The sequence below is a fragment of the Limosilactobacillus coleohominis 101-4-CHN genome, assembly GCF_000161935.1.
Lineage (GTDB): Bacteria > Bacillota > Bacilli > Lactobacillales > Lactobacillaceae > Limosilactobacillus > Limosilactobacillus coleohominis_A.
Genome location: NZ_GG698802.1, coordinates 547477 through 601721, shown reverse-complemented (window position 1 = coordinate 601721; position 54245 = coordinate 547477). Strand labels below are relative to the sequence as shown.

The window sequence follows — 54245 nt, the reverse complement described above, 5'->3', positions numbered from 1 at the left end:
AATGATGAACTTTGGCACCTGGCGATTTGTGCCAGGGTTCGGATTTTGGAGAGTTGTCCGAGTTGGCCGAAGGAGCAGCATTGGAAATGCTGTATACGGGTTAAAGCCTGTATCAAGGGTTCGAATCCCTTACTCTCCGTTCTTATGACCCGTTGGTCAAGTTGGTTAAGACACCAGCCTTTCACGCTGGTAACGTGGGTTCAAATCCCGCACGGGTCACTCTTGGAGGATTAGCTCAGTTGGGAGAGCATCTGCCTTACAAGCAGAGGGTCACAGGTTCGAGCCCTGTATCCTCCATTACAACTTTAATGTTGTATCCCAGACCAAGCACGGCTCGGTAGCTCAGTTGGTAGAGCAACGGATTGAAGCTCCGTGTGTCGGCGGTTCGATTCCGTCCCGCGCCACTTATTATGGAGGAGTAGCGAAGTCTGGTTAAACGCGACGGTCTGTAAAACCGTTCCTTCGGGTTCGGCGGTTCGAATCCACCCTCCTCCACTTTATAGGGATATAGTTAAACGGTATAACTACGGTCTCCAAAACCGTCATTGTGGGTTCGATTCCTACTATCCCTGCTCAATTGAATATTTTGGCGGTATTGGTGAAGTTTGGTTAACACATCGGTTTGTGGGTCCGACACGCGTGGGTTCGAATCCCACATACCGCCCTTCTGGTTAGACGGTGCCCGATCGCAGCGTCTAATTGTTTGAATAACATTCAAACTCTATTTGGTGGTATAGCCAAGTGGTAAGGCAGAGGTCTGCAAAACCTTTATCATCGGTTCAAATCCGATTACCACCTTTTAGTTAAGATTTATGCCTCTGTGGCGGAATTGGCAGACGCGCTGGACTCAAAATCCAGTTCCCGTTGAGGGAGTGTGGGTTCGACCCCCACCGGAGGCATTTTAATAAGTTTTCGAAAGTATTGAATCTTAACTGAGAAGCACCGTAGCCCTTGATATGATAGGGTTGCGGTGCTTTTTTGTTTAAGTTTAAATCTGTGGATAACTTAGCTAAATCATGTTAAATAATAAAGTTGGTACACATTTGGTACACAAAGAGGGACCGAAATTACACTAATCATCATCTTTCATCATTGACTGTAATTCGGTTAGTTTTTTCATTATTTGGGTATTTTCTTCATGTAAAGATCTAATCTCTTTTTTTAGGTTAATTTGATCCTGATTGGTAAAGAAATTTGTGATGCTACTGGTGAGCATACCAACGAAACCAATTCCAACCAACATTAAAACAATTGCTGCAATTCGTCCTAAGCCAGTTTTGGGAGTCATATCGCCATAGCCCACGGTAGTGGCTGTTGTGATTGACCACCAAAGTGCATTTTCTAAATTAGTATGTTCAGCAAAACTGTAAAGGCAAGCACTAATGATTAATAGGGCACAACTGACATACAGATAATAAATCAGCCCATTTACTTTGAGAAAGTGCTTCAGACGACCCGCCATTCCAACTAGCCGAATGATTCTTAAAAGGCGAAGCAAACGTGTAATCCGGCTGATCCGGAAGACGGTAAATAATCCACTTACTGGAATTATTGATAATAGATCAAAGATATTCGCTTTTAGGAAAGCTCTTTTATTATCAGCAAAAAGAAGACGAATGCAATAATCACTAACAAAGATTACCCAGACGACATTATCAATTAATGAATATGGTTGGTCAGTAAGGGTAATCATTTTGGCGTAATCTAGAATAATTAAGCAGATCGAAATTAGGGCTAAAATAACCATTACCCAGGCATAACAAAGTGAGAAGGCCATTTTTTTATTAAATCTTTTCATTATTTATTCTCCAGTTATTGATTAACATTTTCATTATACGCAGATTATTTAGTTATATTTATACAATTTGAACTTATATATTCACGTGAGAAGCTTATTTCAAGATTTATCCGAATTTTTTTACATTTTTCATTGCATTACGTGAATAATTCATGTATTATACTGGTTGTATTCAAAAGTTATGCAATTATTATTCATTGAGTTACTAAGTATGGAGGATTAATTATGAAGTTTAAGTTAGGAAAAAAGATCCTTGCTTTAAGCGCAGTAGCCTTAATGGTTGCTGGTGGTTTAGCAGGATGTGGAACCAAAGAAAACACTGCTTACAATAAGATTAAGAGCGAAAAAACATTAACCATGGGGACTTCCGCGGATTTCGCACCATTTGAATTTCCAGTTGTTAAGAATGGTAAAAAGACTTACAACGGATTTGACATTATGGTTGCCAACCAAATTGCTAAAGACATGGGAGTTAAACTTAAGGTACAAAACATGCAGTTTTCTTCCTTGATTGGTGAATTGCAAAATAATAAGGTGCAGATGGTTATGGCTGGAATGACCGCTACTAAAGAACGACGGAAAGCAGTTGACTTCTCTAAACCATACTACACTGAATCTGAATCACTGCTGGTAAGAAAGAGTGATGCTAATAAGTACACCACGCAAGCAAGTACCAAGGGAGCTTCATTTGGTGCTCAGCAAGGTTCCATTCAGGAAAACGTTGGGAAGAGCCAAACTAAGGCCCACATCGTCAGTGAAGGGTTAGTTACCAGTCTGACGACTGAATTAAAGGGTGGCAAATTAGACGGTGTTGTCCTGGCCCAAAAGGTCGCGGAAGAATATGTTAAGAAGTACCCAAACGACTACGCCATTGCGCCAGTCAAGTTACCAGTGCCAAAGTCACAACGGGAAATCTGCATTGCCTTACCAAAAAATGAACCAAAGTTGAAGAAGAAGGTTAATGCAGAAATTACTAAGATGCAAAAGAATGGTCAATTAGATCAAATGTTCCAAAAGGCCCAAGACCTGCAGGAACAAACAGGGAAGTAATTAATAAAAGAGAGTAGAGGATGATGTTAAATGATGGAATTTAGTTTTCTCGGTAAATACTGGCCAATGTTTTTACAAGGGTCAGAATTAACGTTAGTTATTTCAGTAATTGGGGTTGTTATCGGGTTCTTAATTGGACTTTTGCTGGTCCTAATGCGGATGTCAAAAATTAAAGTTTTGAACTGGATTGCTGGCATTTATGTGTCAATCGTTCGGGGGACCCCATCAATGATTCAAGTTCTGCTGGTTTACTACATCTTGTCTAAAACCTTACCAATTCCTCAAGTTCAGGTTCTTGGTTCAGGATTAGACCGGATTATTCCTGGTGCGTTAGCTTTAGGATTAAATTCTGGGGCGTACACTTCAGAAATCTTCCGTTCTGGAATTATTTCAATTCCAGCCGGCCAAACTGAGGCAGGCCTTTCATTAGGGTTAAGTCGTCGTGATACCCTGTTTGAAATTGTGTTACCACAAGCATTACGGAACACGCTTCCGGCAATGGGAAATGAGTTCATTACCTTAATTAAGGAATCATCAGTTCTATTCTATATTGGGGTACAAGAAGTCACCGCGGAAGCCTTAGGAGTTGGTGGGACCCTCTACAACTTTATTCCACCGCTGATTGTTGCTGCTGTGATTTACTTTGTTATTACTCAAGCGCTTGCTCTACTACTTAATTGGTTGGAAAAGCGGATGAGTCAAAAGTATACGGTAAGTAATTAATTAATAATTCATCCTTTACTAAAAGTCGCGTCATTACTGAGATGATGCGACTTTTTATTATCTATAATAAGCATAATATGATATAAAAATCATGCAACACAATCTTTTAAATTGTATTTTATAGATATCAATTGATTAATAAAAGCGAAACTTACCGAATTGTTCTTAGATAATTAGCTTGAACGAGGTAAGGCTAATCGCTATCTAGCTTGCTTATTGACTAAGTTAAGCACGCGATCATGGAGAATTATCTAAATGAAAAAATACCAAGCCAAGATTCATTACTACTACATATTGTGTTTTGAATGTCAATAGTTTCAAGATGTTGTGTTCAATCTTTTTTCATTTAAGATAGATAATGTTAACTTCAAAGGGGATATTATCTATGAAAATCAAAACCACAACTCAGCATCCATTAGCAGTGTTACAGGATGTTAATGTTATTAAGCGTGATGGAACCATCACACCGTTTTATTCCTATAAATTAGATTTAATTATGCGTGAACTTCATGCAGACTGGGCAACTCAAACCAAGGTGTACGAAGAATTAGTAAAGGCCTTAGCGGGGAAGGATCGTGTCATGACGATTGAAATTGCCCAAGCCATGATCGATGGTTTTCGTGCTGCTGGTCATAATGAATTTGCCATGGCCTTTATTAACTATCGGAAGCAGGATGATCGGGCTTTTGCTGAAGCAACTAACCCAATGTATAAGTTGGATCAACTATCTGACCGAAATTCACGGGTGGTTCACGAAAATGCCAATAAAGATTCCAAGGTTTTTAATACACAACGGGATTTAGAGGCCGGCATGGTTAGTCGGGCACTTGGTTTACGGATGCTACCGCAAATTGTCGCCAAGGCTCACCTGCGTGGTGATATTCACTGGCATGACCTAGATTACTCTCCAGTTACGCCGGAAACCAATTGTTGTCTAATCGACCTTGATGAGATGTTCAAAAATGGCTTTAAGATTGGAAACGCTTGGGTATCTTCACCACGGTCGATTCAGACGGCAACGGCCCAAATGTCACAAATTATTGCTAACGTTGCTTCATTACAATATGGTGGTTGTTCTGCTAACCGGATCGATCAACTCCTCGAACCATATGCCAAGATTAATTATGAAAAGCATTTGCGAGACGCTGAACAATGGGTAGCACCAGAAAAACGTGAAGAATACGCTAAAACTAAGACCAAGAAGGATATTTATGATGCGATGCAAGCACTAGAGTATGAAATTAATACTTTGTACTCTTCGCAAGGCCAGACACCATTTACAACGATTAATTTTGGCCTGGGAACTTCCTGGATTGCTCGAGAAATCCAAAAATCTATTTTGAAGATCCGAATTAAAGGACTTGGTAAAGAACATCGGACTGCCATTTTTCCTAAATTAATTTTTACATTAAAGCGGGGACTTAACTTAAATCCTGGTGATCCAAATTATGATGTCAAGCAACTAGCTTTGGAATGTTCAACGAAGCGGATGTATCCAGACCTTTTGATGTATGACAAGATTAAAGAGATCACCGGTTCATTTAAGACCCCGATGGGCTGTCGCTCTTTCCTTCAAGGCTGGCATGATCCAGAAACCGGTAAAGAAGTTAATTCTGGACGGATGAATTTAGGGGTTGTCACCGTTAATTTGCCACGGATTGCGTTGGAAGCCCACGGTGATAAAAAGCTCTTTTGGCAAATTTTCCAAGAAAAGATGCGGATCTGTAAGATCGCCTTAGATTATCGAATTAAACGAACTAAGCAAGCTAAGCCGGAAAACGCACCGTTATTGTATATGTATGGGGCCTTTGGCAAGCGGCTGAAGAAAACAGACAGTGTTGATGAAGTGTTTAAAAACAGCCGGGCAACTGTGTCATTAGGTTACATTGGGTTATATGAAGTTTGCACGACATTCTATGGGCCAAAGTGGGAACACAATAAAGAAGCCCATGACTTTGCCGTTTCAATTGTTAAACAGATGCACGACCTTTGTGCAAAGTGGGAAGATGAAGAAGGTTATCACTTTAGCCTGTATTCAACACCAGCTGAATCTTTGACTGATACATTCTGTCAGGATGATTTAAAGAAATTTGGTCGTGTGGAGGACGTCACAGATAAGGAATACTACACTAATAGTTTCCACTATGATGTTCGGAAGCATCCAACCCCATTTGAAAAGCTGGAGTTTGAGGAGGACTTTCCTCAATACGCGGCTGGTGGTTTTATTCACTACTGTGAATATCCAAACTTACGACAAAATCCGAAGGCCCTCGAAGCAGTTTGGGATTGGGCTTACGATCACGTTGGTTATTTAGGTACGAATACGTCGATCGATCAATGTTTCAAGTGTGGTTTCAAGGGTGAATTTGAGGCCACTGCTCGCGGCTTTAAGTGCCCCCAGTGTGGTAATCACGATCCGGCAACCTGTGATGTCGTTAAGCGGACCTGTGGTTATTTAGGAAACCCTCAACAACGTCCAATGGTGCATGGTCGGCATGAGGAAATTATTCATCGGGTTAAGCATATGGATCCACGAATGATCAAATCTGCGGCGCAATTTGAAACCCAACGGCAAATGGATACCAAAGAACACCGGGCTAAATTTAATGGTGACCAAATCTAAGGAGGAATCAATATGGGGGAACGGCATCAACATCGACTACCCAAAAATCCGCGTCCTAAGGAATGGTTAGCTGCGGATCATTCTCTGCAATATGTTGCTGATTATAAGCCATTCAACTTTGTTGATGGTGAAGGTGTCCGGTGCAGTATTTACGTTAGTGGTTGTTTATTTAACTGTCCGGGCTGTTATAACAAAGCTGCTCAGAACTTCCACTATGGTCAACCGTATACTCAAGAACTTGAAGATCAAATCATGACGGATTTAGGTCATGACTATGTGCAAGGGTTAACCTTGTTAGGTGGTGAGCCATTCTTAAATACGCAGGTTTGTTTAAAATTAATTAAACGCTTGCGCAAAGAATACGGGCATACCAAAGATATTTGGTCCTGGTCAGGGTATACTTGGGAAGAACTTCAGCAAGAATCCTATGATAAACTGGAAATGCTGAGCAATATTGATATTTTAGTTGACGGGCGTTTTTTGGAAGATCAAAAAGACTTAACGTTACAATTCCGGGGCAGCGCTAATCAACGCATTATCGACGTGCAAAAATCATTACGAGCCAACAAAGTCATCATTTGGGATAAGCTCGTTCATTAATTAAGGGTGAAAAAATGACGTTAGTAGTAAAAAACTTACATGCAATTGTGAAGGAAACCGGTGAAGAAATTTTAAAGGGTGTTGATTTGACTGTTCCCACTGGTGAAGTGCATGCCATTATGGGGCCAAATGGAAACGGTAAGTCAACGTTAGTTTCCACGATTATGGGCTATCCTGCCTATGAAGTTACTACGGGGACCGTTACTTTTGATGGTCAAGATGTTTTAAGTAGATCCATCACGGAACGGGCACAACTTGGTCTCTTTTTAGGAATGCAGTATCCAGCTGAAATTCCTGGAGTAAAGAATATTGACTTTATCCGTCAAGCAATGAATGCTACTCAACCAGAAGGGCAAACGGTACCTGTGTTAGAGTTTCTTCAACAACTGAATGAAGCCAAACAATTACTCAAGATGCCGGATGATATTACCGACCGTTATTTAAACGTTGGATTTTCTGGTGGCGAAAAAAAGCGGAATGAGGTCTTACAAATGATGATGCTCAAACCGAAATTAGCCATTTTGGATGAAATTGATTCTGGGCTTGATATTGACGCGTTACGGATTGTCGCAAATGGCATTAACCATATGCGAACGCCACAATTTAGTGCGCTCCTCATTACGCACTATGAGCGTTTACTCGAATATGTTAAACCTGACCGCATTCATGTGATGGTTGATGGACGGGTAGTGCAAAGCGGCGGCCCAGAATTAGCAGATGAACTTGAAAAGGGCGGCTATGCTAAATTTGAACAAATGAGTAAGGATGGCGTTCACGAATGAAACCAGATTTATTAGATCAAGTTCGAGTAGCCACCCAGGGCCAGCCAGATTGGTTACGGAAAAAACGTCAATTAGCGATGATGATGGCTCAGAAACTCCCGGTAACCGATCACCAACAAACGGTTTTAAAGAAGTGGCTCCAAAATCCACAGCTAGATATTGATGATGAGCAGGTAACGACCACGCCTGATGGGTACGTTAACTTGCCCATTTTTATTGCCGCTCAACAGTATCCAGAGCTAGTGCAGGAAAATTTAATGGAGAAGGCGATTAATTGGCAAGCCAATCAACTCAATGCGCTCCACTTAGCATTTTTAAATGGTGGCCGGTTTGTTTATGTGCCGAATAACACGGTTGTTGATCAGCCAATTGAATTGCATGCGACCGTTTCAGGATGCAATTACCACAACCTCATCATGGTGGGGGCTAATTCAAAAGTAACCATCATTGAAAATGAAGTTGCTAGTGATCAACAACCAAGCTATTTAGGAACTGAATTATTACTTGGTGACAGTGCGCAAGTCAATTATTATCAATCAAATACTTTTACTGCAGACCATAATTGGGAGAGTGTACGCGCCTATCAAGCCGGGGATAGCTTGCTCAACATTTATAGTGCCTTTTTTGATCGTCACCATCTCGAGGCTGATTATCATGCAAACTTGGATGGCGATGGTAGCCATGCTAATTTTAAAATGGTTGGTATTGCGACCCACGATCAGGTGCAGGACATTCATACCAGGATTGATAATCATGGCTTACATACTGATGGAGAAATTTTACAAAACGGGGTGGTTAAAGATCAGGCAATCCTGAACTTCCATGCTGTCGGTAAGATTTATCAAGGGGCACACCAGTCTGCTTCGAACCAAGAGAGTCGCCTATTAACGCTAACGGCAGCGAGTCATGGGGAAGCTGATCCGGTCCTATTGATTGAAGATAACGATGTGAACGCTGGTCATGCAGCCAGTATCGGTCAAGTTAATCCAGATCAGTTATATTATTTACAATCCCGCGGCTTGACTTTAATGGAAGCAGAAATTTTGCTGACGAAGGGCTTTTTATTACCAGTAATTGAAAAGTTTCCAGATCAACAACTGCGTGATCAAACCATTAATGAATTGCTGGAACGATTGGAGGTTCAGTAATGAGTCAAGAAGATGATAAAAAAGCAATTAAGCGATTTTCAAAAGAACATTATGAATACGGTTTTCATGATGATATTAAACCGATTTTTTCCACAGGAGTCGGTTTGACTGAAGATACGGTTCGTGAAATTTTCCGTCGCAAACATGAGCCTGAATGGATGCTAAATATTCGGTTAAATGCTTACCACCAGTATTTAAAGATGAAGCTGCCAGACTTTGGACCGGATTTAACAAAATTAGATTTATCACAGCTCCGCTATTTTCAACGACCAACTGATCATGTGGCTCGTTCCTGGTCAGACGTACCAGAGGAAATGAAAACCACCTTTGAAAAGATGGGGGTTCCGGAGGCCGAACGCCAATACCTAGCAGGAGCCACTGCTCAGTACGAGTCGGAAGTCGTTTACGCTAATTTAAAACGGGACTTAGCAAGTCATGGGATCCTCTTTATGGACACTGATACTGCAGTCCAAAAGTATCCGGAAATTGTTAAAAAGTATTTTGCCCAGTTAGTACATCCTGATGACAATATTTTTGCGGCGCTGAATACCGCAGTCTGGTCTGGCGGAACCTTTATTTACGTTCCAAAGGGTGTTCATGCTGATGAGCCGCTTCAGAGTTTCTTTAGAATCAATGCGGAAAATACGGGACAGTTTGAGCGAACGTTGATTGTCGTTGATGAAGACGCGAGTGTGAACTATGTTGAAGGATGTACGGCACCAGTTTATTCGGAAGATAGCCTCCATGCGGCTGTTGTCGAAGTATTTGTAAAACCACGGGGCTTTTGCCGTTATACAACCATTCAAAACTGGTCGCCTAATGTTTACTCGTTGGAAACTAAACGGGCAGTGGCGGATGAAAATGCAGTCATGGAATGGGTTGATGGTAATCTCGGTTCTAAGGTGACGATGAAGTACCCGAGCGTCTATCTTCGTGGTCGTAGAGCAAAGGGGACAATGTTATCAATAGCTTTTGCTAATGGCAAAGTAGTGGATCAAGATACTGGAGCCAGAATGATTCACCAAGCTCCAGAAACCAGCTCGACCATTATTTCAAAGTCACTGTGTCGGGCTGGGGGTGTCTGTGATTATCGTGGTGAAGTTAAAATGGATGAAAATGCTCATGGTTCCAGTTCACATGTTGAGTGTGACACCATCATCATGGATGATGATTCCTCAAGTGATACCATTCCGCTAAATAAGGTCGCAGTTGGTGATGTCGCAATGGAGCATGAAGCCAAAGTCTCCAAGGTTTCAGAAGAAGAACTTTACTATTTAATGAGTCGCGGATTATCTGAAGAAGAAGCTACTAAGATGATCGTTATGGGTTTCATTGAACCATTTACCAAACAATTACCGATGGAATATGCGGTGGAACTAAATCGACTGATTGATTTTCAGATGGAAGGTTCCGTTGGTTAAAAATCAAAAAAATAACGCCCGGTCTCGCAAGAGATTCGGGAGTTTTCCGAACAATGGGTAATTTACACTATATTCAGTTCGTGATAAGCTTATCCTTGAAATTTATTTAAGGGAGAAAGTTAATAATGGATGAACAAGTACAACGGAATCTCGTAATCGGCCCGGAAGACCACATTCCAACTGGTGAGGCAACGCTGCTTGGTCTACAACACGTTATGGCAATGGACGTCTATGTGCCGCCGATTATTCTAGCCGGGATGTTAGCAATGGGAGCAGCTGATACATCTGGACTGCTCCAATCGACATTTCTTGCGGCTGGTGTTGGAACCATTTTACAAACTTCGATTTTTATGAAGATGCCAATGTCGCAGGGACCATCATTTGTGCCGTTATCAGCAGCTGCTGGGATTGTTCTAGCCAGTGGTGGTTTGAAAGGAAACGGGATGGCGACCTTAATCGGTTCACTAGTCGTCGGTGCGATCATTTTGGTTCTTTTGGGACTAAGCGGCATTTTTCAAAAGATTATTAACCGGTTAGTGCCGGCAGTAGTAGGTGGCACGATTATTACGTGTGTGGGTCTGTCACTGATTCCAAGTGCCCTCAATAGCAATATTTTTGAAGCCAAGGGCAATGTTTATCAAAATATTGAACTTGCTAGTGTGACAGCCTTAGCGATGCTAGTATGTGTTGGCATAAGTATTCGGTTCCCGCGAGTTCAAAAACTCTTTCGGACAGGTTCAATTGTCATTGCATTACTATGTGGGACGTTAATGAGTGCTTCGATGGGGCGCTTTAACTGGCAATCTGTAGTTGATGCGCCATGGTTTAGTTTACCGCAACGGACGGTTTTTCACTGGGGAATTAGTTTCAACTGGACTTCCATTCTGACGTTCTTGATTTTATATGCCATCATTACGACCGAAACGACCGGGACGTGGTTTGCAATGGGGGCCGTTACTAATCACAAAATTACTGATCGGCAATGGAATCACGGAATTGTAGGTGAAGGTTTGAGCTGTTTGTTTGCTGGACTTTGTGGAACTACTCCTGTTACTGGCTACTCAACCAATGCTGGAGTTGTGTCCATCACTGGGGTTGCTTCGCGGAAAGTCTTTGTTGCTGCGGGTGGCTGGTTTATCCTGCTCGGTTTTTTCTCTAAACTATCGGCATTCTTAACCGCTATTCCTGATCCAGTAATCGGGGGTGTATTTGCCCTCATTACCGTCACAATCATGTTAAATGGGCTGAATGTCATTCGGGGAATCAAAACTTCAGATGCAGATCTCTATATTATTGGTTTGCCGATTGTTTTAACCCTGGCCATTATTTTACTGCCAACGCATATTACTAAGGCAGCACCACAAATGGTACAATACTTACTTGGTTCGCCGATTGCGGTGGCAGCATTAACAGCCATTATCCTTAATTTGTTGATGCCGCGTCGACACTAATTAATATTAATAACAATAAATGGGGCTGTGACACAAACCCGATTACTTTAATAAAAAGCGAACAGCGCAGTACACAAATGGCCTCCAGTGCTCGGCAAAGCCGAACTCTGGAGGCCTATTTGTGATTGCGGGTGGATGAAGCTGATAGACGAAAAAAGGCTTCGTTGACGCCCGCTTTTTGCTGTTACATTGTTACAAACGTTAGTAATAAAAAGGTGTTTTGGGAATAAATTTGCTGAGATCAAGGTTAATTCAGAAAAAATTCAAAAAGTTTTCGTAGTTTTGTTACAAGTTGCCAGTCTGCTTACTAGAAGAAAGTGAAATATTGATAAATGTTGATTTAACGGGGATCGGCGACGATTTAATGATGCTTAATTGATTAAAAAGCCCGGCTTTGTTACAAAATTTTACAGAAATGCGGAAGTTTGATAATTCGCGGTAATTGGTCCGTAACTGACAGCATGTATTATATAAACCGTTGATAAGTTATTGATTTGTAACTACAGAATTTAAAAGAAAAGGATGTTTTAATTTATATGAAGTTCAATAAGAAAGCTATCAAAGTTGCTGCTACTGTTACTGGTGCCCTTGCTTTGGGTACTGTTGCTACTGCTACTACTGCCAATGCTGACTCAGTTTACACTGTCCAAGCAGGGGACACGCTTTCTGGCATTTCCTACAAGTTAGGACACGACTTAACTTTTGTTGACACTTTAGCAAGTAACAATAACATCGCTAACAAGAATTTAATCTACGTTGGTCAAAAGTTGTTAATCAAGGATGATGGTGAGGTTACTACAGCAACTGCTCAACAAGCTGCTTCATTACCATCTGCTAATAACTCAGCTAACACTAATAATACTACTACCCAAAGCAGCCAAAGCACTAATACGGCCGCTACTGCTAACACTGGTGCATCTAACTACACTTCAAGTGTTGCCGGTAACGATGCCGCAGCTAAGGCTTGGATTGCCGCTCGTGAATCGGGTGGTAACTATGGTGCACGGAATGGTCAATACATTGGTAAGTACCAATTATCTGCATCTTACTTAAATGGTGACTACTCCGCCGCTAACCAAGAACGGGTTGCCGACCAATACGTATCCAGCCGTTACGGTTCCTGGAGTGCTGCTCAATCATTCTGGCAATCACATGGTTGGTACTAAAATTAAATTTTAATTACCGAGAACGGGGAAGGTTCCGTTCTTTTTTTGCTTGATATATGATAAATTATTCATATATAGAAATTTAAATTAAAATTACGAAGACACACTAAAGGCTCTAAATGCCTTTATATCAGCATTGGTCAAGTTTGGTTAAACTTTTTAGCACTCTTAACAATAGAGTGCTAAAAAGCGCTTGTATTCACCAAAATTTGGATTAGGATAATAAGTGTAAAGAGAAATAAGAAATAAAAAAACGAAGAAAGGAAGCTTTATTATGGCTAATGATTTACAACGTCGTGATGGTTTGTTTGACAACTTGATGAACATGCGGAATTTCTTTGATGATGGCTTTTTCCCATCTACTAACTCTGACTATATGAAGAGTGATATTGCGGAAACTAACGATGGTTATCAAGTAAAGATTGACATGCCAGGATTTGATAAGAAAGATATCCGTGTTAACTATGCAGACGGCATTTTAACGGTTAGTGGCCATCGGGATACTTTCGATGATCACACCAACAAGAATGGTGACATTGTCCAAAGTGAACGGCGGTATGGACAAATGAGTCGGTCATACCGGTTACCAGATGTTGATTTAGATAAGGTTAGTGCAAAGTACAATGATGGTGTTCTGGCACTTGATTTGCCAAAGCTAACGGTTGAAAACCAAAACGGGACGCACATTGATATTGAGTAATTTAGAGAAATAGAAAGGGATCGTGGAGAAGTCGTAATGATTTCTAACACGATCCCTTTTTTAATCAACTAGTGTCCTGGATGTTCAGCAATGCCATCTGGAAAATCTTTATCAAATTCCTTGAGGACGGGCAATAACACGTTAATATATTCATGATAAGCATAGACTGGACTATTAAATTCTTTCTTACTCAATAAAGCAATGGCAATTTCATGCGCACGCTGTTCATTACTAATCATTAATTAAGCTCCTCTTTATTTCCGTTGAGTCCTAACTTGTATTGACAGTCGGGACAGATTCCATGGACTTCGACATCACTACGGGTAACTAAATAATTTGTATTTTTTCTAGTTACTCGCGCTAATTCTTTTGCAATGTCATAGAATTCATCATCCATCACATCAGTAATCTTACCACAGTTATCACACACAACGTGATAGTGGGGGTGACCAAAGTAATCATAATGGGTGGAACCATCACCATTTTTTAATTCGATCACAAGATTATAATTTACCAGTAGTTTAACAGTATTGTACACTGTCGCTAAGCTGATGCTGTCATCATGTTTTTGCAAATCATCCAGAATCATCTCAACCGTTGGATGAGTGTGATGGGTGATTAGATAGTTTAGAATTATTTTGCGTTGAGGGGTTAAACGAACACGGTTTTCTTTTAAACGGTTTAGTGCACGATCAAATTCTGCTTCAGCCATCTTAATCACTCCTTCATCTTTAATTAACTAATGTCTAGTATACCATTTACAAATGAATCTGGACTAACTATAATACTAATTGTTTATTTAATAATCATTCTAAACAAGGGGAGAGAAGAATGCAAGAGAGTATTGATCAAAACGGTAAGACTTATAGTCGCTTTTGGTTTATTTTAACCTTACTGTTGGGGACTTTTACGATGTCTATCAGTCAGTCTTCACTATCAACGGCTTACCCAACTTTAATGCAGAATTTTGGTATTTCAGCGGATACGGTCCAATGGCTGACAACCGGATTTATGTTGGTAATGTGTGTCAGCATGCCAATTAGTCCCTGGATGCTTAATAATCTGAGCTTCCGTCAAATGTTTATTGGTGCGCTCGCCATATTTGATGTTGGTTCTTTGATGATCGTTTTTACCCCAGCTTCATGGGGAGTCAACGGTTTTTGGTTTATGATGATCGGCCGGGTGATGGAAGCCTTCGCGGTGGGGGTTCTTTTTCCATCCTATCAGACGGTGCTGCTTGAAATTACGCCGAAGGATGAGCGGGGAACCACAATGGGAATTGCCGGCTTAGTAATGGGTTCAGCTCTTGCCTGTGGCCCGATTATTTCGGGAATTGTTTTAAAATTCTTTGATTGGAAGAGCTTATTCATCCTGTTTATGATCATTATTACAGTTGTGATTGTTATGGCAGGTAGTGGCTTGATTAGAAATGTAATGGATCGTCACGAAACTTCCTTAGATTGGCTGTCAGTCTTTCTATCAATTGGTTTAATTGGAATTATGTACGTGGTTAATCAGATTGGCAAACACCGCGTTAACTGGGCATTCAATTGGGGATTACTCATAGTTAGTTTAATTGCGGTTGTTCTCTTCTGCGTTCGCCAATTCAAACTGAAAACACCACTTTTGGAATTACGGGTCTTGAAGACCTTTAATTACGATATGGCAATTTTACTGACGGGAATTTCGTATGTTGCACTAATCGTAGTTACGATTATTTTTCCTTTGTACTACCAAGGAGTTTTACATGTTAGTCCATTTATTTCGGGAATGTCTTTAGTTCCTGGCGCGGTCTTTTTGAGTATTTTGAATCCATTTACTGGTAAATTGGCGGATATGATTGGTTTTAAGCCAACCATGATTATTGGGATGCTAATGATTGTTGCGGGGTGGTTCTTAACTTTAGCAATGGCTGATGTGCAAAATCTCTTGGGAATGATTCTTTGTGCCATGGTTATCGAAGGTGGAAACGCCTTTGTTATGATGCCAGCGGTAACCCTAGGTGCAAACTCCTTGCCTAATGACTTAGTTTCACATGGGACTGCGGTAATCACTACGGTACGGCAAATTCTTGGTTCCGCTGGGGTGGCAATGGCAACCATGATTTTAACTACAGCAACTGCTAATCGGTTGAGTATGGGAGCTAATAAATTAGCCGCTTCACTTCACGGTTACCATGTTGTTTTCATTACAATGATTGTAATTGAAGTCATTGGTTTAGGATTGGCACTAATTCTTCGTGATACCAAGAAGAAAACGAATTAAAATACGTATCTTAATAGTGAGCAATCTATTAAGAGGAGTGGATAGTAATGACTAGTCAATACCCGAAATGGGCGAATTCTGCTGTAATGCGTGATTATTATGATCATCACTGGGGGATACCAGTGCATGATGAACGTGAACTGTTTAAAATGTTAACTTTAGAAACTTTTCAAGCAGGTTTGAGTTGGACAACAATTTGGCAACGACGAGCGGCCTTTTCAGCAGCGTTTGCTGAATTTGATGTGGATAAAATCGCCAGGTTTGATCGGCACCAGGTGGAGCAATTAATGGCCAACTCCCAAATTATCCGTAATCGTCGTAAAATTATGGCAACTATTAATAATGCTCAACGATTGCAGCAAATTCATCAGGATGGTAAAACACTTGATCATTTTCTCTGGTCGTTTGTTAATGGCCAACCACTACGAATGCATGCTGACGGTGATCAGTTATTGCCAAGTGCAACGTCATTATCAACGGAAATTTCGCGGCAGTTAAAACACGCCGGATTTCAATTTGTTGGACCAACAACCGTTTTTTCATTAATGTGCGCTGTTGGGATTGTTAACGCTCGTCTCTAAAACGATAAAATAACACCTCCACGTTTAAGCTAAACCAAACGTGGGGGTGTTATTTTTGCTATGACCAATAAACCAATACGATAACGACCATTTGCGCTAGGCAATAAAGAATCAATGATTGTTGTTGCCGTGCTTTGGCAATCATCACAAACCAAGTGGCAACAATGGTGGCAATCGCAAGGTAGATTGTCAAATGAAGGGGCCGGCTTAGGATAAAGATTAACAAGATTAGGGCGAGGATGGTTACTTTTAATTTATACTGACGAACATTTTGCAAAAAGAATGGTGCTAAATAAAACCAGGTGCTGGCCATTACCGGTAGCAGGTAACTAATAATTTCCCATGAAATAAAGTGCAGACTGGCATAAGCACAAGCAACGGAAACGGTAAACATTAACAATAAGCCGAAGGTAATTAAGCCAAACGTGTTTTGAAAGTCCATGGAGGGTAATTGAATAATCAGTAAAAAGAGTGGTAGTAACAATAATAAGGATAATAAAATTAAATTTTTACTGAAACCCATGATTGCAAAACACGCGCTTGCTGCGAGTGGAATCAGCGAAAGGGTGGAACCAAAGCGATGATAAATCAACATTGGCACCACTAGGCCGATACAAACTTCATACATCAGTAGCATTCCCATATTAGTTGTAAAGTGCGAACCCTGAACCCCAATGGCATAGGTAAACGGGGCGTCTGACCAACTGATTAGGAGAATAAAAGTTGTTGGTACCAAATCTTTCCAGTTAATTTCGTGAAATTGTCGCTTAATTAAACCCCACATGCTAAACCGTCCTTCTTTTTGTTCATAATGTTAATAAGTATAACAGAGTTTCCCATCTTTTGATTGAATGCGAAGCAGAAAATATGCTAAGATGGTTCTCGTTATGAAGCAAATTCCCGATGGGAGGAGACGGTCGTCTTCGCTGCCTTGTAACCGCAAAAGACACTTTTAAGTTTATGGGGGAATTAATACAATGGGAGAACGCCATTTATTTACATCTGAATCCGTTTCAGAAGGACATCCAGATAAAATTGCTGACCAAATTAGTGACGCAATTTTAGACGCAATGCTTGAACAAGACCCAGATGCACGGGTCGCTGTCGAAACCTCAGTTACGACTGGTTTGGTACTAGTATTTGGGGAAGTTTCGACATCAGCTTACGTCAATATTCAAAAAGTGGTCCGGCACACAATTAAGGAAATTGGCTATACTGATGGTCAATACGGCTTTGATGCTGACAACTGTGCCGTGATTACCGCAATTGACGAACAATCACCGGATATTGCTCAGGGGGTTGATGACTCGCTGGAAACTCGTGAAGGCGAAGGTGATCCGCTCGAACAAATTGGTGCGGGGGATCAAGGCTTAATGTTTGGTTATGCTACTGACGAGACGCCAGAATATATGCCATTGACGTTAATGCTTAGTCACAAGTTAATGCAACGGATCGCAAAGCTGCGTAAGGAAGGTACGATTGAATACTTACGGCCAGATGCTAAGGCCGAAGTAACGGTTGAATATGATGAAAACGATCAGCCATTGCGGGTAGATACGGTTGTGCTTAGTACTCAACATGATTCTGATGTTTCATTAGACCAAATTCGCCAAGACGTTAAGGAACAAGTTATTAAAGCCGTCATTCCAGCAAACTTGTTGGATGACCAGACTAAGTACTTTATTAACCCGACTGGGCGCTTTGTAATTGGTGGTCCTCAAGGGGATGCTGGTTTAACTGGCCGGAAGATTATTGTTGACACGTATGGTGGGGCAGCTCACCATGGTGGTGGGGCTTTCTCTGGTAAGGACGCTACGAAGGTTGACCGATCAGCTTCCTATGCAGCCCGTTACATTGCGAAAAACTTAGTTGCGGCTGGTTACGCGAAGAAAGCAGAAATTCAAGTAGCCTATGCAATTGGGGTTGCTAAACCAGTTTCCATTGCCATTGATACTTTTGGCACCGGTACTAAGTCTGCAGAAGAATTGATTGCTGCTGTCCGGAAGGTCTTTGATCTTCGGCCAGCTGGAATTATCAAGATGCTGGACTTAAAGCGGCCAATTTATAAGCAAACTGCGGCTTATGGTCACTTTGGCCGAACCGATGTTGATTTGCCATGGGAACACCTTGATAAGGTTGATGAATTAAAGCAGATTTTAGGTTAGGATAAAAGATCCAGCAGATGGTTTTTGCCCCTGCTGGATCTTTTACTTTTAAACCTTGAAATGATTAAACAATAACTGAAAACCGGTTACCACACTCGTTCCTAAACACCAGCCAGCGAGCACGTCACTGGGATAATGAGCCCCAACATAGACACGAGAAAAACCGATTGCAAGAACTAACATTACTAAGATGGTGGTAATTGTAACTTTTATCCAATTCCGTCGGACTACTCGCCAAGTCAGGAGAATTAAACAGCCTAGTACTAATGCGGCCGCACTAGAATGACCGCTGGGAAAACTGTAACTGCTGTAATGCATTAAAAGATTCGTTGTGGGACGCGGTCGTTGGATCAGCAGTTTGATAACTCGATTGAGCAGCACACCCGAACCAATGGTGAGGAGAACTTGCCAAACAAAACGCCGATTGACCATGATCCCACTAAGAATGGTGGTAATAACAATCCAGGTAATGGTCTCCTTGGAATTAAACAATTGGGTGAAGTTCACAAAAAAGATATTCCAGGCAACTGACCGATGCGCATTGACGACTTGACGAAGCGTATCATCAATACCTTGAACTGGTGCGGGATTAAAGAGCATCATGAGAAGTAAGCCAATAAAAATGATTCCACAGATACTAAACAAAATTTTTATTTTTTTCATAGGGCCCTCGCTTTCTAAACAATGAATATTCTAACAAAGTATTTGCCTAAGTGCCTTGCTAAATCGAATGGAATTTGCTACCATCAATATCAATATCTAATCGCAAGCGGATTAGTAGTTACTATTAATTATTCAGAGACCACATGGGGCTGTAAATGTGGAATTAATCGTAATGAACTCACCGCATGAATGCTCAATGCTGAAATTAAGTAGGCAGCGACGTTTTCCGCGTTAAGGAACTGAAGCGCTACATTAATTGTAGAATACGGGTGGTACCGCGGAAAAGTTCGTCCTGTAGATACTGAGAAGTATCTACGGGATTTTTTTGTGATTAGCAAACTGGCTAGATAAAGGAGTATGAGATTATGGGATATGATCATTCCGCCATTGAAAAGAAATGGCAACGTTATTGGAAACAACATGAAACGTTTAAATCCACACTGGATAACAGCAAAAAGAAATATTATGCACTGGATATGTTCCCGTACCCATCTGGGCAAGGTCTGCACGTTGGTCACCCTGAGGGGTACACAGCCACTGACGTGATGGCCCGGATGAAGCGGATGCAAGGCTTTAATGTTTTACACCCAATGGGGTTTGATGCTTTCGGTTTACCGGCAGAACAATACGCGCTAAAGACTGGTCATAATCCAAAGGGCTTTACCAACAAGAACATTGACCACTTCCGTGATCAGATTCAGTCACTTGGTTTTTCTTATGACTGGGATCGTGAAGTTAACACCACGGATCCAAAGTATTATAAGTGGACCCAATGGATTTTTGAACAGTTGTATAAAAAGGGGTTGGCTTACGAAGACGAAATCATGGTTAACTGGGCGCCTGATTTTATGGGCGGCACAGTGGTTGCCAATGAAGAAGTTGAAGACGGCAAGACTAAACGGGGCGGCTACCCAGTTTATCGGAAGCCAATGAAGCAATGGGTTTTGAAAATCACCGCTTACGCTGACCGTTTGATCGACGATCTAGACCTCGTTGATTGGCCAGAAAGTGTGAAGGAAATGCAGCGGAACTGGATTGGCCGTTCTGAAGGGGCTGCTGTTGACTTTGAAGTTGCTGATCATGCTGATCAAAAGATTGAAGTATTTACGACCCGTTGCGACACGTTATTTGGGGCTTCTTATGTGGTACTTGCCCCTGAGCATGAATTGGTCAACCAAATCACCACTGCTGATCCAAAGACGGCGGTTAAAGAATACCAAGAGGAAGCGTCCCGGCGTTCAGATCTTGAACGAACAGACCTAAGTAAAGAAAAAACAGGGGTCTTCACGGGTGCATATGCAATCAATCCGGTCAATGGTGACAAACTGCCAATTTGGATTTCCGATTATGTTTTGGCATCATATGGTACTGGTGCAGTGATGGCAGTTCCTGCTCATGATGATCGTGACTATGAGTTTGCACATAAATTTAATTTGCCAATTAAGCAGGTCATTGAAGGCGGCGATCTAGAGAAAGCTGCCTATACTGGTGACGGCAAGCATATTAATTCAGGCTTCTTGGACGGATTAAATATTGATGACGCCAAGCAAAAGATGGTTGATTGGCTGACTGAACATCATGCTGGACAAAAGAAGGTTAACTATAAACTGCGTGATTGGATCTTTAGTCGGCAACGTTACTGGGGTGAACCAATTCCAGTTATCCATTGGGACGATGGAACAACATCCTTGGTACCAGAAGATGAACTCCCATTAGAATTGCCAGATACCGACAACATTGAGCCTTCAGGGACCGGTGAATCACCATTAGCCAAAATTAAAGATTGGGTTAATGTTTATGATGAAAATGGGCGCCACGGTCTACGGGAAACTAATACAATGCCACAATGGGCTGGCTCATCCTGGTACTGGCTTCGTTATACTGACCCGCACAATGATCAAGCATTAGCTTCAAAAGAAGCCTTAGATTACTGGTCACCCGTTGACTTGTACGTTGGTGGTGCAGAACACGCAGTTCTCCACCTCCTATATGCACGTTTCTGGCATAAGTTCCTATATGATTTGGGAGTTGTCCCAACGCCGGAACCGTTCATGAAACTGGTTAACCAAGGAATGATTCTTGGTAGTAATCACGAAAAGATGTCTAAATCCAAAGGCAACGTTGTCAATCCTGATGAAATTGTTGATCAGTATGGGGCGGACACTTTACGGCTCTATGAAATGTTCATGGGACCGTTAACGGAATCCGTTCCTTGGGATCCAAAGGGCCTGCATGGGGCTAATAAATGGGTTCACCGGGTTTGGCGATTAATTATGGATGATAATAATCACTTACGTGACCGGATTTCAACAATTAACGATGGTAAACTGGATAAAGTTTACAACCAAACCGTTAAGAAAGTTACCGAAGATTATGAACGGATGCACTTTAATACGGCAATTTCACAATTAATGGTCTTCGTCAATGAAGCCTACAAAGTTGACGACCTGCCAGTTGAATATATTAAAGGGTTCATCAAGATGATTGCGCCAATCATGCCACACATGGCAGAAGAATTGTGGAGTCAATTCAACGAAAGTGATACAATCACTTACCAATCATGGCCAACTTATGATCCAAGCAAGATTGTTGAAGATGAAGTTGAAATGATTGTGCAAGTTAACGGTAAGGTGCGGGCTAAATTGAAATTAGCCAAGGATACCGATAAGGACAGTGCTGAAAAGGCAGCCTTAGCGGATGACAATGTACAAAAGTTCGTGGAAGGCAAGGACATTAAGAAAGTCATCGTCGTACCGAATAAGATTGTTAACATTGTTGCTAAGTAGTGAGTGACAAAAGGGCTTTTGAGACAGAGGTTTCAGGAGCCTTTTTCATTGCGCAGAATGGAGGATCGAATGGATTATCATATTGTTTCATACCCAGCAGTGATTAGTGAAGAAGCAGGAAAAACGAAAGTGCATTTTCCGGATTTACCGGCTGCGGATGTCTTGGACGATAATAAGTGGAATGCTTTAATGCGGGCGGAAATTGGTTTAGCGCTGACGGTGATTGATTTGGAAAGTCATCATGAGGAAGTACCAAAGCCAACGGATTTAGAAAAAGTCATTGAAAAATTTCAGACGGATAAAGTCAGTGTTCAAGCAATTACAACAGACCTAGATGAATATTAAGAATTGGCCAATTTGATTGCTTAACGTTTTAAATCAAGCTAGAATGATAAAGATTGTTTAAAAAATATAATGAAAAAGGTGAAAATATGAGATCAGGAGAAAGTGCAACTGATCATCAAGCTGCAACGAAGTCCCAGGACGCCCAAGCTAAAATGGTCACGGGTTCAGCGTGGATGACAGCTGGTAGTATTACTTCCCGCTTGTTAGGTGCCTTGTACGTGATTCCTTGGGTAACATGGATGGGTGCTTATAGTACTCAGGCTAACGCACTTTTTGCGAAAGGGTATAACATCTATAGTATGTTTTTAACCGTTGCCACGGCCGGAATTCCTTCCGCAATTTCAAAATTAGTCGCACATTATAATGGATTAGATCAGTATGGAGTGAGCCGCCGTCTTTATCATTCAGGAATGTACGTGTCAATTGCCATGGGGGTAATCTGCTCCATTGTGATGTTCTTGGCAGCGGGTATTTTAGCGGCTGGTGACCCGAACGTGGTCCCAGTCATTCAGTCGTTGGCCTGGGCCGTGCTCGTCATCCCACCAATGAGTATCACGCGGGGCTTTCTACAAGGTTATAATTGGATGGCTCCTTCGGCAATGTCGCAATTTATTGAGCAAGTCTTTCGGGTCGCTTATATCCTCGCAGCGACGTTTTTGGTAATGAAAATTCAACGGGGTAGTTGGGTGGTTGCGGTTACCCAGTCGACGTTTGCGGCCTTTATTGGGGCATTGGGCGCCATTGCAATTTTAGCATTAGCCTACTTTAAACACTTGCGGGAAATGAATGAGCTGGTTCGAAATGGTGAACGTAATCCTCATGTTTCAACCTTGGAATTGATTTTTAAAATTATTTACCAAGCAATTCCATTTATTGTGATTGAATCTGGGATCATCATCTTCCAATTGATTGACCAATATACTTTTCCGCCGTTAATGCGGATGCTTGGACACTACACTACTTATCAAATTAATGCAGTTTACGCATTATTCTCATTTAATGCGAATAAGTTATACATGATCATTATTTCGTTTGCTTCGGGCATGGCGGCTACAGCGATTCCACTATTATCGGAAGCACGGGCCCAAAATGATACGGAGAGTATTCGTAAACAGATTGAAAATGCTTTAACGTTATTTTATTTTGTCATGATCCCAGCTTCGATGGGCATGGCGGCAGTTGCTCAACAGATCTACACCGTCTTTTACCGTTATGATGCGGCTGGGGTGACAGTTCTTGAATTTGCGGCTTTTATGTCCATTCCATTAGGAATGTACTCAGTAGCTGCAGCCATGATGCAAGGAATTTCAGAAAACAAACGGATGATGAGTTACCTGGGAATCGGGGTCATTGTTAAATTTATCCTGCAGTTACCATGTATGATGTTAGTTCGTGGTTTAGGACCACTTTTGGCTACTGGACTTGCAATGATGGTGATTAATTACCTCATCTTACATTCGTTTAACATGGAATTCGGCTTACACTTTAACGACATGGCCAAGTCCACGAACCAAATTCTTGGGTTCTCCCTGATTATGTTTGTGGCAGTTAAGGCCGTGATGTCGTTAATTAACTTGGTGGTAAGTCCATATGGACGGTATACTGCGTTCTTCTCACTAATTCCTGGTGTTTTGGTTGGGATGGCTGTCTTTATTTACTTAGCCCTACGGTATCGGTTAGCGGATAATTTGCTTGGCGCCAGAATGGCCGCTTTACGAACCCGATTGCACATTAAATAGTGAACATAAATAAATAAGCTCCGGTTGCGATGAATGTCGCGACTGGAGCTTATTTTGTACGGATAGATTGTTCTAAAAACGGGTATTTTTCACAGGTCATCGTTAAATTAAACTGGTGACAACCTAATTCTTCACCATCAATTTGACCATGTTGAGCTGGACTAACGGAATATTGCAACTGGGATCCACGAAAGACGCGAGCGTGGCGAGATTTCGTTACTTTGCCAGCCGCAAACATGATTATCGAACCCAGCAAGGTTATGAAGTGTTTCTTTTCGAGAACTACTAATTCTAGTTCCGAGCGATCAATTGACTCATCTGGTGCAACCTGAATCCCTCCACCGATGAAAGGGTGATTACTAGTGACCACTAAATAAGCTTGCTGGAATGTTTCTGTTTGATCATGAGTAGTCACTTTGACGGTAAAGGATGGCTGATGGATGAGGACCCCAATTGCTTTAGCAACATAGGACAATGTTCCTAAATGGTGCTGATTGAGAAACTTTTTGACTCGCGATGTATTGGTCCGATGAACGATTGCCGCGTCAAATCCGGTGCCAAAGTTATTCAAGAAGATGCCAGATTGATGATGTGAGTTTACAAAGTGACCGACATTAATCCAATGAAGGTGGTGGGCATCTAATATTTGCTGCAGGGCAATTAACGGTTTGCGAGCAATCCCATAACCACGTGCAAAATCATTTCCCGTACCTGCGGGGATGTAGGCAACGGGAAGCGGCGATTTTTGCTGAGTATTTAGTAATCCATCAACGACTTCGTGGAGGGTACCATCGCCACCAATCACGATTAGGCAGGTATCCGTTAGTGACTGGCGAGCAAATTGTTGAGCTAGTTGCCGCGGCTGTCCGGCATGATGACTAACATTAATGCGAAAGGAGAGCCTTTTTTGGTGCAAAGCTTGTTGAACCTTGCGACTGACTTGTCGTCCCTTGCCACTTCCGGAAACTGGATTCGTAATTATTTCATAATGCACTAGACAGATTCCTCCTACCAAGCTGAACTAAAGTAATTGAGTTTGGATTGTTTTTAAAACACCGTCGTGGTTGTTATCGGCAACCGCTTCTTTAGTAGCAACAGCGTGGACGGTCTCACCACCATTTGGCATGGCATAGCTGAGTTCCGCAAGTTGAAGCATTGTGACATCATTGCCACCATCACCAAAGGCAACTAAGTCTTTTCGAGATTGTCCCCAACGGTTGAGAAGTTGCGTTAGCGCCCATCCCTTATTAATCCCCGGATTCGTTAAATCCATGGATCCATTTCCGCTTGGGGTCACCACTAGCTGATTTCCAAATTGTGCAGTGAGTTTTTGAACAGCATTTTCAATTTGATCGTCACGCACTAGAAAGGAAATTTGAAAGAATTGATCGTCAGGAAGTTGATCAAAATTATCCACTAGTTGGTGAGTCGGGTAGTAAAAAGCAAGATGATTGATGGTAGCTGGGGAAGCATCCTTCGGGAAGTATCCTTGGCGGTGTCCAGAAATCACAGGTTCAATGTGCATAGTATGAACAAGGTAATTAATAACCTTGTGCGCAAGGTGTGGATCGAGGGTTTTGGTAAGAATTTCTTGACCATTTTCCACAATTTGGGCCCCGTTTTCTGCGATGATGGTCAGTTGGTCCTGTTCATTTGGAAAATAACGTTGTAAACATTCTAGCGGATCGCCAGATGCAACGACAAGACGCCGTCCCTGTCTTTTGAATGTTTGTAGGACTTGTTCAAAGAGGGGACGGTTAAACTTTTTGTCATCTGTTAGAAATGTACCATCCATGTCAAAAGCGATAATTTGATGAGATGTAGTGTTCATTGATTACTCCTTAATTATGAAAGCCAATGGTATGATTTTGGCCCATTAAAGAAATTTTCTTCATAAAACCAGGCAAGGCATGACTAATCTGGTGTGGTAAGACAACGTATTGCTGTTCGGCAATTTCATCGGCAATGGCACTATGCGCATACGTTGCAGCTAAGGCAGCATTGGTAATATTTTTTCTGAATTGAGCTGTAAAGCCACCCACCATTCCGGCTAAGGTGTCACCCATCCCACCAACCGCTTGGGCTGCAGAACCAATGGGAAGCTGGTAGACTTTGGTGTCAGTATAAATTTCGGTATGGTGTTTTTTCAGAATCACGGTGGCATTTAACTCATCCCGGACTTTTCTATTGACGGTTTCAGTTTGATCAGCAATTTTAATCCCAGATAATCGTTGCCACTCCATTTGGTGAGGAGTATAGATAATGTGACCCTTCGGTTGAGCAATGTGATCTCGTGCCATTAAGGTAATGGCTGAACCGTCAATCACAACCACTTGATGTTCATTGGTATGCTGAAAAACATTCTCCAGAATTGCTTTACTTTCCACTTCTTCACCGAGCCCTGGGCCAATTACGATGGTATCCACTTTTTCTGTCAGCTGAGCAACTGCTTTGGTGTCATTAAAATCAATTACCATTGCCTCTGGTAACTGTGAATGAATGGCACTGGAATTAATGGGATCTGTTGCAACCGTGACCAGGCCGGTACCGCTGTAGACACTGGCGGTACTGGCCATGATAATGGCACCGCCGAATTGGTGATTGCCACCAACTAAGAGAATTTTACCAAAGGTCCCCTTAAAACTTTCCTGAGGACGGGGCGTAATAACAGTCTTTAAAATTGAACTATCTAATTTTTGCATATAAATTGACACTTCCTCGTGTTAATGAATGGAAACGATTTAATCAACTACAAACCTATGGTATCATAATCAATGTAGAAAGAATAATAGGAGGCAGAATCATGGCTGATTGGATGTCAAAAGCAAATGCGCAAAAAGATGACTACTTGCGTGATTTGACAACGTTAGTGAAGATTCCTAGTGTTCGTGATGATTCACAAGCAACCCCGGATGCACCGTTGGGACCAGGACCGACTCAAGCGTTGCATACTTTCTTAGCGATGGCCGCCAAGGATGGTTTTCGGACGAAAAACATTGATAATGTGGTTGGTTATGCTGAATGGGGTGAAGGTGATGAGACCATTGCTATTTTAGCCCATCTCGACGTGATGCCGGCAGGAAAGGGCTGGGATAGTGATCCATTTGACCCAGTGATTAAAGATGGTAATTTTATTGGTCGTGGAGCCTCTGATGATAAGGGCCCCGGTTTGGCAGCCTACTATGCATTAAAGACCTTAAAAGAGATGGGAGTTAAGTTTCATAAAAAGGTTCGGTTTGTGGCTGGTACCGATGAAGAGAACGATTGGACTGGCATGACTAAATATTTTGCAACCGAACCAATGCCTGACTTAGGCTTCTCCCCAGATGCAGAATTCCCCGTTTATAACGGAGAAAAGGGAATGTTTTCAATTAATCTCGATATTGCTGGTGGCAATGAAGGGCAAGACATTCTGAAATCATTTAAGTCCGGTTTACGGTTTAACATGGTGCCACGTGAAGCAGAAGTTGTTATGGAAACAGCTGATAAGCATACAGTGATGGAGCGGTATGGTGATTTTCTCAAGCAAAATCCAGTTACAGGTGATGCGAAGGAAATGGAAGATGGGCTTCATTTAGAAATGATTGGTAAAGCCGCTCACGGTATGGAACCGGAAAAGGGGATTAATGCCGGAACATACATGGCCAAATTCTTGCAATCCTTACACTTTGGTGGAAACGCTAAGAATTTTATTGATTATGTAGCTGATTATTTACACTTGGATGATCGGATGGCCGGCTTTAAGACAGCATTTACTGATCCTGTCATGGGTGACTTAACGATGAACGCTGGCATTATGAATTTCGATGGTCAAAAGGGTGGTCACATGGACATGAATTTCCGCTTCCCTAAAGGAATTACTCCTGATGAGATCCTTGCGAAGGTTAAGCCGGTTGCCGCTGAGTTCGCGATTGATGCTCATTATGACTCTTTCCATGCACCGCACTTTGTGGATCCGGAAGATCCCCTTGTTAAAACATTAATGAAGTCATACATTGATGTTACTGGTGACCAAGATGCCAAGCCGGAGTGTATTGGTGGACGAACGTATGGACAATTAATTGATAATGGAGTTGCATTTGGTGCATTGATGCCAGATACGCCAAACACAATGCACCAGGCAAATGAGTATCAGCCGGTTGATGATTTGATTAAGTCGATGGCGATTTATATGCAAGCAATTCATGATTTGGTAACGGAATAAAAGGAGTGATTAGAATGGCAAATTACAAAAACATTTTAGTAGGGATTGATGGTTCCAAACAATCAATGATGGCCTTTCATAAGGCGATTGATTTGGCAAAGCGGAATGAGGCGCACTTACACTTATTAAGTGTTGTTAATGGTGAACACTACCCAACTGCAGCGGGATATGGAATTATTGATCGTGATATGTATGATGCTGCAGTTGAACGGATGAAGAAAACTCTTGCAAAGTTAGTTGAAGACGCTAAACAAGCAGGGTTAACGGACGTGGATTCTTCAGTCATGGTTGGGAACGCCAAGATTGCCATTACTGATCAATATCCTAAGAAGCATGATGTCGACATGATTGTTGTGGGGGCCACCGGGTTGAATGTCATTGGACGGATTATTGTAGGCTCAACCGCGGCTTACGTAATTCGCCATGCACCATGTGACGTTACCGTAGTTAAGACGGATGAAAATAATCAACCAGTTAAGGTTGAAGATGTGATCTATCCAGAAATTTAATCTGCGTTTATCATTATGAAATATCCCCACTAGTGAGTAATACTGGTGGGGATCATTTTATAAAAATAAAAATTACTTTTTCGTTTCTCATTAAAAGTAATTAGTGTTATGATTATGAGTGTTTCTTGTTACAGAATTGTAATAAAAATAAGATATTGGGAGATTTTTAGATGAATACAAAAGGCAAGGTTGCTTCTGGAATTGTGGCTGCTCTAGTCATAATTATTGGAGGATCATATTGGCACCAAAGTACTCATTTTAATAAAAATACAAAGATTAATGGGATTAACGTTGGTGGATTAACAAAAGCGCAGGCCTATGATAAAGTTTCACAAACTAAATTGACCAACCGGGTTTATTTAGATGGTCAGCTAATTTATCAAGGCAGTCGGACTTCGGCTGGTTATCGCAAAGCTGATCAAGGTAAGTTTAAGACTGCACTGCAGAAGCAATTCACGCTATTTCCAAGCAGTGAGCAGCGTAACTTAAAGATCACTCCGAGCGAAAGCGATTCTTCACGAGTTAAGGGTATTAAGCAGAGTGTTGAACGGAAGCTGAAGACTTTAAATGAAAATCGTCAAGCTCCAGTAAATGCAAAAGTTGTTTGGCAAAACAATCAGGTTACCACAACGAAGCCCCAAAAGGGTAACCAATATGATGTCAAACGATTAATGCGCCGTTTGGACCAAAATGCTTATGATCCATCGATTCGATTACCAAAGCTATATACGCAGCCTTTGGGAGCAAGTAGTTCAGAGATTAAAAAGCAAAAGAATAAGCTGCAAAAGTTAAATCACCGTTCCGTTAATTATCAAGTGGAGCAAAAGCGCTACCGGCTTAGTAGTAAGGACGTTTTAACTAAGGTTACTTATGAGGACGGTAAATATACTTTTGATACAGCAGCTTTAAAACCAACCGTTAAAAAGATTAATCGAGAAAAGGCGACCTTAGGAAAGTCATTTAAGTTCAAGACGCATTCTGGAAAGGTGATTAATACTGCTAAGGGCGGTAGTTATGGCTGGAAGATTAGTGAAACCAAAGCCGGTAAAACTCTGGGCAAGGCATTAGTTGATGGTAAGAAGTCGGTTAATGCTAAAGCAGATATCTTTGGAGAAGGTTACTATACTGGTGGTCTTGGCTATGGAGTAACTAAGAATCACGGCCTTGGTAACACCTATGCAGAAGTTTCAATTGCTGATCAGCACGCTTGGTTCTACAAAGACGGTAAAGAGGTCTTTAGTGCGGATGTTGTTACTGGAAAGCAGAGCAGCGGTGACGCAACGCCAAAAGGTGTTTGGTACATTATGTATCAACAAAGTCCATCAGTTCTCCGTGGAACGGGCGATAGTGGTAAGTCATATACTCAACCAGTATCATACTGGTCAGCCTTTACTAATAGTGGGGTTGGCTTCCATGATGCTAGTTGGCGATCTAACTGGTCTAAATCGGCTTATCTTAATGATGGTTCAAATGGATGTGTAAATATGCACCCGAGTGATGCTGGAACAGCATATCATGCCATTGTGGTTCATGAACCAGTAATCGTTTATTAAAAAAAGATTGGAAAATTTTGATATTTTCCAATCTTTTTTTGTATTTTTGCCGTCTATATAATACAGGAGGTAAAAATATGAAAAACTATATTTTACGAATTATTGTCACGAGTACTTTGTTATCAACCAGTACCAATCCAGTGCTTGCCAGCGTTAACTATTCGCCAAATGAGTGTGAACAACTGGCTGGGGCAATTATTACAGGAGCACGACCACCATTATCAGATGATGAAATGAATCAATTAGATCCCGAGACAGTGAATCGATTGGCGGGATGCTTGAAGGCAAAACACAGTAATTTAACTGCAGTGATATCATCTTCAGATTCTGGTGAACAACCCCAAACGAGGGAGCCAAATCAAATAAAACAAGTGAAAGAACACCAGGAGGAGAATACGAATGGACCGGTTGCTCGACAGCCGTTATCGAAAAATGAGCAAGATTTTATTAACTTAATTGCCCCGGATGCGCAAAAGATTGCTCAAGAACATGACCTTTTTGCTTCAGTAATGATTGCCCAGGCAATTTTAGAGAGTGACTGGGGACGGAGTGATTTGGCACGAACGCATTATAATTTATTTGGCATTAAAGGATCGTACCATGGGCAGAGTACGACCATGCCAACTCAGGAGCATCGGATGGGATGTGACCTAACAGAGCAGCATGTATTTCGAAAGTATCCTTCAGTAATGGAATCGCTGCAGGATTACGCAATGGTATTAGATCAAGAAATATATGAACAGGTACATAAGCGACACTGCTTAGACTATCAAACAGCAACACGGGCACTTAATCAAAAATATGCAACTGATCCGCGGTATCATCAAAAATTAGATCATTTGATTCAAGCGTATGATTTGACTAAGTATGACCAAATTCCAGAGAAAAAGGAGCAGTTCAAGAATTCTCAGCCAATTGATGAGAAGCATAAGATGACCGCAAAACAACCAGTCCGGCGGCAGAAAACTACAAAACGTAAGGGAATTATAATTCCACTAATTGGTGGAATTAGCTCGGTTGGGGTGGTGGAGTTGTTCAAGCGTTGGGTAAAATAAAACCCAGAGGAGGTAAGAACCATCCTCTGAGTTGTAAGTAATGTTGCGTTGGTGACTTAACGAAGCGATGCTAGTTTATCATCAATCATTTGTAAAACGATATCCACGTTACGTGGATCTTCCAAATTATATTTTTCCAAATCAATTTTCATTTTAGGACTAGCATCGTAATCACGGTACCACTTTTTATAAGCATTCCACATTTTATAATAGTAGTCCTTTAATTATGGTTTATTATCAATTTGCTCATAATCACGGCCCCGTTTTTTAATCCGATAGAGGATGGTTTCGAAGTCCGTTTCTGAGTAGACCATTAGATCGGGGCCCGTTTTGGCAGTTGTTTGAGATCTGCCATCATATTGTCTAGTAACTTGAGATAGACATCTAATTCAGTATCAGAGATATTACCTTCAGCATTGTTCTCTCGCGTAAATAGGGCATCTTCATAGATGGAACGGTCTAAAACATTGTTATCATCATTCAAAGCCTTTTTGATCATCGAGAACCGCTTGTTTAAAAAGTAAATTTGCAACAAAAAACCATATTGCTTAGGGTTCTTGTAGTATAGTGGTAATACTGGATTTTCACCAACGGGTTCAAAAAACGCTTGTGTGTGTAAATGGTCAGCAATCTTACCTGTAAGGGTCGTTTTACCAACACCAATCATGCCTGCTGTAATAATCACCATAGTGGCTCCTCTTTTAAATAGTTTTACAATGTAAACTATCTTACTACAAAAAAGTGGTGTTGCCTATTATGATCCAGATATTATCAAGCGTTAAAACGACAGTGCCAATGAATAGGCGAGTACAGTGTTATCGAAATAATGATATAAATTAAATTATTTTATCTTTTTGTGGAGGAATGCAAATGTCACCAAACGAAATTAAAGAACAATTAGTAATGGCAAACCAGCAAGGGTATTTGGTCGAAGTTTATAACTTTGTCGATGATGATATTTTTAATGTTGGCTTTGTGATTGCAATCGATCCATTATTTGTTCTGTTATTAGGAATTGATTGGGATGGTAAAATTAACGGATTAACCGCCATCCGGCTCGAAAGTATTCATAAGGTTCAAGCGCATACTGACTATTTAACGACGGTCTCTTTAAAATGCAAAGTAGCCGAAGACCATCATTATTTCGATATTTGGAAATTGCAAGAATTTTTGCGGCATCATGATTATCAAAATACCAATATCTTAAGGACACTGCTGGAGGATTCTTATCAGCATCAGCTACCGGTAGTAATCGGGACAGATCGTTATAAGGGTGAAGATGATTTTACGGGCTTGATTCATAGTTTGTCAGCCATCAAACTGAATTTACATTATTTAAACGAACATGACCTTTCTTCTCTATGGGAATATGAAATTTTGTTGGCTAAGATTGATTATCTGAGGGTTCGGGGAACCCAATGTGCGCAAGCAAAGGAAATTATGCAGAATGTCTTTGGAGTCCATTTTGAAAATAATTGAAATCCCTTTCAATCCGTAGTAAACTGTTTTAGTAAATCGTTTAACGCAGAATGAGGGAAATTGATGACGAATAAAATAACAATCAAGGATGTAGCGGAGAAAGCCGGGGTTTCGGTAACGACAGTTTCACAAATCTTGAATGGTAAGGGAGCCCGTTTTAGTAAAAAAACACAAGAGCGAGTTTTAAAGCTGAAGGACGAAATGCATTATGTTCCGGATTTTAATGCCCGCAATTTGATTCTTCATTCATCCAAAACAATTGGGGTGTTGGTACCGAATATTGGTAATCCGTTTTTTAGTACTTTCTTTCGTGGTATCCAAACTGTTTGTCGCAACGCACACTATTTACCATTGGTTTTCAGTGCCAGTAATGATGAAACCACCGAAAAATATTACCTAGGAAATTTGGTTGAGCGGTCTGTTGATGGCTTGATTATTGCTAGTTCTAGTGTCACGGCAGATACGATTGATAATATTTTAAAGCCTAACCGGATTCCGTACTTACTTTTTGATCGGAATCAAATTAATGATGATGGTGACCGCCTGCAGGTTGATGATTATCAAGGTGGTTCAATTGCTGCTGAACATTTGGCAAAATTAGGTCACAAACGGATTGTGGTGATGATGCCAAAGCAGTTAACGAGAAATTTGCGTAAACGGTTAGACGGGTTTATTAATGGACTGCTGCAGCGGGGAATTCACTTTAATGAAGAGCAGGATTTGGTTGCTGCCCCTTTAACTAAATTAGGCGGTTATGAACAGACGGATGCAGTATTAAAACGTCGGCCCACGGCAGTTTTTTGTGGAAATGATGAATTGGCGATTGGTCTTTATCGTGGCCTTCATGAACGGGAAATTCAGATTCCAGAAGATCTTTCGGTGATGGGCTATGACAATATTGACTTAGCCGAGTATGTTACGCCAAAGTTAACAACCATTGAACAACCAATTTTAGAATTAGGAGAAACAAGTGCTCGCCTAATACTAAATCGGATTAACGATCTTCAGATGTCTAGACAATTAGTGGATGTCCCAGTAAAGTTAACTGAACGTTCCAGTACAGGGCGTCCTGTTGAATAAAAAAGAAAACCTCTGTCAGCGTGACAGAGGTTTTGTGATATTATGAATAAAACTTTTGAGGGAAGTGAATTTATGAATGCAACAAAACGACCGCTTTGGATATTGCGGGTTTTAATTGTCGGACTATTGGCATTATTGATTCAGGTACCACCAGTTATTTTACTTTTTATTCGTAAGTATTCAACGGTGCCAGCTATGTTAGCACTCTTGATTGTGATCTACGTAATTGTGTTTGGTGGAATAATCTTATGGGCACGCCACCTTTTCCTAAAGTATCGCCATTGGCAACCAAGCACTCAGGGGCTAGGACAGCATCTTAAATGGATTATTGGCGGATGTCTCGCGGTCATTCTTGGTGAACAAGTATTAAATTTACTGAATTACCTGATTTATCATCAAACGGAAACGGCGAATAATCAATTAATTGGTCGTTTATTAAGCAGTAATCAGGTGGTCTTTATAATTATGTCATTTGCGGCAGTTGTGCTGAATCCGATTGCTGAAGAACTAATTTTTCGTGGTGTATTAATGAATTTCTTCTTTAAGCGGGAAGCGTTCTGGTTACCGATTTTATTATCAGGGCTTTTGTTTACATTGGAACATTCTAGTACGACCATTATTAGCTATTTAATTTATTTTTATTTAGGGGCAGTCTTTGCTTTCATTTATCGTAAAACTGGTAATATCACGAATACAATTTGGTTGCACGCAATTAATAACTTAGTTGCTTTGCTTGCGTTGTTAGGAACGATTGGCTAATGTAAAAACAACTATTGAAATCGCTTACATTTAATGTTATATTAAAGACGTGGAAGGAAATAGGTAGATACAACAAGAAATCTACGCGTGCCTAGCGGCTGAAGATTTAGTAGGTCAGAAGCAGCATAAGAGTAACCTGTAATATTATTTGAAGTGTGTGGTTACCGGCGTGCACTAGGTAATAAATAGTTACTTTGCGGAAGATGAATTAAAATTGATGAGTTAAGTTTAGATAATAGCTTTCTCGCAAAGGGCTGAAAATGATTCCTTCCCAAAGATGGGTGTGACAAAAGTTTTTAACAACTTTGAACCACTTCCCAGTATAAAAGAACCCAGTGCTAACTTTGATTAAGCGCTGGGTCTTTTTGTGTAATTACTAATGGCACATGATGGGTACACAGTAAAAAATAAAAGCGTTGATATATCAACGCTTTTAACAAATATTCAATGCGCTCCCAGGGACTCGAACCCTGATAATGAGGACCGAAATCTCATGTGCTATCCAGTTACACTAAGAGCGCCGATTAACTTCTATTATAAACTGGTCTTTAAAAAATACAAACAAGACTGACTACAAAAGTTGTAGCTTCTAAAATAAAAGCAAGCCATGGAACTCCGAAAGTTAATAATTTTCGTCGAAAAATCATTTCAACCATTACGAATAAGACGATTAAAGCAACAATCTGAATGAGCAAACGCCAACTAATAATCGGTAAAGTCAATAAGAAGAAAACAATTTTCCCCACGAGCATTGCTAGAATAATGATTCTGGTTATTACAAGCCAGCTACTAGTACGTTTATCAATCGTAGAATGCATCCCACAAGTAACACTGATAAATAATAAAATTCCGCAACAAATAAACAGATAAATGTTTTTCATAGGTAATTTCCTTTATAATTGTTTAGCAACATTTTATCATTATTTTACTGAGAAAGCAGACGACTTGAAAAATGGCCTGAAAATGAGTAAAATAGTCATCATTACTGATTTTATAACTGATGGGGTGGATTGAATGACATACTTTAAGGTTGGCGATGTTGTTAAGGCTGAGAAGTTTGGCCAGTTGGAACATGACTTTACTGGAACCGTTGAGAAAGTTTATGATAATTCAATTATGATGTCCATCGAGGATTTTGACCCCGAGGATAAGACAAGCATTAATGAATTAAATAAGCGGGCCGTTGTTCGTAAGACGTCTGCTACAATTCTGAAAGCTGTTCCGCGGACTGATGAAGACCGTGAAGAAGCAGCTAAAGAAGAAAAAGAAGCTGCTGAAAAAGCAGCAAAGGCCAATAAGACAACCCGGAAACGGAAAACAACAAAAAAAGCCAAAAAAGATACTGACAAGTAGTAAAAATGTGTTATTATCAAATAGGTACTTTTTTACCGATTTGATTATGCGGGTATAGTTCAGTGGTAAAACACAACCTTCCCAAGGTTGAGTCGCGAGTTCGATTCTCGTTACCCGCTTACCACAGGGCACCGTCGTCAAGATGATGCTTTTTTAATTACCGTGGTAATGACTTTTGAGAAGTAAAAGGGCAGTCAATAGCAAGCGAGTTCAGGATGGTGAAAGCTGGGCAGCGATCCCTTTGAAGCGTGCAAAAGTCAGCATTATAATAATTTGAATGAGTGGAATTACATTTCAATTAGAGTGGTACCGCGGGTAATCTCGTCTCTAGTAAGCTTTGTAAGCTTATTAGAGACTTTTTTTATTGAAAGGAGAATACAGATGAACGAACGAGAGCAAGTAATTAAAGCATTACAACCAGCATTAACTGACTTATCAATGAACGAAATTGCCGATAAGATTGAACGGCCTAAGGATTCTAACAATGGTGATTACGCCTTTCCAACTTTCTTTTTAGCCAAAACACTTCATAAAGCACCACAGATAATTGCCCAAGAGCTCTTGGCTAAAATTGATCAGACTGGATTTGAAAAAGTTGTGGTTGCGGGACCGTACATTAATTTCTTTTTAGACAAGCAGGTGGTTGGTGAAAACATTCTCAAAACCATTTTGGCTGATCCAGAAAATTATGGTTCACAAGACCTTGGTCACTTGGCTAACGTTGCGATTGACCTGTCTTCTCCTAATATTGCTAAGCCAATGGGGATGGGGCACCTGCGCTCGACGGTAATTGGTAATGCGATTGCTAATATTTTAGCTAAAGTGGGCTATAATCCAATTCGGATTAACCACCTTGGAGATTGGGGAACCCAGTTTGGTAAATTAATGGCTGCTTATGAGATGTGGGGAAATGAAGAAGAGGTCCAACAAGATCCAATCAATACTCTGCAAAAATATTACGTTAAAATTAATACCGAAGCAGATACGCATCCTGAATATAATGATTTAGGTCGGGAGTGGTTTAAAAATCTTGAAAACGGTGATCCAGAAGCCTACCGTCTTTGGAAATGGTTCCGGGCGGAATCTTTAAAACGATTTATGAAGATTTACCGGTTACTAGACATTGATTTTGACTCCTATAATGGTGAGGCGTTCTACAATGATAAAATGGCAGAAATTGATCAACTATTGCAGGATAAGCATTTACTTCAAGAAAGTAAGGGGGCTCAGATTGTTGATCTAGAAAAATACAATCTAAATCCGGCCCTAATTAAGAAATCAGATGGTTCATCACTTTACATTACTCGTGACTTATCTGCCGCCTTATTTAGAAAACGAATGTATGGCTTTGCACAAGCTCTGTATGTTGTAGGTGCAGAGCAACGTAACCACTTTGATCAATTAAAAGCGGTATTTAGTGAAATGGGCTTTACCTGGTCCAAACAAATTCACTATATTCCATTTGGATTGATGAGCCTGAATGGTAAAAAAATGTCCACGCGGAAAGGGAATATTGTTCAACTAGAAGATGTTTTGAATGATTCCATTAAATTGGCTCGTCAGCAAATCGCGGAAAAGAATCCTGAACTACAAAATGCGGATGAAGTGGCCCGTCAAGTTGGGGTAGGCGCCGTTATTTTCCATGATTTAAAGAATGAACGGACAAACTCCATTGACTTCAAATTAGCAGATGTTGTTAAGTTCGAAGGGGAAACGGGTCCGTATGTTCAATATGCTCATGCACGGGCAGAAAGTATTTTACGCAAGGCGGGGACACCTGACTTTGCTCAAGCTGAATCTTTAGCGTTATCTGGTGATGAAGCTTGGGGAATTTTGACCCGGCTAGGTCAGTATGGTGAGGTTATTGAACGTGCAGCTAACGAATATGATCCATCATTAGTTGGAAAGTATGCTCTCGCATTAGCAAAGGACTTTAACCAATATTACGCTCACACCCGAATCTTGGTTGACGATGATGAAAAGATGGCTCGTCTTGCTTTGGTCAAGGCAGTTAGTGAAGTTCTGAAGTCATCCTTAGCTTTACTTGGGGTTAAGGCACCAGATGAAATGTAATAAGTTTAGTTAAAATTAACACGGGTCTGCCAAAAAACGGGACGAAGCCATCAAAGCTTTGTCCCGCTTTCTTTTGAATAAGTTTTACTAAAGGTCTGCGAAAAAATGCTGGAAAATGTTGCTTTGTGATAGAATTATTTGGATTGGTAAATAATGGAGGATTAAATGAAGTCGTTCAAACTAGACAATTTACGTCAGCGAATCCAAGGATGGGTTAAAGAACATTGGCAGAAGTTTCTCGCGTGGCTAAAAAGGTTTTGGCATCGTTATCAATTAACGAGATGGCTAATTGTCATTTGTCTGACCCTTTTTTTATTTATGAGTATTTATCTCACGATTGTCGCTAAAACGGCTGGTGTTGGTAAACTCGCTTCACGTCTTGAGCGGAATACGATTATTTATGATCGCCATAATCAACAAGCTGGTAGCCTTTATTCCCAAAAGGGGACGTATGTTAAATTAGATCGAATTTCCCAAAATGTACCCGATGCGGTCCTTTCAACCGAAGATCGGGGATTTTATCATGAGCATGGGTTTTCGTTCCGTGGACTTGGTCGTGCCGGATTCTTGCTTTTAAAAAACAAGCTGCTTCATCGTGATTACATTTCTGGTGGGGGGAGTACGTTAACCCAGCAGTTAGTCAAGAATGCATTTTTAACTCAGCAGCAAACTTTTTCGCGGAAAGCTAAGGAAATATTTATTGCCATTGAAGTGGAAAATAAATATTCAAAAAAAGAAATTTTGACCATGTATTTAAACAATGCCTACTTTGGTCATGGAGTGTGGGGAGTTCAAGATGCAGCAAAGCGTTATTTTAATCGCAACGCGAGTGAACTAACGGTGCCACAAGCTGCCACTTTGGCAGGAATGCTAACCTCTCCAGGAATTTATGATCCAGTGGATCATCCACAAGCAGCTAAGCAACGACGCAATGTTGTCTTACAATTGATGGTTGAAAATAAAAAATTGAGCCAGTCAGCTGCTAATTCATATAAGCAGACACCATTAACGATTAGTAACGGTTACCATTACGAGGATACGTATAAGTATCCATACTATTTTGATGCTGTTATCAGTGAAGCCATTAGTCGTTACCACCTGTCCGAAAAAGAGGTTATGAATAATGGTTATAAAATTTACACGACCTTAGATCAAGGTCAGCAGCGAGCAATGCAGAATGTCTATGATGATGACGATAACTTTCCAGCCAGCAATGGTGCAACCGTACAATCTGCTTCAATTGCGATGAATCCGAAAACCGGTGGTGTCATGGCCATCGTTGGTGGTCGGGGCAAGCATGTTTTCCGGGGCTATAATCGGGCAACCCAGATGACTCGCCAACCTGGATCAACGATGAAGCCCATTGCAGTTTACACCCCAGCGCTGGAACATGGTTATTTTTATGATTCCAGCTTGGCAGACAAAAAACAATCGTATGGCAGTAATCATTACACACCACAGAATTATAATCACCAATACAGCGGGAGTGTCCCAATGTACAAAGCGGTTTACGAAAGCTTGAATGCACCAGCAGTTTGGCTACTAAATAAAATCGGGGTTAATACCGGTTATCGAATGGCCCAACAATTTGGCATTCCGGTTACAAAAGGTGATCGTAACTTAGCACTGGCCCTTGGTGGGATGACTAAAGGGGTTTCACCAGCTCAAATGGCACGGGCATATGCAGTCTTTGCTTCAGGCGGTCAATTACCGACTACCCATTTTATTACGAAGATTGAAGATTCATCAGGAAAGGTCATTAAGCGTGACCGCCGATTGAAAACAAAACGGATTATATCACAAAAAATTGCTAACCAAATGACGAGCATGTTAATTGGTGTTTACAAGCACGGTACTGGGAAAACAGCGCGCCCAAGTGGCTATACCTTAGCAGGGAAAACCGGCACCACCGACACTGGTAAGGACGATAATAACGATCGTGACCAGTGGATAATTGGTTATACTCCTGACGTCGTGGTGGCCACTTGGGAAGGATATGATAACGCTAAGAAGAATCAGTACCTTTCTAGCGTTGAAAGCACAGATATTAATTCGCTATTTAAGACTGAAATGGGCAGCTTGTTGCCAAATACGAAGGGCACCCAGTTTACGGTTAAAGATGCTCAAGAACGCGCTCAAGCAGGGACTAAATCAGAAAGTAACTGGACTGGTCAACTTGCTGATGAATTTAAGCGGGGAGCAAGTGAGCTTGGTGATCGGGCGAGTCAATTTTGGAATGGAATTCGTTCGATGTTTTAGACAATTACTGAAAGCATGATACAATAAAAAAGATGAAATTTTAGGAGGACTCTATCATGGTAAATATTTATGACACCGCCAATGATTTAGCAAAACAAATGCGTGAAACGCAGGAATACACGGCGCTTGAAGCTGCTTTTAATGAAATGATGGCAGATAAGGATGCCTTTGAGCTTTTTAAGAACTTCCAAAAGGCGCAAGCAGCTGCCCAACAAAAGCAAATGCAAGGACAAAAGCTAACCGAAGATGAAATTAAGAATGTCCAAAATTTGGCTAGCGAAGTTAGCAAGAAGGATGTTGTGAAGAAGTTAATGGAAAAGGAACGACAAATGGATGCGATGATGCAACAATTGAACCAAACCATTACCGCACCAATTCAAGAATTATACAAAAAGGCAATGGACTAAATTCTAAGCGGACGGGCACTCTTTAGGTGGCCGTCTTTTACTATCAGAGGGGTAATCGGTGTGGCAAAACAAATTAACGATTTTCAAGACGGTGATCATTTCAAGATCTTTGCACTCGTGAAGGATGCTCAAGTGCGCACAACCCAAAAAGGAGCTAATTATCTGGCACTTACTTTTGGTGATCAATCTGGAGAAATTGCCGGTAATTTATGGGACGTAACGGATCAGCAAATTCAAGATTTTCAATCTGGGGTAGTTGTACAGGTTGAGGGGCAACGTACTAGCTATCAAGGACGTCCTCAAGTCAGTATTACAGCAGTGCGGTTAGCAACTGTAGATGAACCGCATCAACCAGAATTATATGTTGAACGAGCACCAGAGACGGAAGACCAAATAAAAGGCGCCTTACGACCATTTGTAATGGCAATTAAAGAGCCAACTTGGCGACAAATCGTCAACCACTTATTAGCTAAGCATGGCGAAACCTTTTTTCAATCGCCGGCAGCCAAAACCAACCACCATGCTTTTGTCGGGGGCCTTTCATACCATACCCTGTCGATTTTGCGTTTATCCCAGAGTGTCATTCAACAATATCCGGGGATTAATGAATCGCTATTGTACGCCGGAGCGTTACTTCATGACTTGGGGAAAACAGTGGAACTTTCGGGAGCGGTTGGTACCCAGTACACCATTCCGGGGAAACTACTGGGGCATATTTCGTTGATTGACGGTGAAATCTGTGCCGCTTGTCAAGAATTGGGAATTGATTATGAAAGTGAAACGGTGGTGTTATTGCGTCACATGGTCTTATCTCACCATGGATTGCTGGAATACGGTTCCCCAGTCCGGCCAGAATTATTAGAAGCAGAAGTTCTTCATCATTTAGATGAATTGGATGCCTCCATTATGATGATGCAATCAGCTTTATCCAAGGTTTCCCCTGGCGAATTTACTGACCGCCTTTTTGCGCTTGATAATCGATCTTTTTACCAACCTGATGAAAATAAGAAAAAATAATGAAATTTTCATAAACAATTGTCTTCAGACGTAAAACTATTCCAGATTATGTTATATTAGATTGGTGATTAACTATTTAAGGGATGTGAAATTGATTTGAAATCAAAAAAATTATTAGCAATTTTGGCTGGTGTCGCTGTAATGATGCCATTAGCTGCTTGTGGTAATAAAGCAGTTGCAACGACCAGTGGTGGTAAGATCACCCAAGACGAATACTATAGTAGTATGAAAAATACTTCCCAAGGGAAGGCTGTCTTGCAGCAAATGATTTTGGATAAGGTCTTACAAAAACAATACGGTAAGGAAGTTTCCAAGGCTGACGTTAATAAGGAATATAATTCTTATAAGTCACAATATGGGTCATCATTTAGTGCAGTTTTGCAACAACAAAACCTAACTGAAAAGACTTTTAAAGACCAAATTAAGTCCCGTTTGCTTCTTGAAGCAGCGGTTCGTCACTACTCCACTTTCTCTAACAAGGCGATTAATAAGCAATGGAAGAAGTATGAACCAAAGGTTGAAACCGCTGAAATTCTGGTTGGTTCAGAGGATGATGCTAAGGATATTATTAGTCAGTTAGATAGTACGAGTGGTAACAAGTACAAGAAGTTTAAGAAGTTGGCAAAGTCCAAGTCAACTGATACTTCCAATAAGAGTACGGGTGGAATTGTCCCAGCGTTTGATAATACAAGCACTTCCGTTGATTCTGCATATAAGAAGGCTGCCTTTGCATTAAAGACTGGTGAATATACGAAGGAACCTGTGAAGACCGACAATGGTTACCAAGTTATTTACATGGTTAAGCATCCAGCTAAGGGTGCTAAGAGTGCCCACATTGCCGATTTGAAGACCAAAATTGTTCAACAAAATATGAATAACCAATCATTTATGGAAAAGGTTATTTCGAAGGTCCTAAAGAAGGGGAACGTTTCAATTAAGGATAAGGATCTGCAAAACATCCTTTCACAATACTTAAACCCAAGTGCTAATACTGGTGCTGCTTCTGGAAGTAGCTCTTCAACTGCCAACTCTAGTTCAACAAGTTCAAGCAGCAGTTCCAATTAATTCATAAAAATTAAAGGCGTGATTATCAGGCTGCTGATGCAGTAACATGATAATCACGCCTTTTTATTACTCACTTTTGGCTAAAATCTGCTCTATCTTCTTAATTGATGGTTGAATTTTAAATTGGTATCGTTGTGTAGCTCGCTGTAATTCATGAATGGTTTTAGTTGCTTTAGCAAAACGCGATGGTAACTTAGCCACATTTCGTTGGAGTTGATGATAATTACGGACGACCTTTTTGAGGGCTTGCCATTCCATCGACAATTTTTTCATATTATTTCTCCATTTGATCAACAATTGCTTTTTGAATTGCTTGATATTTAGCATCGGTATATTGATCAGAGTTATCAGTGAAGTTAATGCTAAACGTATCTTGAGTAGAATAACGGGGAATTAAATGAATATGAGAGTGGAAGACTGATTGGTAAGCAACCGCACCATTGTTATTTAAAATATTCATTCCGACAATGTCAGGGTTAGACTGCTTAATTGCGCGTGCAATTTTAGGTAACCGCGCAAAAACTTCGCCAGCTAACTTCTCATCATAAGCGAAAATATCTTGGACATGCTTTTTAGGCACCACGAGGGTGTGACCAGGAGTACCTTGTGAAATATCCAAGAAGGCTTTGACAACGTCATCTTCATAAACCGTGTAGCTTGGAATTTCACCATTGATAATTTTACAAAAAATGCAGTCAGTCATATTACGTTCCTCATTTCTTAGTTGATATGTATTAGTATACCGCATTCCTTTTTAATTGGGAAAAGTCGTGAATTGCGGTATGCTATAATCAAGAATAAATAATGAAAAAAGAAGGAATACCGCATGACATTACAAGTCCATAATTTGGTAGGTGGTTATTCTCAAATTCCGGTTTTGCATCAAGTTAGTTTTGAGGTTCATCCAGGAGAACTGGTTGGATTGATTGGTTTAAACGGTGCTGGAAAATCAACCACCATTAACCACTTAATCGGTTTATTGCATCCTTTTTCTGGTTCGATTGTGCTCAACCAACACGATATTGCAACGGATCCGATTGGCTACAAGCAGCAAATTGCCTATGTTCCAGAAACCCCGATTCTATATGATGAGTTAACGTTGCGCGAACACATTGCACTAACCATCAAAGCCTATCAGTTAGACCATGATGAAGCTTGGCAACGAGCAACTAGCTTATTAAAGAAGTTTCGGCTTGAAAATAAACTTGATTGGTTTCCTGCTGATTTTTCTAAGGGAATGAAGCAAAAGGTAATGATCGTGTGTGCTTTCATTACCAATGCCCAATTATTCATTGTCGATGAGCCATTTTATGGGTTAGATCCGCTAGCAGTTCGGGATTTGCTCGATATAATTGAAGATCGTAAACAAGCCGGAGCGGCGGTCTTAATGTCCACCCATGTACTGGACACAGCCGAAAAATACTGCGACCGGTTTGTTCTACTAAGCAATGGTCGGGTGAAATTCCGGGGAACGCTGGCAGAAATGCGCCAGGCAACTGACGACCCTCAGGCATCACTGAATGACATTTATTTAAATATGGCAAAGGGTGAGCAGGATGGATAGACTATTTCATGAACGCCGGCAAAAACATTTCCTGTTACTTTTGAAATACTGGCGATTAGTATTTAATGATCATTTTGTGATTGCACTGTTTTTCTTGTTTGGTGCTCTGGCGTATGGTTATGCTCAACTACTGCCAAGTATTCCGCCACATAATTTATGGATTAGATTCCTACTAGTGTTAATTATGGTGATTGTGACACAATTAGGACGGTTGGCGACGCTAGTTAAAAATGCCGATCCTGTATTCTTATTACCGCAGTCATCTCAGATGAAAAAGTATTTTCGTCAAGCCTTTTGGTATAGCTGTATCCCTGCCGAGTTGATTACGCTGGCAGGGGTGGTGGCCGTTTTACCATTGGCCATGGTGACTGATCGAATGACCACTATGTTAATTAGTGAAGTGATCATTACAGCAATACTAACTAAATGGAGCTGGCTGAAGCTGGCCACTTTGCAAATTACGTTGCGGTTTAGAAATGCTGATTGGTTACGTTCCATTCAGTGGGGTGGACCGTTTTTGATTTGGACTTGTACCTGGATCATTCATCCACTTTTCGGCCTCGCACTCAGTATTATATGTAGCCTAATTACAGCTTGGTTAGCCATGCTTTGGTCAGAAATTGACTGGCGCTGGGCAGTTTTAGTGGAGCGCAATCGGATGGCAACGGTGTACCGTTTTTTCAACCTTTTTACGGATGTTCCTAATTTACAAGGACACATAAAAAAACGTCCTTATTTAAATCCACTGATGCGGTGGTTACGTGAAGATTCTGTGTGGCATTTTTTATATGGTCGTGGTTTGGTGCGTAATACTGAGATCAGTGATCTTGTCCTACGCCTAACATTGGTGATGGCGATAATTTTGGCATTTGTGCCGATAATATGGTTAAATAGTGCCATTATGGTACTTGCTCTTTACTTGATTGCGGTCCAGCTAATGCCGCTATATGATCAGTATGCTAATAATGCTTTTACTTACGTTTATCCGGTGAGTGCCGAATTACAAACCAGAGATTTTAAAGATGTTATTCGCAAAGTAATGATTATTGTTGCGGTGATAATGGTCCTGGCTTCGTTTGGTACTCAACGGAGTTTCGAACAATTAATCATTAATGCGATTATTGCCTTAATTGAAGTACCGATTTTATCAACTCGATATGTTCAGTCGCGAACGGAAAAAATGAAGAAGTGAGGAATTTTTAATGCGCGTAAAACATAAAAAGTGGGCAGAGCCACTCCTGGTTGCCCACCCAGAAAAAATGGTTTTAAACCCGAGTGAAGTGAAGGGGCAGTGGTCAGATCGCTTCCCGAAAGATCAACCGATTCAACTAGAAGTTGGGATGGGCAAAGGTCAGTTTATTATCGGAATGGCAAAAAAATATCCGAATATTAACTTTATTGGCTTAGAAATTGAAAAGACCATTGCAGCAATTGCTTTAAAAAAGGCCTTGCCGGAAAACCTGCCGAATCTACAATTTATTTGTGCTGATGGGGCGGAACTAACGGACTTTTTTGCTGACCATCAAATTGATAAGCTTTTTCTCAACTTTTCGGATCCATGGCCGAAAAAGCGGCACGCTAAGCGACGGCTTACCTATCATACCTTTCTGGCAGGCTATGAGCAGGTTGTTAAGCAAGGGGGGAGCATAGAGTTAAAGACTGATAATATGGGCTTTTTCGAATTCTCCTTGCAGAGCCTGAATAATTATGGCATGAAGTTCGATGGAGTTTGGTTAGACCTGCACCACAGTGATGAGAATGCTACGAATGTTGAGACTGAATATGAACATAAATTTAGTGAGTTGGGGCAACCAATCTATAAATTAGCTGCCCATTTTGATAGTTAATTAATAAATAGAAGGATTCTTTTGTAAAGTAAAACCGTGTTCCTGTTCGGAATTGCCGAACACTAGAACACGGTTTTTTACTTGTGAAAGAATGAGAAATGCAAAAATTGGTATACTTTATATTTATAAATTCTTTAAAAAATTTTTTAAAAAAATGTTTAAAGAACTGATAAACGATTATCATGAAATAGCAAGCTTGTGGTTATCGCGTGACACACGGTTGCACACTGGTGTAGCTGATAAAGGCTTACGATTTGATTTTGCTTAAAATGGTCTGCTTTTCACTTGACGAGGGTAGCACTTAATGGCAACATAGGCATCGTGGATTGAAAAAATTAATTGGTATAGTTTTGATTTGTGAAAGGAAATAAAAATGCAAAATCAATATGCAATTAAAATTTATTCAGATGGTGCAGACATTAAAGCCATGCGCCAAATGGTTAAGAACGATTATTTGAGTGGGTTTACAACCAACCCGTCGTTGATGAAAAGAGCTGGGGTGACAAATTATCTATCCTTTGCCAAACAAGTGGTGACTGAATTTCCGGACTACTGTGTTTCATTTGAGGTGTTTGGTCAAACTGCTGATGAAATGAAACGTGAAGCGGAAATTTTATCTGGACTTAGTGAAAATGTATATGTGAAAATCCCAATTATTAATTTAAAGGGAAATTACAATACTGAACTTATTCATACGTTATCAGCTAATGGGATTAAAGTTAACGTAACGGCAATTACGACTGAATTGCAGGTTCAAGCAGCGTTGGCGGCATTATGTCCTAGTTCACCAGCATTTGTATCGTTATTTGTTGGCCGGGTTGCCGATACGGGAGCAGATCCAATTGATTTTGTGAAGAATTCTGTTGAGATGGCGGATGATTTTGACAATGTTCAAACGCTTTGGGCCTCGACTCGAGAAGTGTATAATATTACGCAGGCCGAACAACTTGGTGTGGACATTATTACAGTGCCACCAGTAATCTTGCAAAAGTATAATGAACGCCGGTCATTTACGCCTGATGATGTGGCATTAGATACCGTGCATGGTTTTGACAAAGACATTAAAACACTTGGCTTTAGTATCTTAGATGATGCCGTGCTGGTCTAAATTAGTTATTAGCATTCCTTAATAGTGAAGTAACGCAAACGGGTTCTAAGACTTGATTTTTTCAGTCCTAGAACCCGTTTAAACATAAAACATTAATTTGCACGTGTTATTTTTAAAATTGAACCAGTTTCAGCATCGGCAATGAATCGATAATCTACTAATTGGTCATCTTCGCGCCGCTGGATACCACCACGATAAACAGTAGCTTTGGTTGCAAACCGTTGGTAAGGGTGCGGTTGGTGGTCAATCCAACTTCCCTCGACGGTCCCTTCTTTTTTAAAGGCATCAATGGTCTCATGCAATATTGTTGCAGGGGAGATTTGTCCTTTGCCTAATAGTTTACCTAATAAAAATCCAGCAACACTGGAAATCCCTAACGTTGCGGAAAGGACCAATGGCCGATACGTGCTATTGCTATTATTCATTCTAATCACTTTCTTTATGTCGTTAAATTAAAATGTATTTTAACAATTTTAGAGGTTCTCAGCAAGAAAATCGACTGCTGGTTAAGTGAAGTTGCCGAAACATTGATAGGTGTGGTAAAATTTACTTACATAAAATAAGAGAAATGGAGATGTAAGCATGGAACGTTTACCTAAGATGACGCAAGATGAATTAAATCAGCGGGTTGCTGATGGCAACTATGTTCTATTTTTTACAGCTGATTGGTGCCCTGACTGTAATTTCATTAAACCGGCAATGCCAGAAATTGAAAAAGATTTTAATGACTATACTTTCCTGCTGGTAGATCGTGACGAAAATATTGACTTGGCGGCTGACTTAGGGATTATGGGAATTCCAAGTTTTGTGGTTTATAAGTCCGGTCAAGAGGTTGGCAGATTTGTTAATAAGGATCGTAAAACGAAGGAACAGGTTGAAGACTTTTTAAAAGGTTTAGCATAGAAATGCGGGGACTAGGCAATCGTGATGATGCCGGGTCCCTTATTTTGTAATTAGTGCTTACTGATTACGGCAGTTATGGTACAATCTAATCTGTGAATATTTAAAGAAGAATGAAACTTAGAGGGATGATTAAGAGAGATGCTAATCGCAAGTTATAATTCCCATGAAATGGGCGATATTTTAGTGTTAATGGTTGCGCCTGGTAATGGTGACCAAAGCGAACAAACCCAAAATGGTGTTGTTGAAATTACTAATCACGAGGATGGTAAATTATTAGGTTACAATATTTTACATGCTAGTGAATTATTACCAGAACTAAAGTCAGTGAATGGTAATGTTGACTTGGATGCTGATCAGATTGACAAGATTAATGCTCATTTGACGGCCGCTGGTTTCAAGCAGTTGATTGAACCAGCTACGCAGCCGCATTTTCAAGTTGGTTACGTAGAAAAAATGATTGATCATCCGAAGTCCGATCACTTGCACATTGCAACAGTCGACTTTGGGAGTGAAAAGCGCCAAATTGTTTGTGGATCAGTTAATTTGCGAGAAAATATCAAAGTCGTTGCTGCAACGGTTGGTACGATGATGCCCAATGGTAAATTGATTTGGCCCGGTAAATTGCTGGGAGTTGAAAGTGATGGGATGATTTGTACCCCACGTGAATTGGGATTGAAAAATGCTCCTGATAAGCCGGGATGTTTAATCCTCGATGATGATTTTGCCGCAAACGGTGCACCGTTTGATTTTAATCGTGGTAATCAACTATTCGCCTAACAGAAAGGAACACTAATATGAATAATCAGAAAAGTTACTATTTTGTTGGGATTAAAGGGACCGGAATGGCCGCTCTAGCACGGGTGTTAAATGATCTTGGCAACCATGTTGAAGGCTCAGATATTACTAAAGAGACTTTTACGCAGGCTCCTCTAGAAAAGGCTGGAATTCAGATTCATGAATTTGATCCGGCTAATTTGAAGAAGGGGATGGTCGTTGTTCAAGGAAATGCCTTTGGTGATGATCATCCAGAAATTGTTCGCGCTAAGGAACTGGGGCTAACGATTCAAACGTACCCCCAAACGGTTGAACAAGTCATTGAGAGTAACACGTCTGTTGGAATTGCCGGAGCACATGGTAAGACTAGTACCACCGGCTTACTATCACATGTACTCTCAAATGTTGAACCAACAAGTTACTTAATTGGTGACGGAGTGGGTCATGGAAACCCAGATTCACGGTTCTTTGTCTTTGAAGCTGATGAATATCGTGACCACTTTTTAGCGTATCATCCTGACTACGCGATTATGACTAATATTGATTTTGATCACCCTGATTATTTTAAGGATATTGATGATGTTCGTGCTTCATTTGAGCAATATGGTCAACAGGTTAAAAAAGGGATTTTTGCATGGGGTGACGATCCGAACCTGCGTCAACTTAAAGTTGATGTTCCAGTTTATTATTATGGAACCAATCCGCAGGATGATTTTCGGGCGGAAAATATCGTGCGTACTCCAGCAGGATCGACCTACGATGCTTACTACCATGATCAAAAATTAGGGACGTTTACAATTCATCTTTACGGAGAACACAGTGTCCTGAATAGTTTAGCGGTTGTTGCGGTGGCCTACATGGAACATGTTGATTTATCTGCAATTCAAAAAGAGTTAGCAGATTTTAATGGGGTTAAGCGGCGTTTCAGTGAAAGCAAGCTGGGTGACATGACGATCATTGATGATTATGCTCACCATCCATCGGAAATTAATGCTACGATCGATGCTGCGCGACAGAAGTATCCAGATAAGGAATTAGTGGTTGTTTTCCAGCCTCATACTTATTCACGGCTTCAGGCATACTTAAAGGAGTTTGGGCAAGCCTTAAGTAAGGCGGATCAGACATTCGTTACCCCGATTTTTGGTTCAATCCGGGAAAATGCGGGGCATGTTTCTAGTGCGGACCTTGAGCAGCTAATTCCTGGTAGTGAAGATATTGACATGAAGACAATGAATAAGCTTTTAAATTACCATCATGCAGTAGTTGTCTTTATGGGTGCTGGTGATATTGAAAAGTATGAAGATGAATATGCTCGTTTGTTGAAAAACTAGTTTATAAATGAGTAAAATTCTTGATTGAAATGGTGGCGTTTGCTACCATTTCTTTATAAATTAACTGATTAAAGGAGGAGTTATCGTGGATAATTTTTCACAAGAACCGCGTCGTGAAGTGAACGTTGCAGGATTAAACAGCTTTTTAACCCGGATGTATGGGTTAATGTCCGTTGCGGTTATCGTTTCTGCATTTGTGGCATACTTAACCATGGTTCCATTTCGGGCATCGTCATTAGCATTTGCAACCCAACATAGCGGAATGGTTTGGTTAATTCTGCTTTTGCCAATCGCACTTTCAATGGGAATTAGTTTTAGCGCAACACGAAACCCGGCGGGAAGTCTGATAATGTTAATGGTAATTGCGGTGATTTATGGATTTGAGTTCTCACTCATCTCGATGGCGTATACCACTGCTAATATTGCTGCTGCTTTCCTATCATCATCTGCCGTTTTCATTACGATGACAATTTATGGAACAGTAACGAAACGTGATCTTAGCCGTGCAGGAAGTCATGCTTTAGCTGCTCTGGTGGCCTTAATTATCGCTAGTCTGATTAACATGTTCTTGCGAAGCGCTGCAATTACTTACGTTTTTTCGTACATTGCGGTAATCATCTTCGTAGTCTTAACTGGTTGGGACGCGCAAAAGATGAAGAATATTTATCTTAATTATGGATCACAAGTATCAATCGGTGGGTTAGTAGTTCTAGGTGCTTTGCAACTATACTTAGATTTCATTAACCTCTTCTTATCCTTATTACAAATATTTGGGATGAGTGATCGTAACTAACGCTATTTAGAGAGCGGACAATGAACTAGTTTAGTTCAGGTCTGGTCTCTTTTTATTTTTGGTTAAAGATTGTTACAATGGTACAAGAAAGAGAGCGAGGTTGAATTATGGCAGAAAAGCAACTTTTATTAATTGACGGAAACAGCATTGTTTTCCGGGCATTTTACGCAATGCACACGCAAATTGATCGTTTTACGAATCAGGACGGTTTACATACAGCAGCCATTTATGGATTCAAACTAATGTTGGACCATGTCTTAGATAATTTTAAACCGGATGCTGCATTAGTTGCCTTTGATGCAGGGAAAACGACTTTTCGAACTGCTAAATATCATGACTACAAAGCTGGTCGGGCAAAAACCCCCGAAGAACTAACCGAGCAGTTCCCATATGTGCGGCAATTGGTAGAAGCTTCAGGACTGCATAGCTATGAGCTGCCAGATTATGAAGCCGATGATATTATCGGGACATTAGCAAAACAGGCAGATCAGGCAGGCTTTCGAACTTTAATTGTTTCTGGGGACCGTGACTTAACCCAATTGGCAACTGATCATACTACCGTTGCGGTGACCAAGAAGGGAGTTACCCAAACCGAGCACTTTACGCCGGAGTATATGAAGGAGAAATTGGGGGTAACACCAACTCAATTCATTGATGTTAAAGCGTTGATGGGTGATAGTTCAGATAATTACCCTGGGGTAACCAAAATTGGTGAAAAAACTGCGCTGAATTTGATTCGTGAGTATGGTTCTTTGGATGGACTTTATGAAAATATTGACCAGATGAAGAAGAGCAAGCGGAAGGAAAATTTAATCAATGAAGAAGCTATCGCTCGGCAGTGCCAAGACTTAGCACGGATTCGACGTGATGCGCCGGTTAAAATTGGTTTAGCAGACCTAGCTTACGAAGGCCCTCAACAGGAAAAATTAATCGATTTATTTGAAAAGCTGAATTTTAAATCATTTTTGGCTAAAATGCAGGTAGCTCCAGATACTCATCAACCGGTAGTCAGTGAACAGGTCCAGTTTACTGAACTCACTACTGATAATCTGGCGGAACTCAAGCAAATCAAAGATCAGATGGTCTTCCTTTTGGAATTACCTGATCCTAATTATCATGTCTCAGCAGTGGCAGGGTTTGTAATTGGCTCGCAGGGTCACTGGTGGGTTAGTCAGGATCCAGAACTTTTATCGGCTCCCGAGATCAAAGAGTTACTAGAAAATCCGAAAATTAAAAAGGATACATTTAATGCGAAGGCGCACTATGTTGCTCTTCATCGCCAGGGAATTGAACTTCATGGGAATGGCTTTGACTTCTTACTTGTCTCTTACTTATTAAATACAAATGATAATAGTAACGATCTTGGCCAATTAGCCCATGAACATAATTATTACCAGGTTCAATCTGATGAAGAGGTTTATGGAAAAGGTAAAAGCCGCCACCTTCCCGATGACCGGAGTGTTTTCTTCACCCACTTAGTTCAAAAGGGAATGGCAATTGAACAGTTAAAACACCCCTTAACTGATCAGCTTCATGAAAATGAACAGTGGCCGTTGTATACCGATATTGAACGGCCACTTTCCCACGTGTTGGCTAAAATGGAAATTGCAGGAGTACATGTTGATGCCACTACTTTGAAAGAGATGGGGAGTAAGTTAAAGGAACGGCTGGCAGAGTTAGAACAAGCCATTTATAACGAAGCTGGGGAAGAATTTAATATTAATTCGACCAAACAGCTGGGGACGATTCTTTTTGAGAAGATGAAGTTACCAGTCATCAAAAAAACTAAAACCGGTTATTCGACATCAGTTGAAGTTTTAGAAAAGTTACAGGGCCGGGCGCCGATCATTGACAATATTTTGGTTTATCGCCAAATTTCCAAAATTCAGTCAACGTATATCACTGGCTTGCTCAAGGTCATTCATTCATCAGACCAAAAGATCCATACTCGTTATTTACAGACCTTAACCCAAACGGGGCGGTTGTCATCAGTTGATCCAAACCTGCAAAATATTCCTGTTCGTTTAGAAGAAGGACGTAAAATTCGTCGCGCGTTTAAGCCGAGTCAACCTGGATGGAAGATTTTCTCTAGTGATTACTCTCAAGTTGAACTGCGAGTACTTGCTCACGTAACGGGGGACCGTAACCTTCAACAAGACTTTATTGATGGTAAGGATATTCATGAAAGTACTGCTCGACGAATTTTCCACTTGTTACCTGGGGAAAAAGTAACTCCAAATATGCGACGGCAGGCTAAGGCGGTTAACTTTGGGATTGTCTATGGGATTAGTGACTATGGGTTGTCGCAAAATATCCATGTCACCCGTAAACAAGCTCACGAATTTATTCAAAGTTACTTCAAAGAATTTCCAGGGGTTCAGGAATATATTGAAAACATTGTTAAGCTCGCAAAAAAACAAGGTTATGTTGAAACCTTGACCCATCGACGGCGGTATTTACCAGAGATCAACTCCAAGAATTTTAGTCGGCGTTCATTTGCTGAACGGACGGCAATGAACACTCCAATTCAAGGGAGTGCTGCCGATATTATCAAAATTGCGATGATTAATATGAATGAGCAACTTCAAAAAGCGGGGTTAAAAGCTAAAATGTTGTTGCAAATCCATGACGAATTAATCTTTGAGGCCCCTGAAGAGGAAATTGATCAATTACGAGAATTGGTGCCAAAAGTGATGGATTCTGCAGTTAAATTGGATGTGCCACTGAAAGTTGAAAGTAAAGTTGGCGACACCTGGTACGATTTAAAATAATGCAGCGGTGACTAGTGGCTTAGCATTGATTGAAATGCGAATGTTAGTGTAAAGATGGGATTGTGACAGAAGACGGACAGCCATGTCCTTGCTGTTATGATCCCGTTTTTATACAGTAGCAGATTGGAAAATTTGCAAATTATTTGTAACAGTTTATAATGGTTCTAAAAAACTTGGGAGGCGGAATTATGCCTGAAATGCCGGAAGTGGAAACGGTTCGTCGTGGGTTAAACGAAATTGCAGACGGCCAGCAAATCATTGGAATTGATGTTAATTATGGGAAAACGATTGAAAATGATGTGGAAGGATTCCGTGAAGCTTTAGTTGGTCAAACG

General features: G+C 40.8%; 51 protein-coding genes, 11 tRNA genes, 1 pseudogene, 1 riboswitch and 1 other annotated feature (1 of these 65 running past the window's edge). Of the genes and pseudogenes, 49 read left to right on the top strand and 14 right to left on the bottom strand.

The window, feature by feature from the left end; all coding sequences use genetic code 11:
• The first annotated feature begins 47 nt into the window (after positions 1-47).
• The 9 genes from HMPREF0501_RS03195 (at position 48) to HMPREF0501_RS03155 (ending at position 899) form a co-directional block, all read left to right on the top strand.
• Positions 48-139, top strand: a tRNA-Ser gene (locus tag HMPREF0501_RS03195).
• A 7-nt stretch (positions 140-146) separates the two neighbouring features.
• Positions 147-219 (top strand) — tRNA-Glu (locus tag HMPREF0501_RS03190).
• Between the two features lie 5 nt (positions 220-224).
• A tRNA-Val gene (locus tag HMPREF0501_RS03185) sits at positions 225-297 on the top strand.
• A gap of 34 nt (positions 298-331) precedes the next feature.
• A tRNA-Phe gene (locus HMPREF0501_RS03180) sits at positions 332-404 on the top strand.
• An 8-nt stretch (positions 405-412) separates the two neighbouring features.
• Positions 413-495 (top strand) — tRNA-Tyr (locus HMPREF0501_RS03175).
• A 6-nt stretch (positions 496-501) separates the two neighbouring features.
• Positions 502-572 (top strand) — tRNA-Trp (locus HMPREF0501_RS03170).
• A gap of 17 nt (positions 573-589) precedes the next feature.
• A tRNA-His gene (locus HMPREF0501_RS03165) sits at positions 590-664 on the top strand.
• A gap of 63 nt (positions 665-727) precedes the next feature.
• Positions 728-798 (top strand) — tRNA-Cys (locus HMPREF0501_RS03160).
• Between the two features lie 16 nt (positions 799-814).
• Positions 815-899 (top strand) — tRNA-Leu (locus HMPREF0501_RS03155).
• Positions 900-1072: 173 nt separating this feature from the next.
• Here HMPREF0501_RS03155 and HMPREF0501_RS03150 read toward each other — a convergent pair.
• Positions 1073-1798 (bottom strand): potassium channel family protein, encoded by a 726-nt coding sequence (locus tag HMPREF0501_RS03150; protein WP_006916406.1) that lies wholly within the window; start codon positions 1796-1798, stop codon positions 1073-1075.
• A gap of 225 nt (positions 1799-2023) precedes the next feature.
• Between HMPREF0501_RS03150 and HMPREF0501_RS03145 the strand changes: the two genes are divergently transcribed.
• The 10 genes from HMPREF0501_RS03145 (at position 2024) to HMPREF0501_RS03100 (ending at position 13462) form a co-directional block, all read left to right on the top strand.
• The gene (locus HMPREF0501_RS03145; RefSeq protein WP_040455698.1) at positions 2024-2848 is read left to right on the top strand and encodes a transporter substrate-binding domain-containing protein; all 825 of its coding nucleotides are present in this window, start codon (positions 2024-2026) and stop codon (positions 2846-2848) included.
• A gap of 30 nt (positions 2849-2878) precedes the next feature.
• Positions 2879-3571 carry an amino acid ABC transporter permease gene (locus HMPREF0501_RS03140; protein ID WP_050755741.1) on the top strand — a complete coding sequence of 231 codons (693 nt, stop codon included), beginning with the start codon at positions 2879-2881 and terminating at the stop codon, positions 3569-3571.
• 385 nt (positions 3572-3956) lie between these two features.
• A complete protein-coding gene (gene nrdD, locus HMPREF0501_RS03135) occupies positions 3957-6194 on the top strand; it encodes an anaerobic ribonucleoside-triphosphate reductase (RefSeq protein ID WP_006916404.1) in 2238 nt (745 codons plus the stop codon).
• Between the two features lie 12 nt (positions 6195-6206).
• Positions 6207-6794: an anaerobic ribonucleoside-triphosphate reductase activating protein gene (gene nrdG / locus HMPREF0501_RS03130; RefSeq protein ID WP_006916403.1), complete on the top strand. Its 588-nt coding sequence runs from the start codon at positions 6207-6209 to the stop codon at positions 6792-6794.
• A 14-nt stretch (positions 6795-6808) separates the two neighbouring features.
• Complete coding sequence (gene sufC, locus HMPREF0501_RS03125; RefSeq protein ID WP_006916402.1) at positions 6809-7576, top strand: Fe-S cluster assembly ATPase SufC; 768 nt, start codon at positions 6809-6811, stop codon at positions 7574-7576.
• Complete coding sequence (locus HMPREF0501_RS03120) at positions 7573-8724, top strand: SufB/SufD family protein (RefSeq protein WP_006916401.1); 1152 nt, start codon at positions 7573-7575, stop codon at positions 8722-8724. The genes sufC and HMPREF0501_RS03120 overlap by 4 nt, the downstream gene beginning before the upstream one ends.
• Positions 8724-10145 carry a Fe-S cluster assembly protein SufB gene (sufB, locus tag HMPREF0501_RS03115; protein WP_006916400.1) on the top strand — a complete coding sequence of 474 codons (1422 nt, stop codon included), beginning with the start codon at positions 8724-8726 and terminating at the stop codon, positions 10143-10145. Before HMPREF0501_RS03120 ends, sufB begins: the two co-directional genes overlap by 1 nt.
• Positions 10146-10270: 125 nt before the next feature.
• Complete coding sequence (locus HMPREF0501_RS03110) at positions 10271-11596, top strand: uracil-xanthine permease family protein (RefSeq protein WP_006916397.1); 1326 nt, start codon at positions 10271-10273, stop codon at positions 11594-11596.
• Positions 11597-12132: 536 nt separating this feature from the next.
• Positions 12133-12762 carry a LysM peptidoglycan-binding domain-containing protein gene (locus tag HMPREF0501_RS03105; protein WP_006916396.1) on the top strand — a complete coding sequence of 210 codons (630 nt, stop codon included), beginning with the start codon at positions 12133-12135 and terminating at the stop codon, positions 12760-12762.
• A 274-nt stretch (positions 12763-13036) separates the two neighbouring features.
• Positions 13037-13462: an Hsp20/alpha crystallin family protein gene (locus tag HMPREF0501_RS03100; RefSeq protein WP_006916395.1), complete on the top strand. Its 426-nt coding sequence runs from the start codon at positions 13037-13039 to the stop codon at positions 13460-13462.
• A gap of 68 nt (positions 13463-13530) precedes the next feature.
• On the opposite strand, the gene HMPREF0501_RS09010 is transcribed toward HMPREF0501_RS03100, so the two are convergent.
• The gene (locus HMPREF0501_RS09010) at positions 13531-13701 is read right to left on the bottom strand and encodes a hypothetical protein (protein WP_006916394.1); all 171 of its coding nucleotides are present in this window, start codon (positions 13699-13701) and stop codon (positions 13531-13533) included.
• Positions 13701-14174 carry a Fur family transcriptional regulator gene (locus HMPREF0501_RS03095; RefSeq protein ID WP_006916393.1) on the bottom strand — a complete coding sequence of 158 codons (474 nt, stop codon included), beginning with the start codon at positions 14172-14174 and terminating at the stop codon, positions 13701-13703. Before HMPREF0501_RS03095 ends, HMPREF0501_RS09010 begins: the two co-directional genes overlap by 1 nt.
• A gap of 119 nt (positions 14175-14293) precedes the next feature.
• Here HMPREF0501_RS03095 and HMPREF0501_RS03090 point away from each other — a divergent pair, with 119 nt between their 5' ends.
• Both HMPREF0501_RS03090 and HMPREF0501_RS03085 read left to right on the top strand, forming a co-directional pair.
• The gene (locus HMPREF0501_RS03090; RefSeq protein ID WP_006916392.1) at positions 14294-15727 is read left to right on the top strand and encodes an MFS transporter; all 1434 of its coding nucleotides are present in this window, start codon (positions 14294-14296) and stop codon (positions 15725-15727) included.
• 47 nt (positions 15728-15774) lie between these two features.
• Positions 15775-16308, top strand: coding sequence for a DNA-3-methyladenine glycosylase I (locus HMPREF0501_RS03085; protein WP_006916391.1), 534 nt, complete (start codon positions 15775-15777; stop codon positions 16306-16308).
• Positions 16309-16366: 58 nt separating this feature from the next.
• On the opposite strand, the gene HMPREF0501_RS03080 is transcribed toward HMPREF0501_RS03085, so the two are convergent.
• Positions 16367-17092 (bottom strand): hypothetical protein, encoded by a 726-nt coding sequence (locus HMPREF0501_RS03080; protein ID WP_006916390.1) that lies wholly within the window; start codon positions 17090-17092, stop codon positions 16367-16369.
• A 96-nt stretch (positions 17093-17188) separates the two neighbouring features.
• A riboswitch (SMK box riboswitch) is annotated at positions 17189-17288 on the top strand.
• Here HMPREF0501_RS03080 and metK point away from each other — a divergent pair.
• Positions 17286-18473, top strand: a complete 1188-nt coding sequence (gene metK / locus HMPREF0501_RS03075) for a methionine adenosyltransferase (RefSeq protein ID WP_006916389.1) — start codon at positions 17286-17288, stop codon at positions 18471-18473. It overlaps the preceding riboswitch by 3 nt.
• Before the next feature lie 48 nt (positions 18474-18521).
• Here the strand turns inward: metK and HMPREF0501_RS03070 are convergent, their stop codons facing one another.
• Positions 18522-19136, bottom strand: coding sequence for a phosphatase PAP2 family protein (locus tag HMPREF0501_RS03070; protein WP_006916388.1), 615 nt, complete (start codon positions 19134-19136; stop codon positions 18522-18524).
• Between the two features lie 92 nt (positions 19137-19228).
• Positions 19229-19434 (top strand) — a binding site (T-box leader).
• 67 nt (positions 19435-19501) lie between these two features.
• On the opposite strand from HMPREF0501_RS03070, the gene leuS reads away from it, so the two are divergent.
• The 3 genes from leuS to HMPREF0501_RS03055 all read left to right on the top strand — a co-directional run bounded on the left by leuS (position 19502) and on the right by HMPREF0501_RS03055 (position 24006).
• Positions 19502-21922, top strand: a complete 2421-nt coding sequence (leuS, locus tag HMPREF0501_RS03065; protein ID WP_006916387.1) for a leucine--tRNA ligase — start codon at positions 19502-19504, stop codon at positions 21920-21922.
• Positions 21923-21991: 69 nt separating this feature from the next.
• Positions 21992-22267, top strand: a complete 276-nt coding sequence (locus tag HMPREF0501_RS03060) for a hypothetical protein (RefSeq protein ID WP_006916386.1) — start codon at positions 21992-21994, stop codon at positions 22265-22267.
• Positions 22268-22419: 152 nt separating this feature from the next.
• Entirely contained in the window at positions 22420-24006 is a 1587-nt protein-coding gene (locus HMPREF0501_RS03055) for a polysaccharide biosynthesis protein (protein WP_040455770.1), read from the top strand.
• Positions 24007-24055: 49 nt separating this feature from the next.
• On the opposite strand, the gene HMPREF0501_RS03050 is transcribed toward HMPREF0501_RS03055, so the two are convergent.
• Genes HMPREF0501_RS03050 through HMPREF0501_RS03040 form a run of 3 tightly spaced genes read right to left on the bottom strand, consistent with a single transcriptional unit; the run spans position 24056 to position 26708 of the window.
• Entirely contained in the window at positions 24056-25000 is a 945-nt protein-coding gene (locus HMPREF0501_RS03050; RefSeq protein ID WP_040455695.1) for a diacylglycerol/lipid kinase family protein, read from the bottom strand.
• Positions 25001-25027: 27 nt separating this feature from the next.
• Entirely contained in the window at positions 25028-25837 is an 810-nt protein-coding gene (locus HMPREF0501_RS03045) for a Cof-type HAD-IIB family hydrolase (protein ID WP_006916383.1), read from the bottom strand.
• 10 nt (positions 25838-25847) lie between these two features.
• Complete coding sequence (locus HMPREF0501_RS03040; protein ID WP_006916382.1) at positions 25848-26708, bottom strand: NAD(P)H-hydrate dehydratase; 861 nt, start codon at positions 26706-26708, stop codon at positions 25848-25850.
• A gap of 101 nt (positions 26709-26809) precedes the next feature.
• On the opposite strand from HMPREF0501_RS03040, the gene pepV reads away from it, so the two are divergent.
• The 4 genes from pepV to HMPREF0501_RS03020 all read left to right on the top strand — a co-directional run bounded on the left by pepV (position 26810) and on the right by HMPREF0501_RS03020 (position 31327).
• The gene (pepV, locus tag HMPREF0501_RS03035) at positions 26810-28210 is read left to right on the top strand and encodes a dipeptidase PepV (protein ID WP_006916381.1); all 1401 of its coding nucleotides are present in this window, start codon (positions 26810-26812) and stop codon (positions 28208-28210) included.
• Between the two features lie 14 nt (positions 28211-28224).
• Positions 28225-28719: a universal stress protein gene (locus tag HMPREF0501_RS03030; protein ID WP_040455694.1), complete on the top strand. Its 495-nt coding sequence runs from the start codon at positions 28225-28227 to the stop codon at positions 28717-28719.
• Between the two features lie 170 nt (positions 28720-28889).
• Positions 28890-30272 (top strand): L,D-transpeptidase family protein, encoded by a 1383-nt coding sequence (locus HMPREF0501_RS03025; RefSeq protein WP_006916379.1) that lies wholly within the window; start codon positions 28890-28892, stop codon positions 30270-30272.
• 77 nt (positions 30273-30349) lie between these two features.
• Complete coding sequence (locus tag HMPREF0501_RS03020) at positions 30350-31327, top strand: glycoside hydrolase family 73 protein (RefSeq protein ID WP_050755740.1); 978 nt, start codon at positions 30350-30352, stop codon at positions 31325-31327.
• Between the two features lie 56 nt (positions 31328-31383).
• Here HMPREF0501_RS03020 and HMPREF0501_RS03015 read toward each other — a convergent pair.
• Positions 31384-32015, bottom strand: a pseudogene (locus HMPREF0501_RS03015) (deoxynucleoside kinase).
• A gap of 182 nt (positions 32016-32197) precedes the next feature.
• Here HMPREF0501_RS03015 and HMPREF0501_RS03010 point away from each other — a divergent pair.
• From HMPREF0501_RS03010 to HMPREF0501_RS03000, 3 genes are all read left to right on the top strand, one after another.
• Positions 32198-32806 (top strand): hypothetical protein, encoded by a 609-nt coding sequence (locus tag HMPREF0501_RS03010; RefSeq protein ID WP_006916376.1) that lies wholly within the window; start codon positions 32198-32200, stop codon positions 32804-32806.
• Between the two features lie 63 nt (positions 32807-32869).
• Complete coding sequence (rbsR, locus tag HMPREF0501_RS03005) at positions 32870-33886, top strand: ribose utilization transcriptional repressor RbsR (protein ID WP_006916375.1); 1017 nt, start codon at positions 32870-32872, stop codon at positions 33884-33886.
• A gap of 72 nt (positions 33887-33958) precedes the next feature.
• Positions 33959-34645, top strand: a complete 687-nt coding sequence (locus tag HMPREF0501_RS03000) for a CPBP family intramembrane glutamic endopeptidase (RefSeq protein WP_006916374.1) — start codon at positions 33959-33961, stop codon at positions 34643-34645.
• A gap of 448 nt (positions 34646-35093) precedes the next feature.
• Here HMPREF0501_RS03000 and HMPREF0501_RS02995 read toward each other — a convergent pair.
• Both HMPREF0501_RS02995 and HMPREF0501_RS02990 read right to left on the bottom strand, forming a co-directional pair.
• Positions 35094-35166: transfer RNA gene (locus tag HMPREF0501_RS02995), tRNA-Arg, on the bottom strand.
• A 27-nt stretch (positions 35167-35193) separates the two neighbouring features.
• Complete coding sequence (locus HMPREF0501_RS02990) at positions 35194-35526, bottom strand: hypothetical protein (RefSeq protein WP_040455692.1); 333 nt, start codon at positions 35524-35526, stop codon at positions 35194-35196.
• 133 nt (positions 35527-35659) lie between these two features.
• Between HMPREF0501_RS02990 and HMPREF0501_RS02985 the strand changes: the two genes are divergently transcribed.
• The 7 genes from HMPREF0501_RS02985 to HMPREF0501_RS02955 all read left to right on the top strand — a co-directional run bounded on the left by HMPREF0501_RS02985 (position 35660) and on the right by HMPREF0501_RS02955 (position 42819).
• On the top strand, positions 35660-35998 hold the full coding sequence (locus HMPREF0501_RS02985) for a hypothetical protein (protein ID WP_006916371.1): 339 nt from the start codon (positions 35660-35662) through the stop codon (positions 35996-35998).
• A 48-nt stretch (positions 35999-36046) separates the two neighbouring features.
• Positions 36047-36117, top strand: a tRNA-Gly gene (locus HMPREF0501_RS02980).
• Between the two features lie 262 nt (positions 36118-36379).
• Positions 36380-38071: an arginine--tRNA ligase gene (argS, locus tag HMPREF0501_RS02975; protein ID WP_006916370.1), complete on the top strand. Its 1692-nt coding sequence runs from the start codon at positions 36380-36382 to the stop codon at positions 38069-38071.
• 165 nt (positions 38072-38236) lie between these two features.
• Positions 38237-40330, top strand: a complete 2094-nt coding sequence (locus HMPREF0501_RS02970; protein ID WP_006916369.1) for a PBP1A family penicillin-binding protein — start codon at positions 38237-38239, stop codon at positions 40328-40330.
• A 53-nt stretch (positions 40331-40383) separates the two neighbouring features.
• Positions 40384-40737 (top strand): YlbF family regulator, encoded by a 354-nt coding sequence (locus tag HMPREF0501_RS02965; protein WP_040455689.1) that lies wholly within the window; start codon positions 40384-40386, stop codon positions 40735-40737.
• Positions 40738-40797: 60 nt separating this feature from the next.
• Positions 40798-41754 (top strand): 3'-5' exoribonuclease YhaM family protein, encoded by a 957-nt coding sequence (locus tag HMPREF0501_RS02960; protein WP_006916367.1) that lies wholly within the window; start codon positions 40798-40800, stop codon positions 41752-41754.
• Between the two features lie 96 nt (positions 41755-41850).
• Positions 41851-42819 carry a peptidylprolyl isomerase gene (locus HMPREF0501_RS02955; RefSeq protein ID WP_040455686.1) on the top strand — a complete coding sequence of 323 codons (969 nt, stop codon included), beginning with the start codon at positions 41851-41853 and terminating at the stop codon, positions 42817-42819.
• Positions 42820-42885: 66 nt separating this feature from the next.
• On the opposite strand, the gene HMPREF0501_RS02950 is transcribed toward HMPREF0501_RS02955, so the two are convergent.
• Together HMPREF0501_RS02950 and HMPREF0501_RS02945 are read right to left on the bottom strand one after the other, a co-directional pair.
• On the bottom strand, positions 42886-43092 hold the full coding sequence (locus tag HMPREF0501_RS02950; protein ID WP_006916365.1) for a hypothetical protein: 207 nt from the start codon (positions 43090-43092) through the stop codon (positions 42886-42888).
• 1 nt (position 43093) lies between these two features.
• A complete protein-coding gene (locus HMPREF0501_RS02945; protein ID WP_006916364.1) occupies positions 43094-43522 on the bottom strand; it encodes an HIT family protein in 429 nt (142 codons plus the stop codon).
• A 123-nt stretch (positions 43523-43645) separates the two neighbouring features.
• On the opposite strand from HMPREF0501_RS02945, the gene HMPREF0501_RS02940 reads away from it, so the two are divergent.
• The 4 genes from HMPREF0501_RS02940 to HMPREF0501_RS02925 all read left to right on the top strand — a co-directional run bounded on the left by HMPREF0501_RS02940 (position 43646) and on the right by HMPREF0501_RS02925 (position 47338).
• Positions 43646-44383 carry an ABC transporter ATP-binding protein gene (locus HMPREF0501_RS02940; RefSeq protein WP_006916363.1) on the top strand — a complete coding sequence of 246 codons (738 nt, stop codon included), beginning with the start codon at positions 43646-43648 and terminating at the stop codon, positions 44381-44383.
• Positions 44376-45575 carry an ABC transporter permease gene (locus HMPREF0501_RS02935; protein WP_006916362.1) on the top strand — a complete coding sequence of 400 codons (1200 nt, stop codon included), beginning with the start codon at positions 44376-44378 and terminating at the stop codon, positions 45573-45575. Before HMPREF0501_RS02940 ends, HMPREF0501_RS02935 begins: the two co-directional genes overlap by 8 nt.
• A 10-nt stretch (positions 45576-45585) precedes the next feature.
• Positions 45586-46230: a tRNA (guanosine(46)-N7)-methyltransferase TrmB gene (gene trmB, locus HMPREF0501_RS02930; RefSeq protein ID WP_006916361.1), complete on the top strand. Its 645-nt coding sequence runs from the start codon at positions 45586-45588 to the stop codon at positions 46228-46230.
• 373 nt (positions 46231-46603) lie between these two features.
• Positions 46604-47338: a transaldolase family protein gene (locus tag HMPREF0501_RS02925; protein WP_006916360.1), complete on the top strand. Its 735-nt coding sequence runs from the start codon at positions 46604-46606 to the stop codon at positions 47336-47338.
• A gap of 92 nt (positions 47339-47430) precedes the next feature.
• On the opposite strand, the gene HMPREF0501_RS02920 is transcribed toward HMPREF0501_RS02925, so the two are convergent.
• Entirely contained in the window at positions 47431-47763 is a 333-nt protein-coding gene (locus HMPREF0501_RS02920; protein WP_006916359.1) for a hypothetical protein, read from the bottom strand.
• Positions 47764-47920: 157 nt separating this feature from the next.
• Here HMPREF0501_RS02920 and HMPREF0501_RS02915 point away from each other — a divergent pair, with 157 nt between their 5' ends.
• The 6 genes from HMPREF0501_RS02915 to mutM all read left to right on the top strand — a co-directional run.
• Complete coding sequence (locus tag HMPREF0501_RS02915; RefSeq protein ID WP_006916358.1) at positions 47921-48241, top strand: thioredoxin family protein; 321 nt, start codon at positions 47921-47923, stop codon at positions 48239-48241.
• Positions 48242-48379: 138 nt separating this feature from the next.
• Positions 48380-49018 (top strand): YtpR family tRNA-binding protein, encoded by a 639-nt coding sequence (gene ytpR, locus HMPREF0501_RS02910; RefSeq protein WP_006916357.1) that lies wholly within the window; start codon positions 48380-48382, stop codon positions 49016-49018.
• Between the two features lie 17 nt (positions 49019-49035).
• Positions 49036-50346 (top strand): UDP-N-acetylmuramate--L-alanine ligase, encoded by a 1311-nt coding sequence (gene murC, locus HMPREF0501_RS02905; protein WP_006916356.1) that lies wholly within the window; start codon positions 49036-49038, stop codon positions 50344-50346.
• A gap of 85 nt (positions 50347-50431) precedes the next feature.
• Positions 50432-51139 (top strand): Bax inhibitor-1 family protein, encoded by a 708-nt coding sequence (locus tag HMPREF0501_RS02900; RefSeq protein WP_006916355.1) that lies wholly within the window; start codon positions 50432-50434, stop codon positions 51137-51139.
• Between the two features lie 107 nt (positions 51140-51246).
• Positions 51247-53910: a DNA polymerase I gene (polA, locus tag HMPREF0501_RS02895; RefSeq protein WP_006916353.1), complete on the top strand. Its 2664-nt coding sequence runs from the start codon at positions 51247-51249 to the stop codon at positions 53908-53910.
• Positions 53911-54098: 188 nt separating this feature from the next.
• Positions 54099-54245 carry the 5' end (the start) of a bifunctional DNA-formamidopyrimidine glycosylase/DNA-(apurinic or apyrimidinic site) lyase gene (gene mutM, locus HMPREF0501_RS02890; protein ID WP_006916349.1) on the top strand. The gene runs 687 nt beyond the window's last position, so 147 of the gene's 834 nt are visible here — the first part of the coding sequence; it begins with the start codon at positions 54099-54101; its stop codon lies off the right edge, out of view.

Excerpts from the sequence above, each read along its gene's own strand:
- HMPREF0501_RS03150 (WP_006916406.1), bottom strand. The coding sequence starts at position 1,798 with ATGAAAAGATTTAATAAAAAAATGGCCTTCTCACTTTGTTATGCCTGG.
- HMPREF0501_RS03145 (WP_040455698.1), top strand. The coding sequence starts at position 2,024 with ATGAAGTTTAAGTTAGGAAAAAAGATCCTTGCTTTAAGCGCAGTAGCC.
- HMPREF0501_RS03140 (WP_050755741.1), top strand. The coding sequence starts at position 2,879 with ATGATGGAATTTAGTTTTCTCGGTAAATACTGGCCAATGTTTTTACAA.
- nrdD (WP_006916404.1), top strand. The coding sequence starts at position 3,957 with ATGAAAATCAAAACCACAACTCAGCATCCATTAGCAGTGTTACAGGAT.
- nrdG (WP_006916403.1), top strand. The coding sequence starts at position 6,207 with ATGGGGGAACGGCATCAACATCGACTACCCAAAAATCCGCGTCCTAAG.
- sufC (WP_006916402.1), top strand. The coding sequence starts at position 6,809 with ATGACGTTAGTAGTAAAAAACTTACATGCAATTGTGAAGGAAACCGGT.
- HMPREF0501_RS03120 (WP_006916401.1), top strand. The coding sequence starts at position 7,573 with ATGAAACCAGATTTATTAGATCAAGTTCGAGTAGCCACCCAGGGCCAG.
- sufB (WP_006916400.1), top strand. The coding sequence starts at position 8,724 with ATGAGTCAAGAAGATGATAAAAAAGCAATTAAGCGATTTTCAAAAGAA.
- HMPREF0501_RS03110 (WP_006916397.1), top strand. The coding sequence starts at position 10,271 with ATGGATGAACAAGTACAACGGAATCTCGTAATCGGCCCGGAAGACCAC.
- HMPREF0501_RS03105 (WP_006916396.1), top strand. The coding sequence starts at position 12,133 with ATGAAGTTCAATAAGAAAGCTATCAAAGTTGCTGCTACTGTTACTGGT.
- HMPREF0501_RS03100 (WP_006916395.1), top strand. The coding sequence starts at position 13,037 with ATGGCTAATGATTTACAACGTCGTGATGGTTTGTTTGACAACTTGATG.
- HMPREF0501_RS09010 (WP_006916394.1), bottom strand. The coding sequence starts at position 13,701 with ATGATTAGTAATGAACAGCGTGCGCATGAAATTGCCATTGCTTTATTG.
- HMPREF0501_RS03095 (WP_006916393.1), bottom strand. The coding sequence starts at position 14,174 with ATGGCTGAAGCAGAATTTGATCGTGCACTAAACCGTTTAAAAGAAAAC.
- HMPREF0501_RS03090 (WP_006916392.1), top strand. The coding sequence starts at position 14,294 with ATGCAAGAGAGTATTGATCAAAACGGTAAGACTTATAGTCGCTTTTGG.
- HMPREF0501_RS03085 (WP_006916391.1), top strand. The coding sequence starts at position 15,775 with ATGACTAGTCAATACCCGAAATGGGCGAATTCTGCTGTAATGCGTGAT.
- HMPREF0501_RS03080 (WP_006916390.1), bottom strand. The coding sequence starts at position 17,092 with ATGTGGGGTTTAATTAAGCGACAATTTCACGAAATTAACTGGAAAGAT.
- metK (WP_006916389.1), top strand. The coding sequence starts at position 17,286 with ATGGGAGAACGCCATTTATTTACATCTGAATCCGTTTCAGAAGGACAT.
- HMPREF0501_RS03070 (WP_006916388.1), bottom strand. The coding sequence starts at position 19,136 with ATGAAAAAAATAAAAATTTTGTTTAGTATCTGTGGAATCATTTTTATT.
- leuS (WP_006916387.1), top strand. The coding sequence starts at position 19,502 with ATGGGATATGATCATTCCGCCATTGAAAAGAAATGGCAACGTTATTGG.
- HMPREF0501_RS03060 (WP_006916386.1), top strand. The coding sequence starts at position 21,992 with ATGGATTATCATATTGTTTCATACCCAGCAGTGATTAGTGAAGAAGCA.
- HMPREF0501_RS03055 (WP_040455770.1), top strand. The coding sequence starts at position 22,420 with ATGGTCACGGGTTCAGCGTGGATGACAGCTGGTAGTATTACTTCCCGC.
- HMPREF0501_RS03045 (WP_006916383.1), bottom strand. The coding sequence starts at position 25,837 with ATGAACACTACATCTCATCAAATTATCGCTTTTGACATGGATGGTACA.
- HMPREF0501_RS03040 (WP_006916382.1), bottom strand. The coding sequence starts at position 26,708 with ATGCAAAAATTAGATAGTTCAATTTTAAAGACTGTTATTACGCCCCGT.
- pepV (WP_006916381.1), top strand. The coding sequence starts at position 26,810 with ATGGCTGATTGGATGTCAAAAGCAAATGCGCAAAAAGATGACTACTTG.
- HMPREF0501_RS03030 (WP_040455694.1), top strand. The coding sequence starts at position 28,225 with ATGGCAAATTACAAAAACATTTTAGTAGGGATTGATGGTTCCAAACAA.
- HMPREF0501_RS03025 (WP_006916379.1), top strand. The coding sequence starts at position 28,890 with ATGAATACAAAAGGCAAGGTTGCTTCTGGAATTGTGGCTGCTCTAGTC.
- HMPREF0501_RS03020 (WP_050755740.1), top strand. The coding sequence starts at position 30,350 with ATGAAAAACTATATTTTACGAATTATTGTCACGAGTACTTTGTTATCA.
- HMPREF0501_RS03010 (WP_006916376.1), top strand. The coding sequence starts at position 32,198 with ATGTCACCAAACGAAATTAAAGAACAATTAGTAATGGCAAACCAGCAA.
- rbsR (WP_006916375.1), top strand. The coding sequence starts at position 32,870 with ATGACGAATAAAATAACAATCAAGGATGTAGCGGAGAAAGCCGGGGTT.
- HMPREF0501_RS03000 (WP_006916374.1), top strand. The coding sequence starts at position 33,959 with ATGAATGCAACAAAACGACCGCTTTGGATATTGCGGGTTTTAATTGTC.
- HMPREF0501_RS02990 (WP_040455692.1), bottom strand. The coding sequence starts at position 35,526 with ATGAAAAACATTTATCTGTTTATTTGTTGCGGAATTTTATTATTTATC.
- HMPREF0501_RS02985 (WP_006916371.1), top strand. The coding sequence starts at position 35,660 with ATGACATACTTTAAGGTTGGCGATGTTGTTAAGGCTGAGAAGTTTGGC.
- argS (WP_006916370.1), top strand. The coding sequence starts at position 36,380 with ATGAACGAACGAGAGCAAGTAATTAAAGCATTACAACCAGCATTAACT.
- HMPREF0501_RS02970 (WP_006916369.1), top strand. The coding sequence starts at position 38,237 with ATGAAGTCGTTCAAACTAGACAATTTACGTCAGCGAATCCAAGGATGG.
- HMPREF0501_RS02950 (WP_006916365.1), bottom strand. The coding sequence starts at position 43,092 with ATGAAAAAATTGTCGATGGAATGGCAAGCCCTCAAAAAGGTCGTCCGT.
- HMPREF0501_RS02945 (WP_006916364.1), bottom strand. The coding sequence starts at position 43,522 with ATGACTGACTGCATTTTTTGTAAAATTATCAATGGTGAAATTCCAAGC.
- HMPREF0501_RS02940 (WP_006916363.1), top strand. The coding sequence starts at position 43,646 with ATGACATTACAAGTCCATAATTTGGTAGGTGGTTATTCTCAAATTCCG.
- HMPREF0501_RS02935 (WP_006916362.1), top strand. The coding sequence starts at position 44,376 with ATGGATAGACTATTTCATGAACGCCGGCAAAAACATTTCCTGTTACTT.
- trmB (WP_006916361.1), top strand. The coding sequence starts at position 45,586 with ATGCGCGTAAAACATAAAAAGTGGGCAGAGCCACTCCTGGTTGCCCAC.
- HMPREF0501_RS02925 (WP_006916360.1), top strand. The coding sequence starts at position 46,604 with ATGCAAAATCAATATGCAATTAAAATTTATTCAGATGGTGCAGACATT.
- HMPREF0501_RS02920 (WP_006916359.1), bottom strand. The coding sequence starts at position 47,763 with ATGAATAATAGCAATAGCACGTATCGGCCATTGGTCCTTTCCGCAACG.
- HMPREF0501_RS02915 (WP_006916358.1), top strand. The coding sequence starts at position 47,921 with ATGGAACGTTTACCTAAGATGACGCAAGATGAATTAAATCAGCGGGTT.
- ytpR (WP_006916357.1), top strand. The coding sequence starts at position 48,380 with ATGCTAATCGCAAGTTATAATTCCCATGAAATGGGCGATATTTTAGTG.
- murC (WP_006916356.1), top strand. The coding sequence starts at position 49,036 with ATGAATAATCAGAAAAGTTACTATTTTGTTGGGATTAAAGGGACCGGA.
- polA (WP_006916353.1), top strand. The coding sequence starts at position 51,247 with ATGGCAGAAAAGCAACTTTTATTAATTGACGGAAACAGCATTGTTTTC.